Below are 53,731 nucleotides of genomic sequence, written 5' to 3'. Positions count from 1 at the left end.
TTTTCGGCGGCCGGCCGCGGCCCGCCCCCCCTCCCGGGCGGCGCCGTCCGCCCGCGGGAAAATCCGAGGAGGTGGGGCGGTTCTTTTTCCCCCGCCGCCCCCCCGCCCCTGTCCGGGGGCCCCCCTTCCCGCAGGACCGACGCTGCCCGCCTCTACCGCCTGTCAAACGGGAACAGACCCGACACGAGGGGCGGCGAACGCAAGCCCGCACAAGAACGACAGCCTTTCGTCCGCCCACCCATTCATACGCCCCGGCCCCGCCGTGGTACGGGACAAAAGACCGGATGACAGCTTCCTCGCCGGACGGGCGCGATGCCACGGCGTCGGTCGCCTCCACCGCTGGCCACATCGGCGCACGGCATGTCCGGCTGGCGCTGGCCGGGCTGGTGCTCGCCAACCTGTGCCTTGCGTGCGGGCCGTGGCTGGTGCGGCTGGCCGATGTCGGGCCGCTTTCCTCGGCGTTCTGGCGGCTGGCGATCGCGGCCCCGGCGCTGCTGCTGGTTGCCCGCGCCGCCGGCCGCCCGGTCTCCGCCACGCCGCGCGCGCTATGGCCGGTGCTGGCGGTGGCGGGCCTCGCCTTCGCTGCCGATCTCGCCGCGTGGCACATCGGCATCCTCCACACCCGCCTCGCCAACGCCACCCTGTTCGCCAACTGCGCCAGCTTCTTCTTCCCGCTCTACGGCTTCGTCGCGGCGCGGGCGTGGCCGGGGCGCGGGCAGATGGTGGCATTGGCACTGGCGGCGCTGGGGGTGGGGCTGCTGGTCGGCCGCTCGTTCGAGCTGTCGCAGCAGAACGTACTGGGCGATCTGCTGCGCCTTGCCGCCGGGCTGTTCTACACCGTCTATCTCGTCGCGATGGAGCGCGCGCGCGGGCGGGTGGCGCCGCTGCCGGCGCTGGCGTTGTTCACGATCGTGGCGCTGGTGCCGCTGCTGCCGTTCGCGCTGGCGCTGGAGCCGATATTCTGGCCGCGCGACTGGACCCCGCTGGTGCTGCTGGCGCTGGGCAGCCAGGTGATCGGGCAGGGGCTGGTGATCTATGCGATCGGGCACCTTTCCCCGCTGGTGGTGGGGCTGGGGCTCTTGAGCCAGCCGGTGCTGGCGGCCGCGATCGGCTGGCTGGCCTATGGGGAGCGGCTGACCGCGATCGACGGCATCGGGGCGGCGGCGATCGCGGTGGCGCTGATCCTCGTGCGCCGCTCGCCGCGCGCCACCGCCGCCTGAACCCGGGGGCGTCGCCGTGCTTGGCGATCCCTCCGCCCGCGCCTATGTTCCCGGCATGAGCCAGACCGCGCCAGACCCGATCCTCGATCCCGATCCCACCCTCGATGAGGTGCGCGCCGCGCTCGCACCGGTCATCCCGCACCATGCCGCGTTCGACGGGTGGAGCGACGAGGCGCTGGCGGCGGCGGCGGCGGAAGTCGGCGTGCCGGCCAGCGTCGCCCGCCTCGCCTTTGCCGACGGCCCGGCCGGGATGATCGACGCGTGGTTCGCCGCGATCGACCGGCGGATGGCCGCGACGCTGCCGCCCGAGCGGCTGGCGGCGATGAAGATCCGCGCGCGCATCACCGCGCTGGTGATGGCCCGGCTGGATACGGCGGCACCGGACCGCGAGGCGCTGCGGCGGGCGATCGCCATCCTCGCGCTGCCGTCGAATGCGGCGCGTGGCTTGCGGCTGGGCTGGCGCGCGGCCGATGCGATGTGGCATCTGGCCGGCGATACCGCGACCGACATCGCCCATTATACCAAGCGCGCCACGCTGGGCGGGGTCTATGCCGCGACGATGCTGGTGTTCCTCGACGACGAGAGCGAGGATTATGCCGATACCCGCGCCTTCCTCGATCGGCGGATCAGCGGGATCATGCGGTTCGAGAAACTGAAAGGCCAGCTGCGCCCCGATCCCGACCGGATCTTCAGCCCGGCCCGCCTGCTCGGCCGGCTGCGCTATCGCGTGACATGATCGGCTGGCGTTTACGGTCAGGTATTGATAATCAGTCGCAGGCTTAAGCGACGGGACACCGACTTGCGTCTTGATGAACTACCGCTGCGTCGTACCGCGACCGTTTCGACCGTGGATTGGGAGACGCTGCGCCCGGCCGAGGCACGCCGGCTGCGTGAACTCGGTTTCGATGCCGGCGTCACGATCGAGGCGCTGCACGTCGGCCCGATCGGGCGCGATCCGATCGCCTGCCGGGTCGGGCGGATGACGATCGCGCTGCGCCGCACGATGGCGGCCGCGATCCATGTCGATGTGGCCGCGCTGGCATGAACCTGTCCCCGCTGGTCGCGCTCGTGGGCAATCCGAATGCCGGCAAGAGCGCACTGTTCAATGCGCTGACCGGCGCGCGGCAGAAGGTGGGCAACTATCCCGGCGTCACCGTCGAGCGGAAATCGGGGCGCATGGCGCTGGCCGATGGCCGCCCGGTGGAGCTGGTCGACCTGCCCGGCACCTACAGCCTCGATCCCGCCAGCCCCGACGAGGCGGTGACGCGCGACGTGCTGTTCGGCCGGCAGGCGGGCGAGCGACTTCCCTCCGCGCTGCTGGTGGTGGTGGACGCGAGCAATCTCGACAATCACCTGCGCTTCACGCTGCAACTGATCGCGCTGGGGCTGCCGGTGGTGGTGGCGCTCAACATGATCGACATGGCCGAGCGCGACGGTCTGCTGATCGACACCGACGCGCTCTCGCGCGAACTGGGCGTGCCGGTGATCCCCACGGTCGCGGTGCGCAGGCGCGGTATCGAGGACCTGCGCGACGCGCTGGCGCTGCTGGTGGGGGACGGCAGCGGCGCCACGCTGATCCGCGGCGGCCCCCCGCCCGAGCATGACATCGTGACGCTGCAACGCCGTGCCCGCGCGATCGCGATCAAGGCGACCAAGCAGGAGAGCGTCGCGCGGCGCTGGTCGCATGTGCTGGACGGGGTGGCGCTGCATCCGGTCGCCGGGCCGATCCTGCTGGCGACGTTGCTGTTCGTGATGTTCCAGGGGGTGTTCACCTGGTCCGAGGCGCCGATCGCGTGGATCGAGCAGATGTTCGTGGCCCTGCAGGACGGGATCACCGCGGCGCTGCCGGCCGGCTTCCTGCGCTCGCTACTGGTGGACGGGGTGATCGCAGGCGTCGGATCGGTGCTGGGGTTCCTGCCGCTGATCCTGATCCTGTTCTTCTTCATCCTCGTGCTGGAGGCGTCCGGCTACATGGTGCGCGCCGCCTTCATGATGGACCGGCTGATGGCCGGCGTCGGCCTGTCCGGCCGCGCATTCATCCCTTTGCTGTCGTCGTTCGCCTGCGCGATCCCCGGCATCATGGCGACGCGCACGATCGACGACCCCAAGGATCGCCTGACCACCATCCTGATCGCGCCGCTGATGACGTGCTCGGCGCGGCTGCCGGTGTATGCCGTCATCATCGCCGCGTTCATCCCACCGCGCAGTGTGGGGCCGGGGATCGGCCTGCAGGGGCTGGTGCTGTTCGGGCTTTACGTGATCGGCATCGTCGGCGCGATGCTGGCGGCGCTGGTGTTTCGCAGGACGATCGCCAAGGGCGAGAGCGGCGGATTCATGATGGAGCTGCCCAAGTACCAGATGCCCAACTGGCGCGACATCGCGATCGGGCTGATGCAGCGCGCATGGATTTTCGTGCGCCGCGCCGGCACGATCATCATGGGCGCCACGGTGCTGCTGTGGGCGCTGCTCAGCTTCCCGCAGGCGCCCGAGGGGGTGAGCCAGGTGCGCTATTCGGTAGCCGGGCGCATCGCCGACGGGCTGGCGGTGGTGCTGAAGCCGATCGGCTTCAACCACGAGATGTCGCTGGCGATCATCCCGGCGATGGCCGCGCGCGAGGTGGCGGTCTCGTCGCTCGCCACGGTCTATTCGATCGAGGGCGGGGACGACGTGCAGACCGAGCGGTCGCTGGTGGGCCGCCTGCAGGGGCGCTGGTCGCTGCCGACGGCGCTCGCCTTCCTGATGTGGTTCGTGTTCGCGCCGCAGTGCCTGTCCACGATCGCTGTGATCCGGCGGGAGACGAACGGGTGGAAGTGGCCGCTGTTCTCGCTCGCTTATCTGTTCGGGCTTGCCTATCTGGCTGCCGGCATCACATTCTGGGCGGCGACGGCTCTGGGCCTGTAGCCGCGCCGGGGCGTTAGGAGATTCAGGTGGCAGGCAGCGTCAACAAGGTCATCCTCGTCGGCAATCTGGGGCGCGATCCCGAATCGCGCAGCTTCCAGAACGGCGGCAAGGTGGTGAACCTCCGCATCGCCACGTCGGAGACGTGGAAGGACAAGCAGAGCGGCGAGCGCAAGGAAAAGACCGAGTGGCATTCGGTCGCCATCTTTTCCGAGCCGCTGGGCCGCATCGCCGAGCAATATTTGCGCAAGGGCAGCAAGGTCTACATCGAGGGCAAGCTGCAGACGCGGAAGTGGCAGGATAATTCCGGCGTCGAGAAATATTCGACCGAGATCGTGCTGCAGGGCTTCGACGGCACGCTGACCCTGCTCGACAAGCCGGGCGGCGCCGGCGGCGGTGGCGGCGATGCCTGGGGTGGCGGCGGTGACGATCGCGGCTACGAGGAGGATCGCGGCTTCGGCGGCGGTGGCGGTTCGGGCGGCGGCCGTTCCGGCGGCGGTGGCGGATCGGGCTTCGGCGGCGGTGGTCGCGGCCAGTCCAAGCCGGCGCCCAGCTTCGACAGCGATCTCGACGACGACGTGCCGTTCTGAGAATCGACAGGGCGGCACCGGTCGGCGCCGCCCCCGCACCCGATGCCCCTTGCGATTACCGCGATCGGGGCTTTCCGTGCTAAGGCTCCGGCGGGCGCCCGTTTCGGGTCGCCCGGTCGCGCGAACATCGTGTCGCGCAGGAGAACAGCCAATGTCCCGCGCCATCAACGTCGACGTGCAGTTTGCACAGGTCCAGAGCCTGTGCGTCAAGCATGGCGTCGATACCTCGGTGATCGAGGCATTGCAGTCCGGCGGCACCCGCGTGGTGTTCAAGAATGCCGACGATACCGCCAAGATGAAGAAGGCGTTCGGCTCCAAGCTGATGACCGGTGCGGTCAAGCGCGTGCCGAACCGGCTGATGCACGGCTGACGGCGGCCGGTGGAGGGCGGGCGTGACGCCGGCCCTCATATCCCCCGGCGGCGCAATCCGATGATCTCGATCGGTCCGCTCTTCCAGCGACCTACCCGCACGCGATCCCGCTCCAGTGCGTGCAGCAGCACGTCGCCCTTGTCGTAGGCATTGGCGCCGAGGCGGAGCAGCCAGATCGTCGGGATCGCCTCGCCGTCGCGCGCGATCGCCTCCAGCCGGGCCGGCGGCAGCGAGAACACGCCACGGCTGCCGGTGGGGTTCCACGCGCCCGGGCCGCTATCCAGCGTGGGGATCGGCGTGGGGATCGCGCGCGTCGCCACCGCCATCCGGCGATCGCGCACCGCATAGTCGAACGGCAGCGCGCCCTCGTTGGGATAGGCCCACACCGCGTCGCCGGGGCGATAGCGCACGGCCAGCCAGTCGACGGTGCCGTACCAGTCCTGCATCGGGCCGCCGGCACGCTCGCGCAGGTCGATCGCAGCCATCTCGATCGCCAGCGCGGCCAGCGCCGCCAGCATGATCCAGCGCCACGGCCGCGCCATGCCGACCGCGCCGATCGCGAGCAGCACCAGCGCGGGCACCGCCACCGGCGTCATCGTGCGGACGATGAAGACGGGCGCGACCGCCACCGACAGCGCGACGGAAAGCGCGACGGGCACACCCGCCAGCAGCAGCAGCGCCAGCAGCACGCGCCACCCCTCCGCCCGCCGTGCCAGCGTGGCGACGGCCCCCGCCGCCAGCACGAGGCCGGCGATCATCGCGATTGCGCCGGGTGCGGCCCACAGCAGCGCCAGCCGCCAGCGCATCGCATCGAAGCTGAACTTCAGCCAGGTGGAATGCACCCAGGTGGGCGCCTGATCGAGCAGGATCAGTAGCGCCGGCAGCCACGCCAGCGCCACCACCAGATGCCCGCCGACGATCAGCAGCCAGTCCGCCCGCGACAGGCCGGGGCGGGCGACGAGCGCGAGGAAGGCCAGCCCGATCGCCACGCCGTACAGCGGGCCCAGGTTGTGCAGCCACAGCATCAGCGCCAGGCCCAGCAGGTAGCCGGCGAACGGCCGGCGCGCGATTCCCCGCCCGGCGGCGGCATGGCGGCCCAGCGTCAGCAGCGCCAGCGTGGTGGCGGCGTAGACGAGGATCATCACCGGATAGGGCCGCACCTCGCGCGTCATCGCCACCAGCGAGGGGGAGAGCGCGGCGAGCAGCAGCATCGCCAGCGCCAGCAGCCGGCCCTTGCCGAAGCGATCGGGGAACCGCCTGGCTGCCTCCCGTGCGATCAGCGGCACGACCGCGAGGGTGGCGATACCGGCGACGATGCCGAGCGAACGGTGGCCGGCGAGCGAATCGCCGAACGCGAGCGTCCACACCCGCACCAGCGAGTAATAGAAGGGCGGGTGCGTCTCGTAGAGCGGCACGACATGCCACAGGAAACCGAACCCCTTGGCGGCGGCATAGGCGCTGTAGGCCTCGTCCAGCCACAGCGGCTCACGCAGCGTATGCCATACCCGCGCCCAGATCCCGAAGGCGACGATCGCCGCGACCGCGAGCAGGGCGGCGAGGCGGAGGGGCGGGCGGGGCAGGATCGCGCGGGTCACCAGCAGGCCTCTACCCCAAAAGTGCATGGACTGAAGCGGTTTCGCGACGAAGCCTAGCCGGCGATCACGAACGGGCCGTTAACTGCCCCTTGACCGGGGCCGCGATACGGCGGCGCATGACCGAGACGGCCTCCGCGCAACCCGTACCGATGCCGGCCGTCGCTCCGCCCGCCGGAGCCTCGCGCTGGCGGCTCGGGTTGATCGGCCTTTGGCTGGCGGCGTGCGCGTGGCTGCTGGCCGGGCGGGCCGGGGCGATCGCCGCGATGCGGATGCCCGACAGCGATGACGCGTTGCGACTGTTGCAGGTGCGGGACTGGCTGGGCGGGCAGGGCTGGTTCGACCTGCGGCAATATCGCCTCGATCCGCCGGCCGGCGCCGACATCCACTGGACCCGGCTGGTCGATCTGCCGCTGGCTGCGATCATCGTGCCGCTGCGACCGCTGGTGGGGGTGGCCATGGCCGAGATGGTCGCGGCGGCGGCCGTGCCGCTCGTCACGCTGCTGGCGGCGATGGCGGTGCTGGCCGCGCTGGCACGGCGGCTGATCGTGCCGGCGGCATGGTGGTGGGCGCCGCTGCTGCTGCTGCTGGCCAGCCCGGTGATGGGCATGATGGCGCCGTTGCGGATCGATCACCACGGCTGGCAGATCGTGCTGGTGCTGACCACTATGCTGGGGCTGACGGCGGCGGACCGGCGGCGCGGCGGGATGCTGGCGGGGTTGGCGATCGCCGCCTCGCTCACGATCGGGGTGGAGATGCTGCCCTATCTGGTGCTGGCAGTGGTACTGGCGGCGCTGGCTTGGGTGGTCGACGCGCGCGAGGGCGTGCGACTGCGCTGGCTGTGCGGCGCGGCGGGCGTGGGCGTGGCGATCGGGCTGATCGGCTTCGTGCCAGCAGGGCAGCGATTCGCCGGCACGTGCGATGCGTTGTCGGCGGCTTACGCGCTGCCGTTGTGGGCCGGAGGCACGATGCTGGCGGTGGCGACCATCTGGTCGGCCGTTCGCTTTGAGGCATGGCGGGGCGGAGTCGGGTCGATCGCGGAGGCGGTGCACGCCGTCGGGAAGTCGGGGCCGGATCGGGGCCGCTCGGGTTCGGTCGGGGCGCGCGTCGGCGATCGGGATGCCGGCACCGGCGCGGGCTGCGGATCGCATATCCCGATCCGGGATCGCGTCGGCTTCGATGAAACCGACCAACGCCTTGCCCGGGCACCGGCGATCGATCAGGTGGATACGACCGGCCGGGAGATCGCGGATGCAGGTGCGTCTCGACCTTTGCATGCTGGTCGGTGGAACACGGCTTCGGTGCAGGCAGCGGGCACCTGCGGTGTGGACCGGCACCGCGCCCGCCTCGCTTGGCGGGGCTCGATGGGTGCAAGGCCGGGCGGGGCGGAGACGTCCGTCACCGACGCCGGGAATCAGGCCGCCGGGCGCATCGGGCGTGCCTGCTGGCTGGTCGCCGCCGGGCTGGCGGTGGCGGCGGGGTTGCTGGCGGGCGGCGGCGGCACGTGCCTGATCGATCCCTATCATGCGGTCGATCCGGCGGCGCGGGCGCTGTGGCTGGATCGCGTGTCCGAGGCGCTGCCGTTGTGGCGGCAGGGGGCGGAGGTGTTCTGGGCGAGCCTCGCGCTGCCGCTGATCGGGCTGGCCGGGGCGGCCATGATGGGGCGGCGCGGGCCACGGCGCGCATGGGGCATGATGCTCGCGATGGGGGCGCTGTCGATCGTGCTGGCGCTGGTTTCCACCCGGGCGGCGGTGGCGGCGCAGGCGCTGGCGCTGCCGGGGGCGGCGGCGCTGGGCTGGCACGGCCGGGCGCGGCTGGCGGCGAGCGGTTCGATGATCGTCCGCGTGTTCGGCTCGGTCGTGCTGTTCCTCTGCGTGTCGGCGATCGCGCCGCGCTTGCTAGTCGCCACGCTGGCCGCCACCCCGCCGGGCAGGACGGACGCGGCGGCCGAAGCGGGCGACGCGGCCTGCATGGCGCCACGCGCGCTGGCCGCGCTGGATGTGCTGCCGGCCGCAACGATGCTCGCCACGATCGACGCGACGCCCGCACTGCTGCTCCACACCCATCATCGCGGTCTGGCCGGCCCCTACCACCGCAATGGCCGCGCCATCGCCGATACGATGCGGGCTTGGGGTGGGACGCCGGCGGCGGCGCGGGCGATCGTGCGCCGCCACGCCATCGATTTCGTGATCGCCTGCGGCGAACCGGCCGAGGCGCAACTCTACGATCGCCGTGCGCCGGATGGTTTCCACGCCCGGCTGATGCGGGGGGAGGTGCCGGGCTGGCTCGTCCGGGTCCGCGTTCCCGGAACGCCGTGGCACGTCTGGCGCGTGCGTGGGGCGGGGTAGCGGGGCCGGGTCATCCGGGCGCCTGCCGCGAGTGCCCGACCACGAGTCGGGATCGGCGTGTCAACCATCGCAGGAAGGAGGACTGATCCGGGCCGGGTTCACATTTTACAGCGAGGCCGATCATCCCCGGCGCGAAGGCTTTAGGCCGAGCCGCCCGTCACACGGTCGACCCGGAACAGGTCCGGGGTGAAGTTTTCGCCGAGGCTTCCGGCGTCCCCGGCCGGTTGTTGATCGACCGAAACCTCAACCTCGCAATGCCAGGCAGGCATGAATGGTAGTTATACTTCGAGCGGTAGGAACGACAGGAGACGAGTCGATCGTGCCGCGCCGAGGCATGCTCGCGCGACATCGCCTGACGCAATCCACGATGGATGTACCGGGGTGAACGAAGTCGGCCCCGCCGCAGGGCAGGCCGTCGGGGCCGGCGTGCAGACGCCATACGGTCGGCCTGCGGACGCCGGCTCTTGCCGCCCGCCCGCCCGGCGGCATAAGGCCGAAGGTGATGCTGTCGCCCGCGCCACCCGCTGCCCCGTCGCCCGTCGATCCGCCCGGCTGGTGGAGCGACCGTCGCTACCTGCTGCTGCTGGTGGCGCTGAGCGCGGTGCCGCTGCTGTGGCCGTCGCTGCCGCCACTGACGGACGCGCTGGGCCACCTCGCGCGCTATCATGTGGAGATGGCGATCGACACGTCGCCCTGGCTTCACCGTTATTATGCGTTCCACTGGGCACTGCTCGGCAATCTGGGCGTCGATCTGCTGGTGATCCCGCTGTCGGCGCTGGTCGGCGTGCAGCTGGCGGTGAAGCTGATCGCCATCGCCATCCCCACGCTGACCGCCGCCGGGCTGCTGCTGGTCGCGCGCGAGGCGCATGGCGGGCGGGTGCCGCCGACCGCCGCCTTCGCGCTGCCGCTGGCCTATGGCTTTCCGTTCCAGTTCGGCTTCCTCAACCACACGCTGTCGATGGCGCTGGCGCTGCTCGCCTTCGCGTTGTGGCTGAGGCTGGGGCGGGCGGGCCGCTATCGACTGCGGGCCGGGCTGTTCCTCGCCATCGCGCCGCTGATCTGGCTGGCGCACGTGTTCGGCTGGGGGGTGCTGGGCCTGCTGTGCCTCGCCGCCGAGCTGGCGCGCGATCGCCAGGGAGGGGGCAGCCGCTGGCACGCGCTGTGGCGCGCGCCGATCGCCGTGCTGCCGCTCGCGCCGCCGCTGATCCTGATGGCGCTGTGGCGCAGCGGGGCGGTGGCGGGGATGACCGGCGACTGGTTCAACTTTACCGCCAAGCTGGCCTATTTCGCGGCGTCGCTGCGCGATCGCTGGTTCGCCTTCGATGTCGGCAGCGTGCTGTTGCTGACGGGGCTGATCCTCGCCGCGCTGTTCCGGCGTGGGGGCCTGCGCTTCCAGCACATGCTGGCGCTGGCCGCGCTGATCCTGTTCATCGCCTATCTGCTGCTGCCGCGCATCCTGCTCGGATCGGCCTATGCCGACATGCGGCTGATCCCCTATGTGCTGGCGATCGCGGTGATCGCGATCCGGCCGAGGGAGGATGCGCGGCGGATCGCGCCGGTGCTGGCGGTGGCCGCGCTCGCCTTCTTCGGGGTGCGCACGGCGGCGACGACGGTGAACTTCATCGGCTACGACCGCGCCTACAGCCGTCAGCTCGCCGCGCTGGATGTAGTGCCGCCGGGATCGCGCATCCTCGTGCTCGTCAGCCTGCAATGCCAGGGCAGCTGGGTGACGACGCGGATGGACCATCTGGGCAGCCAGGCGATCGTGCGGCGCGATGCGTTCGTCAACGGCCAGTGGGTGATGCCGGGCGCGCAGCTGCTGCAGGTGACGTACAAGGCGGCCGGCCGCTTCGCCACCGATCCCTCGCAGTTGCTGCGCCCGTTGGCGTGCCGGGGCCACGGCGAGCCGATCTTCGAGGACACGCTGAAGAACTTCCCACGCGCGGCGTTCGATTATTTCTGGCTGATCGACATGCCGCCCGAACGCTGGCCGCACGAGCCGGACCTGATCCCGGTGTGGCATGGCGCGCGCGGTGTGCTGTACCGCGTGCGGCATGATCCGGCGCAACCGGGGCTGCGCGCGAGCAGGATGTAAGGCGCCCCTTCGCCGCTCATCCCGAGAAGCTGGCCGGACGTTAAAGTTCGCGCCTCGACTTCGCCGGGATCCCGACCAGCCTCTCGGGATGCGCGGGTCGGCTTCGGATCATCCGGCTCTGGAACCTCGTTTGGTTCGGGCACCGTCGTGATGCGCGCCGGCGACCTTCGGACTGGATATCAGAGATCAGGCGGGTTCCGCCACGATCGCCAGCGAGACGCCGAACGGCAGCGTGCGTCTGGGCACCCAGTACCGTTCCGCGCCGAACAGCGCCTTGAGCACGGCGTTGACCGGCGCGGGCGGCATCGCATCGTCGCCGCCCTCGCGCTTCATCAGCCGGCCCGCCGCGCGCGCGGCGACGACGAGCGGATAGAGCACGGTGTTGAAATGGGTGAGGTGGCGCACGCGGTAACCGTTCGCCTCGAACACCTCCCGCAGCGAACCGGCGGTGTAGCGGCGCTGGTGATGGTGCGCGGTGTCGTGCGCGCTCCACAGGCCGGGTCCTGCGGGCACCGTCACGACGATGCGCCCGCCCGGCGCCAGCTTGGGCAGCAGCGCCGCCAGCGCCGGGCCGTCGTCGGGAATATGCTCCAGCACGTCCAGCATCGCGATCATGTCGTAGGCACCGTCCGCCAGATCGACGCCATCGGGCAGCAGCCCGCCCTTTACCTCGATCCCGGTGCGGGCGGTGGCGAGCGCGCGGGCCGGGCCGTCCGGCTCCACCGCGTCCACCGCGCCGAACTGGCCGAGGAGGGCGATGTTCGACCCGGTGCCGCAGCCCATCTCCAGGATGCGCGCGTCGGACTTGAGCGGCACCTGCGCGCGGATCAGCCGGTCGATGATCCGGCGGCGGGCGACGAACCACCAGTGCGCGCCGTCGATCCGCGCCATGTTGTCGTAGGTTTCGCGGTCCATCAGGCGTCTCCAACCGTCTCGCGGACGATGTAGATCGGCCGATGCTTCACCTCGACCAGGATGCGGCCGACATATTCCCCGAGGATGCCGAGCGACATCAGCTGCAACCCGCCGAAGAACAGCACCGCCACCATCAGCGAGGGGTAGCCGCGGACGTCCGAACCGAACAGGATCGTCTTGGCGATCACGAACAGCGCGAACAGGATGCCCCCCAGCGCGATCGCCCCGCCCAGATAGCTCCACACGCGCAGCGGCACGGTGGAGGCACTGGTGATGCCGTCGATCGCCAGCGTCCACAGCTTCCAGTAATTGAATTTCGTCCGGCCCAGCCTGCGCTCGACCCGGTCATATTCCACCGCCGTCTGGCGGAAGCCGCCCCAGGCGAACAGCCCCTTCATGAAGCGGTTGCGTTCCGGCATCACCTTGATGACGTCGACCACCTTGCGGTCGAGCAGGCGGAAGTCGCCGGCATGTTCGGGGATCTTGTCCATCGAGAGCCAGTTGTGCGCGCGGTAATAGAGGTCGGCGGTCATCCGCTTGGGCAGCGAATCGCTCTGGCGGTTGCGGCGCACGCCGTAGACCACGTCGAAGCCGGCGCGCCATTTCTCCAGCATCGCACCGATCACCTCGGGCGGATCCTGCAGGTCGACGTCGATCGGCACCACCGCGGCCCCGCGCGCATGGTCCAGCCCGGCCGAAAGCGCCGCCTCCTTGCCGAAATTGCGCGAGAGCGAGAGCGCGCGGATACGCGGGTCGGCACGGTTGGCGGCGCAGATCGCGGCCATGGTGGCGTCGGTGCTGCCGTCGTCGACGAACAGCACTTCCCACGAAAGCGGCGTGCCGTCGGTTTCGCGCAAGCCGTCGAGCACGGCGGAGACGCGGGTGACGAACGCGCCGACCGCCTCCTCCTCGTCCTTCACCGGCACGATCACCGAGAGCATGATTTCCCCTCGCCTTTCACAGAAGATCTGGCCTCACTCGAACACCCAGCGCCGGTTGAGCCAGAAGACCGCCAGCGGCGTGACGCCCAGCACCAGCGGATAGGGCGACCAGACAGGCCAGGCAAGGCGGCTCACCAGCAGCCATACCCACAGGCTGTTCAGCCCGAAGCTGACCAGCGAGATGATGACGAAGCGGCCGCCCGTGCGCCACAGGTTGCCGCGCCTGCCGTGCCCGCGGAAGCTCCACCGGCTGTGGACGACATAGCCGACCACCACCGCGCCGAGGAAGCCCGCCGTCCACGCCAGGTTCGGGTCCAGCCGCCCGCGCGTGGCCAGCACCCAGTACACCCCGATGTTGACGATGCTCGCCAGCCCGCCGGTCAGCCCGTAGCGCACCAGCTGCCCGAGCAGCACCCGCCATTCGCCGGCCTTGTCCGCCAAATCCATCCACCGCGCCCCGCTTGCCCTTTAGCCCCGAGCGACTAATGGCCGCACACGCTCATGGCCAGCTTTCCCCAACATCCGGTGAACCCGCCCGCCGATCCGTTCACCCGCCGCTGGGGCTGGTGGACCGCCACGCTGTGGCTGCTCGCCGCGATCGCGCTGATCGTGGTGAAGTGGAGCGCGATCCGCTGGTTCGCTCTGGGCGATACCGACGACAGCCTGCGCATCGCCGAGGTGAACAGCTGGCTGGGCGGGCAGGGCTGGTACGATCTGCGGCAATATCGCCTCGATCCGCCGGGGGGTGCCAACATTCACTGGTCGCGGCTGGTGGACCTGCCGATCGCCGGCATCATCCTGGCGCTGAAGCCGCTGCTGGGCTTTGCGGTGGCCGAGAAGGCGGCGGTGGCCGTCGCGCCGCTGCTGCCGCTGGGGGTGGCGATGGGATCGCTGGCGCTGGCGGTGCGGCGGCTGGTGGCGCCCGCAGCCTTTGCGCTGGGCGCGCTGCTGCTGCTGTGCGGGCAGAGCGCGCTGTTCATGTTCATGCCGCTCAGGATCGATCACCACGGCTGGCAACTGGCGATGCTCGCGCTGGCGGTGGCGGGCAGCGCCGACCCGAAGGGCGCGCGCGGCGGCGCGACGCTGGGGATCGCCACCGCGCTGTCGTTGACGATCGGGCTGGAGATGCTGCCCTATCTGGCACTGGCCGGCGGCGTGACGGCGCTGCGCTGGGTGGCGGACCGGGGCGAGCGCGCCCGGATGGCCGCCTATGCCGCCACGCTCGCGGCCGGGGCGGCGGCGGGTTACGTGATCTTCGCGTCCTATGCCAATCGCGCGCCGGTGTGCGACGCGCTGTCGCCGGTGTGGCTGTCCGTCTGCCTCGGCGCGGGCGGCTTGCTGGTGGCGCTGGCGGCGCTGCGGGTGGAGCGCTGGTGGCTGCGGCTGCTGCTGGCCGGGGTGGCGGGCGCGGTGCTGGCGGGCGGTTTCGTCCATTTCTGGCCGGATTGCCTCGGCCGGCCCGAACGGGTCTCGCCCGAACTGGACCAGTTGTGGCTGTCGCACGTACGCGAGGCCAAGCCGATCTATTCGCACGGTTGGCGCGTGTACCTGCCGACGCTGGCGCTGCCGCTGGCGGGCGTGGTCGGCGCGCTGGCGATGCTGTGGCGTACCCGCCGCACCCCCACCTTCGCTGGCTGGGTGACGCCGGCGCTGCTGGCCGTCTCCGCCTGCCTCATGCTGCTATGGCAGGCGCGCGCCGGGCCGGCGGCGCAGCTCCTCGGCGTGCCGGGGGCGGCGGCGCTCGGCTGGATGCTGCTGCCCCGTGTCACCCGCGATCGGCGGACGGCGGTGCGGCTGGGCGGCACGGTGGCGGCGCTGCTGCTCGTCTCGGGCGTGGCGGTGCCGCTGATCGTCAACGCCATCCCGCCGGCAAAGGAGGCGCGGGGGCGCAAGGCGGTGGCACTGGCGAACCGGCGCTGCCCCACGCTGCCCGCGCTGGCCCCGATCGCGAAACTGCCGGCGGCGACGATCCTCACCTTCGTCGATTTCGGCCCGCGCCTGATCGCCACGACGCACCACAGCGCGATCGCCGGCCCCTATCACCGCAACGGCGCGGCGATCCTCGACGTGCAACACGCCTTCCGCGGCCCGCCGGAGGTGGCACGCGACGTGATGCGTCGGCACGGCGCGACGCTGCTGCTGATCTGCCCCGGCATGTCCGAATCGACGATCTACGCCAGCGAGGCGAAGCGGGGGCTGTACGCGCAACTGATGCGCGGGCGCGTGCCGGCATGGCTGACGCCGGTGCCGTTGCCGAAGGGATCGCCGCTCAGGCTGTGGCGGGTGGTGCCGTGAAGCGGGTCGGCTGAGGGGCTGGTTTCGCCCAATTGCGGCAATTCGTAGAGCGTGCCAGTGTATTGCATGACTTATGACGATGAGGCCCGCTTTGTCGAATGCGTGCGGAAGCTGGTGAAGCACCGGCCGGTGCCGTGGAAGCCCCAGTGAAGGACCAGCGGGCAGGCTTCGGATGCCTTCTCACGATTCTTGTCATCAACGCGCTGCTGATGGGTCTATTTGCATTGGGATTCACCCAAGGCCCCTATTCTAGTCGAGAGCAGGAGCTTTGGTATCGTTACGGCTCTATCGGCTTCTTGACAGGCGGCGTGGTTCTTCCCGCCTACGCGCTGCTGCTCGGTGGAAAACGAGCGTCTTGGACAATTGTCCCGCTGACCGTGTGGATGGTTGCGGCGCTTTTCGCGTTCTTGGTTTACGTGTTCTATTCCGGTGGCGGGGTGTAGGTGTTTCAGCGCCCGTGCTTGCAATCGAGAAGTCACCAATTTCTATGGTCTGACGAAGGTCCGCTAACCACCAGTCATCGCCGCCCGCTTCTCTCCTCACGCCGCCCCCACGCCCCCGCGCAGCTTGTCGATCACCCAGTCCTTGGCCACTGCCCAGTCGTCGATCCGGGCGTGGGCGGCGGGGGCCTTGGGGGTGTGTTCGGCGAGGCGGGGTTCGGCGATCATGTGGAGGCGCCACACACCCGGTTGCGCGTCCGCCACCGAGGCGTGGTGGACCGCCAGATCGTCGACGAACACCGTGGCGCTCGGGGCATATTCCGCCACGAGGCGGCCGACCGGGGTGCCCTTGCCGCCCTGGTTGCACACCACGCGGTGGCGGATGCCGTGCGTCTCGAGCTGCGCCACCCGGCCCGGCTGGCAGTGATCGCGCAGGTTGGTCAGCACCACGATGTCGGCAATCTCCGCAATCTCGGCCAGCGCCTCGCGTGCGTGCGGCACCAAGGTCTGGCGGCCCATCTCGGTGGCGAAGAAGCCGTCGAGCAGCGGCCACACCTCGTCCGCCCGCACCGTCTCGCCGGTGGCGCGGTGGCTGAGGGCGGTGCCGAAATCATGGTTGGCGCCAAGCGCGAAATCGATCGCGTGCGCCTCGCCCAGCCAGTCGCCGAAATGGCTGACCATGTGCAACAGCACCTCGTCGCAATCGGTGATGAGGAGGGGGCGGCTCATCGTTCCAGCTCCTCGCGCGCGGTGACAAGGGATTCGGGCCGCACCTCCAGCGCGTCGGCGCAGGCGATCAGGTCCGGCTGGTGCGATTCGAGGAAGCCCAGCACGGCGGCCAGCACCTCCCGGTCGGCGGCGCGCTGGCGCAGGTCGTCGGGCGCGAGGCCGGTGAGCGCGAGCAGGCGCGTGGCCCGCTCCACGTCCGACACCGCCCATGCCAGCGCCGACAGCGCCAGGGCGGTGGGGTCATGGCTTACTTTGTCGGTACGCATCGCCTAACGTCTCCACCGGATAACCGAGGGCGGTGCGTGGCGAAGAAAGTGCTCGTTGTCGAGGACAACGAACTGAACCTGAAGCTGTTTTGCGATCTGCTGCGCGCGCACGATTATGAGGTCGCGCCGGTGCGCGACGGGCGCGAGGCCATGGCGCGCGCGGTGGCTTTCGGGCCCGATCTCATCATCATGGACATCCAGCTGCCGCATGTGAGCGGGATCGACCTGATCGTGCAGTTGAAGGCCGACGAGTCGCTTGCCGCGATCCCGATCATGGCCGTCACCGCCTATGCGGGGAAAGGCGACGAGGAGCGGATCCGCGCGGCGGGGGCCGAAGCCTATGTATCCAAGCCGATCTCGGTGATGCGCTTCATCGAGACGGTGGTGGGGCTGATCTGACGACCGGCCCCGGCAGACGGTGGCGCCCGCCCCACGGGGCGGCGCCGGCCGGCTTACTTGATCTTGGCTTCCTTGAAATCGACATGCTTGCGCACGACGGGATCATATTTGCGGAAGCTCATCTTCTCGGTCGTGTTGCGCGGGTTCTTCTTCGTCACGTAGAAGAAGCCGGTGTCGGCCGTGCTGAGGAGCTTGATCTTGACGGTGGTCGGCTTGGCCATGACCCGATACCCTTGATGAACTGGACACGAAAAAAGCGGGGCGGCGTCACCGCCGCCCGCTTTGGAAGCGGCGGCAATGGCGGAAGGCCTTGCCCAAGTCAAGGTGCGTGGCAGGCCGGTCACGCCACGGTCTTAATCCGGCGCTAAGGCGCAGGGGCGTAGCCGGCGGAAAAGGGGAACAGAGACATGGCCACTGCCGCACCAGCCGAATCGATGACGATCGCCGCCGAATTGCAGGCGCGGATCGACCAGCTCGCGCGTGATTCGCGGATGTTGTCCGTGGGGGAGCTGTGTCGCCGCGTGGATGCCGTGCGTAACATCGCCGCCGCCCGCCGGCTGCTGCCGCTCGCCCGCTTGGCCGGCAGCCTGCGCGACGCGCTGGCCGAAGGCGGGCGCGGCACCCCGATGACGCCGTGGATCGAGGCGATGCGCGAGTCGCTTGGCCACGATGCGCAGGACGAGGCGACGGCGCGCGCCTTCGTCGCCTCGGTCGGCGTGCGGCTGGCCGGCTGAGCGGGGCGGCGGGCGATGGACGCGCTGTTGCCGGCCTTCGTCGCCGCCGGGCTGGCCGAGATCGGCGACCGCACCCAGCTGCTCGCGGTGCTGCTGGCGATCCAGTTTCGCCGGCCGGGGGCGGTGCTGGCGGGGGTCGCGGTGGCGGCGCTGGCCAACAGCCTGCTTGCCGCGTTCGGCGGCACGGTGGTGCACGATCTGGTCAATCACCGCGCGATCGCGCTGATGCTGGCGGTCGGCCTGATCCTAGCCGGCGCCGGCTGCTTCTGGCGGCCGAAGCCGCCGGTGCTGGCCACCTACGGCCCGATCGGCGTGTTCGGCACGGCGGCGGTCGGCTTCTTCATCCTCGAATTCGGTGACAAGACGCAGTTGCTGACGCTGGCGATCGCCGCACGGGTCGATTCGTTCGCGCTGGCGGCGCTGGGGGCCACCGCCGGGATCGTGCTGGCCAATACCCCGGCCGTGCTGCTGGCCGGCGAGTGGCAGCGCCGCGTGCCGTTGCGTGGGGTGCGTGCCGGGATCGGGGCGCTCTTCATCGTCGTGGGGGCGGTCGCGGCGATCGGGGCGCTGCGGCTCAACTGATCTATCCGTCCGATCGGTCTGATCGCGCTTTTTCCAACGATGGTAACCCAGGACATGCCACCAAGCGGCTGACGGATCGTTAAGCCGCCGAACGGACAACAGGAGCGACAGCATGGCCAAGACCCCGAAGATCAAGACGCCCGAGGCGACCGCCGAACTGGCGACGCCGACCGATCTGACCGCAAACTCGACGATGAGTGTCGCGGACGCGCTGAACGGCATTCTCGCCGACAGCTTCGCCTTGTACCTCAAGACGAAGAACTTCCACTGGCACGTGTCCGGCCCGCACTTCCGCGATTATCACCTGATGCTGGACGATCAGGCGACCCAGATCCTTGGCACCACCGATGCCATCGCCGAGCGCGTCCGCAAGACGGGCAACACCACGCTCCGTTCGATCGGCGACATCGCGCGCCACCAGCGCCTGCGGGACAATGATGCGGATTATGTGAGCGCCACCGACATGCTGGCCGAACTGCGCGAGGACAATCTGGCGCTGGTCGCGTCGCTGCGCGAGGCCAAGGATATCGTCGACGAGGCTAAGGACAACGCCACCAGCGGCATTCTCGACGAATGGACGGATCTGGCGGAAGAGCGCGCCTGGTTCCTGTTCGAGGCCAGCCGCAAGGGCTGAACATCGCCGGTATCACCGGAAGGGCGGGGGCCGCAGGGCCGCCCGCCCTTTTTGCGTTCAGAAGATCAGCTTGAACACGCCGGTGATGACCAGCAGGCCGATCAGGAAAATCGCCAGAACCACGCATCCCACCGCACGTAACATCGCTTCATTCCTCGACCGTTGAACACTCCGTCAAACCGGCGCCCGGCCGATCCGTTCCGCCGCCGTCATTACAAGCGACGGACCGGGCATGGGGACGGAACGGGCCGGCCGTTCCGTCGTTCGGTCCTGCATCTGGTGGAGGTTATCATGCTGAAGTGGGCACTTATCTTTCTTGTCGTCGGGCTGGTACTGGGTGCCATGGGCTTCGGCGGCGTGGGCGGCGCGTTCGTCGGCATCGCCAAGATCCTGTTCTTCGTCGCGATCGCGATCTTCGTGATCTTCCTCGTGCTGGCGCTGGTGGCCGGCAAGAAGGTCGTCTAGCCACCGTCTGAAGCCGGGCCATGCGGGACTTTTCACGGCTGCTCGACGGGCTGGTCTACACCCGGTCCCGCAACGCCAAGCTGAAGTTGGTCGCAGATTATCTGCGGGTGACGCCCGACCCCGACCGGGGTTGGGCGCTCGCGGCGCTTACCGGCGAAATCGATCTGCCGGCGATCAAGTCCGCCGCGATCAAGGCGCTGGTGGAGGAGCGGGTCGACCCCGTCCTGTTCGCGATGAGCCGCGATTACGTCGGCGATCTGGCCGAAACCGTCTCGTTGCTGTGGCCGAAACCGCCGGGCGAGCCCCCCGAACTGGATGACGGCGCCCTCCGGCTGGGTGCCGTGATCGAACGTCTGCAGACGCTGCCCCGGGCCGAGGCACCGCGGGCACTGGCGGCAATGCTCGACCATCTCGATGCCAGCGGACGCTACGCCCTTCTCAAGATCGCGACCGGCGCGTTGCGCGTCGGCATCTCCGCCCGGCTCGCCAAGACGGCGCTGGCACAGGCCTTCTCGCTCGATATCGATGCGGTGGAGGAGGTGTGGCACGGCATCGCGCCACCTTATGAGGCGCTGTTCGCTTGGGGCCTCGGCACGGCCGCCCAGCCGACCGCCGCCGATACCCCGGTGTTCCGCCCGTTCATGCTCGCCCACCCGCTGGACGAGCTGCGCGTCGACCTCGCCGACTATGCCGCCGAGTGGAAGTGGGACGGCATCCGCGTGCAGATCGTCGGCATCGCCGGGGAGACGCGGCTCTACAGTCGCGCGGGTGACGACGTAACGAAGAGTTTTCCCGACGTGGCCGCCGCCTTCACCGGCCTCGGCACGCTCGACGGGGAACTGCTCGTCAGGGGGGCGGCGCAGGGCGGCGAGGAGGGCGGCGCCGCCAGCTTCAATGCGCTCCAGCAGCGGCTCGGTCGCAAGGTGGTGCCAGCTAGGATGCAGGCGGAGTATCCTGCTTTCATCCGCCTCTACGACATCCTGTTCGACGGCGCCGAGGATCTGCGTGCGCTGCCGTGGACGGAACGCCGGACCCGGCTGGAAGCGTTCGTCGCCGGGCTGGACCCGGCCCGCTTCGACATTTCGACGTTGCTCGACGCGGCGGATTTCGACGCGCTGGAGACGATCCGGGCCGGCGCGCGCGACGCCGCGATCGAGGGGGTGATGCTCAAGCGGCGCGACAGCCCCTATGCCGGCGGGCGGCGCGTGGGGCTGTGGTACAAGTGGAAGCGCGACCCGCTGACCGCCGATTGCGTGATGATGTATGCCCAGCGCGGCCACGGCAAGCGATCGAGCTTCTATTCGGACTACACCTTCGGCTGCTGGACCGGCGACCCTGCGGCCGGTGGCGAGTTGCTGCCGGTGGGCAAGGCCTATTCCGGCTTCACCGACGAGGAGCTGAAGGGGCTGGACCGCTTCGTCCGGAACCACACGCTCTCCCGCTTCGGCCCGGTGCGCGAGGTGGAGAAGAGCCTCGTGCTGGAGGTGGCGTTCGATTCGATCCACGAATCGAAACGCCATAAGTCCGGCCTCGCCATGCGCTTCCCGCGCATCTCCCGCATCCGGCGGGACAAGCCGGCCGCCGAGGCGGACCATATCGACACGCTGCGGCGGATGATCGCCTGAATGCGGCCGGTCGTGCCGGGTGCCACATCGCGCGCCCGCGCCATCATGGTGCAAAAGGCGGCGACGCGGGGTGTCGCGCCGGCCCGGTTTCGGCTAGCGCATCCGGCGTGTCGCCACGACACGTCGATTTTTGGCAGTTGCGGGAAGAAGAATGACGAAGCGCGCGCTCATCACCGGGATCACCGGGCAGGACGGGGCCTATCTGGCGCAATTCCTGATCCGCAAGGGCTATGAGGTTCACGGCATCATCCGCCGTTCGTCTCATCTCGGCGTGGCCGATCACCGTCTGCGCTGGCTCGGCATCGCCGACAAGCTGACCCTGCACGACGCCAACCTGTCCGACCTGTCGTCGCTGATCCGCATCGTCTCCGAGGTGCAGCCCGATGAGTTCTACAATCTGGCCGCGCAGTCGTTCGTCGCGACGTCGTGGCGCCAGCCCATCCTCACCGCCAACATCACCGCGGTGGGCGTCACCAACGTGCTGGAGGCGCTGCGCCTCATCAAGCCCGATACGCGCTTCTATCAGGCGTCCTCGTCCGAGATGTACGGCCTGATCCAGCAGGAGCGGCAGTCCGAGACGACCCCCTTCTATCCGCGCTCGCCGTATGCGGTGGCCAAGCTGTATGGCCACTGGATCACGGTGAACTACCGCGAGAGCTTCGGCATGCACGCCTCCTCGGGCATCCTGTTCAACCACGAGAGCCCGCTGCGCGGCGTCGAGTTCGTGACCCGCAAGGTGACGGACGGGGTGGCGCGGATCAAGCTGGGCCTCGCCACCGAGCTGCGGCTGGGCAACATCGACGCCAAGCGCGACTGGGGCCATGCCCGCGATTACGTGAAGGCGATGTGGCTGATGCTGCAGCAGGAGGCGGCCGACGATTACGTCGTCGCCACCGGCATCACCACCACCGTGCGTGACATGTGCCGCATCGCGTTCGACCATGTCGGGCTGGAGATGGACAGCCATCTGGTGATCGACCCCGACCTGTTCCGCCCCTCCGAGGTGGACGTGCTGCTGGGCGAGCCGGCCAAGGCGAACAAGGCGCTCGGCTGGACCGCCGAGACGAGCCTGCGCGACATGATCGTCGAGATGGTCGAGGCCGATCTCAAACGCCTCTCCAGCCCGGCTGCCCCCACCGAGCAGCCGCTGCCAGAGATCCTGCCCTGAAGATGGCCGGGGAGATGCCCGTGACGCAGGACGCCGGCACGCCGCTGCCGTTCGACCGTATCCTGGTGACGGGGGCGGACGGCTTCGTCGGCGGACACCTCGTCCCCGCGCTCGCAGCCCGGCTGCGGCCCGGTGCGCGGCTGGTGCTTGCCACGCGCACGCCCGGTCGCCGGGGCGAACGGGAGGAGGTCGCGTTCGACCTGACCGACCGCGCCAGCGTAGATGCGGCGGTGAAGGCGGTGCGGCCGGATCTGATCGTCCACCTCGCGGCGCAGGCCTCGGTCGGCCAGTCGCTGAACGCGGCGGCCGGCACGTGGGCGATCAACGTGTGCGGCAGCCTGACGCTGGCCGAGGCGGTGGCGGCACATGTGCCCGGGGCGACGTTGTTCTTCGTCAGCAGCGTGGAGGTCTATGGCCTCAGCTTCAACGAGGGTATCGCGACGGAGGCGACGGCGATGTGGCCGCAATCCTCCTATTCGCGATCCAAGGCGGCGGCCGAGGCGATGCTGGGCGACGTGCTGCCGGCAAGCGCCCGGCTGATCGCGGTGCGCCCGTCCAATCACAGCGGGCCGGGGCAGGACGAACGGTTCGTGATCCCGGCCTTCGCCGCGCAGATCGCCCGGATCGAGGCGGGGGCGACGCCGCAGATCGCGGTCGGCAATCTCGATGCCGAGCGCGACTTCATGGACGTGCGCGACGTGATCGCCGGCTATGTTTCGCTGCTGTCGCGCGCGGAAAGCCTGCCGGCGCGCAATATCCTCAACGTCGCCTCGGGGCGGACGGTGAAGATCGCCCGCATCCTCGAACTGCTGCGTGGCATGAGCACGGTGGAAACGACGGTGACGACGGACCCGGCACGCGTGCGGCCCAGCGAGGTGCCGCTCGCCGCGATCGACGCCAGCGCCTTCCGCGCCGCCGCCGGCTGGGCGCCGCGCCACACGATCGAGGAAACGCTCGCCTCGATCCTCGAGGACCAGCGCGCGCGGATCGTGCCGAAGCCCTGATGCGGTGGCGGGCGGCGCTGGTGGCGGCCCTGCTGCTCGCCGCGCCGCCCGCCGTCGCGCGCAAGCCGCCGGTCCCGGTCGGCACCATCACGCTCGATCTGTCCGATCCGCAGGTGACGGTCACGGTCGAAGGGGTGGCGCTGCGGTTGCGCGTCGCGCTCGACGGGCATGGCACGATCGAACTGAACCGCGCGGCGGTGGCACGTCTGCCGATCTCGTTCGGGAAGGCGGCATCGGCCGAGGTCGGCCGCGTCGAGCTTCCCGGCATCGCCGTGCCTGCCACGATGATGCTGGCGGGCAAGGCCGTGCCGGTGGCGCTGTGGTCCTATGGCGATTGCTGCGCCGGGGTGGACGGATCGATAGACGCGGCGCTGCTGCCGTTCGCGGAAATCCGCTTTGAACGCGCCGGACGTGGCGGTGGGACAGGCGATTCGCGCAGCTATGCCCTTCTGCGCGACGAGGATCATGGCATGGGGGTGCGCGAAACGGTGACGGGTCGTGCGGTCCTCGTCCAGTTCGCGCTGGATCGCCCTGAGACGCTGGCGACCGCCGCTGCCGGTGCCATCGTGGCGGCGGCGCACGGTGGCCGGTTCGAGGGGGATTATGCGCCGGTCCTCGTGGCGTGGGGCGTCAGCCGGCCGTCGCGGGTGATCGCCTTTGCCCGGCCGGCCCACCTCGCCGGCTTCCGTTTCGACCGTCTCCGCACCCGCACCGGCGATTTCGCCGGCCGCGACCAGCTGCCGAGCGACCCGCGTCAGCCCGACGAGATCGTCGTCCGCCGCCGCCACCCACCGCAGCACGGCTGGGCGGCGGTATCGATCGGCCGCGACCGGCTGGACCGCTGCGACGGCCTGCTGTTCCACCCCGCCACGCTGCTGCTCACCCTGCATTGCGATGCGGGCGGATGAGGGGGCGATCCCCGCCGCGGTGCCGGCGCTCGCGCCGCAGTGACTGGCGCTGCCGCTGCTCAGGCTCGTCACAATCGATGGCGTTCATCCGGCGCCGCGACCCTGCTGTGCCACCTGCCGATGGTCGCGGCGCTGGCATCAGCGGCATCGTCGATCGGGGATCGTCGCGCCCGGGCGTCATTCGCCCGGCAGGGCGACTTTGCGAGACAGGATGGAACGGTGCCGCGCCGATGGCTTCCGCCACGCAGATGATGGCCGCACCGTCACCTTTGGCTCGGATCTTATGATATTCCGGGCGTCATGGCTTTCTCGGAGAATGACGATCCATGCCCCCCGGCCGGTATGCGCAGTGCGGGCGGTGGTCGCGTCACGGCTTTCAGGTCGTCGCGATGGGATGCCGTTTACGCAGCGTCGCGACGTCGCTGGATGAGCGGAATCCGCGCCGCCCTGTCCGCGCGTGCCACGCAGGTGGTCGCCGGGCCGCGTGCCCCCGGTCGGTCGCGACTCGGTGTGGTTTGCCCTATGCGGTGGCCTGGCTGGACAGGTGCGATCGCCGCCGCCTTGCTGGCGTTCGCCACCCCGGCATTCGCCGCGCCGCCGTCCGCGGTGCAGGCGGCCAACGTGCGGGTGTTCGACAAGGCGTGGTCGCTGGTGGCGCGTCGTTACTGGGATCGTGACCTGCACGGGCTGGACTGGGCGGCCGAGCGTGACCGCTTCCTGCCCGCCGCACGCGATGCGACGGATACCCGCGCGCTCTATGCCGCGATCAATGCGCTGCTCGCCCGGCTGGGCGACAGCCATGTCTATGCCGTCAGCCCCGAACGGCGCGACTTCGCGCGCGCGGTCGGCAAGGGGGAGGCGGAAAGCGGCTTCGGTTTCGATGCCTATGAGAGCGGCGGCCGATGGCGGGTGCGAGCGGTGCGGCCGGAGGGGCCGGCGGCGCGGGCGGGGATGCGGATCGGCTGGGTGCTGGTGTCGGTCGATGGCCGGCCGGTGGATGTGGACGCGCATTTCGGCACGGCCGACACGGCGACGCTGGTGCTGGAGGACGAGTTCGGCCGCCGCCACACGCTGATGCTGGAAGGCGAGCCGCTGCCGCCCGTGCCCAGCCGGCGTGCGCTGCGGCTGGGCGGTGGCGTGCTGCTGCTGGCGTTCGATCAGTTCGCCCCCGGCGACGACCGCTGGCTGCGGCGCGAGATCGAGGACATTCCCGACCTGCGCGGCGTGATCCTCGACCTGCGCGAGAATGAGGGCGGCGAGGCGGAGGTGCTCGATCGCGTCGCCGGCCTGTTCGCAAACGGGCGGCAGGTGGTGCTGCGGCTGAACGCGCGATCCGAGCGGGCCGAGAAGACGAGCGGGCGGGCCGTATGGCTCGGGCCGCTGGCGGTGCTGATCGGCCCGCGGTCGGCAAGCGCGGCCGAGGCGCTGGCGGCGTTCCTCGACGAGAGCGAGCGTGCGCAGACAGTCGGCGAACGGACCGCCGGCGCGCTGACCGCCGGGGCCGAGCATCGCCTGCCGGACGGCGGCCGGCTGACCGTGGCGGAACATGACGTCCGCACCCCCGGCGGCGCGCGGCTGGAGGCGGTGGGCCTCGCCCCGCGCTATCCGGTGACGCCGACGCTGGCCCAGTTGCGCGCGGGGGCGGACCCGGCGCTGGCGAAGGCGGTGGCGCTGGTGAGCGACCGTTAACGAGAAAATGCGCCCGTTACGCTCCTTGCCCGGTCGCTTCTTGACGTCGGACGACTTGGAAGCCGACCCGCTCATCCTGCGGAGGGGCTGAAGCCTGGCGAGAACCCGTTTCGAAGGACGTGCGCGCCCGACACAGGCGCAGCATCATCACCGCGTCGGCGCGGGCGCCGCCGTCACCGCCGGATCGATCAACTCGTCGCCGCCCAGCGTGCGGTAGAGTTCGACGAGGTTGGTCGCCCGCACGAGCCGGGTGGAGGCGAGCGAGCGGCGGGCGTTGTAGAGCGTGCGTTGCGCGTCGAGGCTGGTCAGGAAGGTGTCGATCCCCTCGCGGTAGCGAGCATCGGCCAGCACGTAATTATCCCGCGCGGCCTCCTCCAGCGCGATGTTGGCGGCGGCCTGCGTCGCCACCGTGCCCTGACGCGCCAGTGCATCGGCGACCTCGCGGAAGGCGATCTGGATGGTCTGGCGGTAGAGCGCCACCGCGCGGTCCGCCTGGGCCTCGGCATAGGCCAGATTGCCGCGATTGGCGCCGCCGTCGAAGATCGGCAGCCCCACCGCCGGCGCGGCGGACCAGGTGAACGCGCCGCCGGTGAACAGCGACGACAGCGCGGTGCTGGCGAAGCCGACCGCGGCGGTGAGGCTGATCGTGGGGAAGAAGGCCGCCCGCGCCGCGCCGATCCGCGCGTTGGCGGCACGCAGCACATATTCGGCCTGCACCACGTCCGGCCGGCGCAGCAGGATGCGCGAGTCGAGGCCGGCGGGCAGGGTGGCCAGCGTGCCGTCGACGCTTTCGATCGAGGCGGGCAGATCGGCATCCGCTACCGGCGTGCCGACGAGCAGTTCAAGCGCGTTGCGATCCTGCGCGACGAGCGTGACGAGGTTGGCGCGATCGGACCGCGCCTGTTCCAGTACCGTCTGCGCCTGCCGCACGTCCGATCGCGGGGCGATGCCGCCCGCGCGCCGCGCGTCGGTCAGGTCGACGCTGCGTTTCGCGCTCGCCTCGGTATCGATGGCGATGGCGAGCAGGCTGCGGTCGGTCGCCAGCGTCAGCCATGCGCTCGCCACGTCGCCGACGATGGTGAGGCGGGCGGCGCGGACGGCGGCCTCGGTGGCAAGATATTCCTGCAACGCCGCTTTGTTGAGATTGCGGATGCGGCCGAACAGATCCAGCTCGAACGCCGTGACGCCGACGTTGGCGGTATAGACGGTGCGGGTGCCGCCGCCGCTCGACACGATGGTGCCGGTGCCGGTGCCGGTGGTTCCGGTGGTGGTCGAGCCGGTGCCGCTGTCGCTGATCGACACGCGCCCGGCCGCATCGACCGCCGGCAGCAGCGCCGACCGCTCGACCCGGTACAACGCGCGCGCCGAGGCGACGTTGGCGAGCGCGACGGCGATATCCTGGTTGTTCGCCAGCGCGCGCTCGATCACGCGCTGCAGGCGCGGATCGCGGAAGATGTCGCGGTAGGTGACGGTCGGCAGCGCCGCCTCGCTCTGGCGAAGGTAGGCGTCGCCGACCGGCCAGCCGGCGGGCACCGGCGGCGCGGGGCGGACGTATGTCGGTTCCAGGCTGCACGCGGCCAGCGCGCCGAACGCGGCAAGCGTGGCGAGGCGGCGGATCACGCCGGCTCCGCCGCAGGGCGGTCTGTGGGGGCGGGCGCTGGCGAATCGTCAATCTTCGCATCGCCATCCTTGACGCGGGGGCCGAACCAGCGGCGGACGAGGACGAAGAACAGCGGCACGAAGAAGATCGCCAGCACGGTCGCCGTCAGCATCCCGCCGATCACCGCCGTGCCGATCGCCACGCGGCTGGCGGCACCGGCGCCGGTGGAGATGGCGAGCGGCAGCACGCCGAAGATGAAGGCGAGGCTGGTCATCAGGATCGGCCGCAACCGCAGCCGCGCCGCCTCCAGCGCCGCCGCCGCCGGCGTGGCGCCGCGTTTCTCCGCCTGTTCTGCGAACTCCACGATCAGGATCGCGTTCTTCGCTGAAAGCCCCATCGTGGTGAGCAGGCCGACCTGGAAATAGACGTCGTTCTCCAGCCCGCGCAGCGCCACCGCCACCGCCGCGCCGACCAGCCCGAGCGGGATCACCAGCATCACCGAGAACGGGATCGACCAGCTTTCGTACAGCGCGGCAAGGCACAGGAACACGACCAGCAGCGACAGGCCGTAGAGGATCGGCGTCTGCCCGCCCGACAGCCGTTCCTGATAGGATAGGCCGCTCCACGCCACGCTGGTGCCGGGCAACTGGCCGGCCAGCTCGGTCATCCGGTCCATCGCCTCGCCGGAACTGTGGCCGGGGGCGGGCTGGCCCTGGATTTCGAAGGCGGACTGGCCGTTGAAGCGGTTGAGCGTGGTCGGCGCCTGCCCCCAGCTCACCTTGGAGAAGGCCGAGAAGGGCGCCATCGTGCCGGTTTCGGTGCGGACGAACCAGTTGGCCAGATCCTCCGGCCGGCTGCGATAGGGCGCGTCGCCCTGCACATACACCCGCTTCACCCGACCGCGATCGACGAAGTCGTTGACGTAGCTGCCGCCCCACGCCGCCGACAGCGTGGAATCGACCTGCGCCTGCGAAATGCCGAGCGCGCCGACCTTTTCCTGATCGATATCCACCTGCAACGTCGGTACGTCCTCAAGCCCGTTGAGGCGGACGGCGGACAGGGCGGGATCGGCGCGGGCGGCGGCAAGCAGCTGGTCGCGCCGGGCGTTGAACGTCAGCCGGTCAAGCCCGCCGGTATCGAGCAGCTCCATCGTGAAGCCGTTCGACTGGCCGAGGCCGCGCACGGCGGGCGGGCTGGTGGCGAAGAATTCCACGTCGCGCAGACTGGCCAGCGCCTTGTTGGCACGCTCGTTGACCGCCTCGACGGCGTTCTCCGCCCCGTGGCGATCGTCCCACGGCGCGAAGGAGATGTAGCCCCGGCCGGCGTTCTGCCCCGATCCGCCCGGCCCGCCGCCGATGATCGTGAAGATCACCGAGGCATTGGCGGCCTCGAACTTGCGGAAATAGGCCTCCACCTGCTTGGCGGCGTTCAACGTCCGTTCCTGCGTCGCGCCCGGCGGCAGAGTGAACTGGAGCTGCGCGCGCCCTTGATCCTCGTTCGGCAGGAAGCTGGTGGGCAGCATCAGGAACACCGCGACGAACGCGGCGGCGATCGCTGCATAGCCCAGCATCCATAGCCAGCCGTGGCGCAGCACGCGCTCCACCCCGGTGCGGTAGCGGTCGGCGGTGCGATCGAACCAGTTGTTGAAACGGTCGCCGAAACGGTGGGCGATGCGGGCGAAACGGTTGCCGTCGGCCGCCGCCGGATCACGCCGTTTCAGCAGCGTGGCAGCCAGCGCCGGCGACAGCACCAGCGCGACCAGCACCGACAGGATCATCGAGGAAACGATCGTGATCGAGAACTGGCGGTAGATCACGCCGATCGATCCGCCGAAGAAGGCCATCGGCATGAACACCGCCGACAGCACCAGCGCGATGGCGATCAGCGCCGTCTGGATCTCGCCCATCGACTTGATCGTGGCGTCGCGGGCGCTGATGTCCGGCTCCTCGTGCATCACGCGCTCGACATTCTCGACCACGACGATGGCGTCGTCGACGAGCAGACCGATCGACAGCACCAGCCCGAACAGGGTGAGCGTGTTGATGCTGAAGCCGAAGATGGCGAGGATGCCGAACGTGCCGAGCAGCACCACCGGCACCGCGATCGCCGGGATCAGCGTGGCGCGCCAGCTTTGCAGGAACACGAACATCACGATTACGACGAGGACGATCGCTTCCAGCAGCGTCTTCACCACCTCCTCGACCGACAGCTTGATGAAGGCGGTGCTGTCGTTGGGGATGGCGTAGCGGTAGCCGGCCGGGAAGCTTTTGCTGCGCGCCTCCACGTCGGCCTTCACCAGCTCCGCCGTCTTCAGCGCGTCGGCGCCGGGAGCGAGCTGGATGCCGATGCCGGCGCCGGGGTGGCCGTTCAGCCGGCTGAGCGAGACATAGCTTTCGGAGCCGAGCTCCACCCGCGCGACATCCTGCAACAGCACCTTGGCGCCGCTGCTCTGCGTCTTGACGATGATCTTGCGGAACTGGTCCACCGTGGTCAGCCGCGAGCGGGCGGTGACGATCGCGTTGAGCATCTGCCCGGGAGGCGAGGGCTGGGCGCCTATCTGACCGGCGGCCACCTGGGTGTTCTGCGCCTGGATCGCGGCGGTCACGTCCGCCGGGATCAGCCCGTAGCCGGAGAGGCGGAACGGATCGAGCCAGATCCGCATCGCATATTGCGCGCCGAACACGTTGACGTCGCCCACGCCCTCGATCCGGCCGATCGGATCCTGCAGCGTCGACACCATGTAGTCCGACACGTCGAACACGGTGCTGCGATCGGTTTCGTCGTAGAGCGAGATGATCATCAGCAGGTCGGGATTGGACTTGGTGACGACCAGCCCCTGCTGCTGCACCTGCGTGGGCAGCCGGGGCAGCGCCTGCTGCACCTTGTTCTGCACCTGCACCTGCGCGATGTCGGGATCGACGCCCTTCTCGAAGGTGACGGTGATGGTGACGCTGCCGGCGGAGCTGGAGGTGGCGGAGAAGTAGATCAGCCCGTCCAGCCCGGTCAGCTGCTGCTCGATCACCTGCGTGACGCTGGATTCGAGGATTTCGGCCGAGGCACCGGGATAGTTGGCGCGAATGTTGATCGAGGGCGGGGCGATATCGGGATACTGCCCCACCGGCATCGACAGGATGCCGCCGATGCCGCCGAGCATGATGATGATCGCGATGACCCACGCGAAGATCGGCCGATCGATGAAGATGCGCGAGATCATGGGGCGCTAGCGGCCCTGCGGCTTGGCGTCGGTCGCCTTGGCGGGCGCCGGGCGCGGGGGCGAGCCGGCGGGGACCGGGCGGATGACCTGCCCGGCCTTGATCCGCCCCAGCCCCTCCACGATTACGCGCTCGCCGGGTTTCAGCCCGCCGGTCACCAGCCACTTGTCGCCGACCGTGCGTTCCGTCCGCACCGCGCGCGAGACCGCCTTGTTGCCCGGGCCGACGAGCAGCAGCGTGGCATGGCCCTGCGGATCGCGCGACACGCCGGCCTGCGGCACGAGGATGGCATCGGTGGCGGTGGCCTGCGAGAGCTGCGCGCGCACGTACATGCCCGGCAGCAGCAGGCCGTTGGGATTGGGGAAGGTGGCGCGCAGCGTGACCGAGCCGGTCGTGGTATCCACCACCGGCTCGGCGAACTCGACGCGGCCGGGCAGGGCATAGTCGCTGCCGTCTTCCAGCTTCAGCCGCACCGTGGCTGAGGACGGCACGACGCCGCCCGCCGCGAGAGACCGTCGCAACGCCAGCAGGTCCGCGCTCGACTGCTGGATATCGACGAACATCGGGTCGAGCCGCTGGATCGTCGTCAGCGGATCGGTCTGCCCGGAGGTGACGAGCGCGCCGACCGTGGCGAGCGAGCGGCCGATGCGGCCGCTGATCGGCGCGGGCACGCGGGTGAAGCGCAGGTTGACGTTGGCGGTTTCCAGCGCGGCGCGGGTCTGCGCCACCTGTGCCGCCGCCTGCCCGGCGGTGGCCTGCGCATCGGACAGATCCTGCTTGCTCACGGCCTCGATATTGGCGAGCGGGCGATAGCGCTCGGCCCGCGCCGCCGCCGCCACGCGCGCGGCCTGCGCGCTGGCCAGGTTGGCGCGTGCCTCGGCGGCGGCGGCGCGATAGAGGCTCGGGTCGATCGTGTAGAGCGTCTGCCCGGCGCGCACGAGCGTACCCTCGGTAAACAGCCGCTGCTTGATGAGGCCGGAAACCTGTGGCCGGACCTCCGACGTCTCGTAGGCGGAGGTGCGTCCGGCCAGTTCGATCGCCAGCGGCACGCGCTCGGTCTTCACCACGATGAAGCCGGCTTCGGGGATCGGCTTGGCGCGCTCCTCCTTCTCGGCGCCACAGGCGGCGAGCAGGGCAAGGAGCGGCAATGTCGGCAGCAGCAGGCGCTTCAACGGCGGATTCCATCGGGCCGGCCGTCGGGGGGAACGGGCGGCATCGTCGGCTGGGCTATGGGGCCATCGGCTCTGTGTCAATTGTTGCCAGCGGTTCGCAATCGGTTGCGGCGTGTTGCGTCGCACAAACGGGATGAAGCGAGCCTCAAAGCCGATTTTCCAGGTCTTTTCGGCAGTGCAACTATCGGACTGGCCCGCGCCGAGTCGCGCCGGTAGCGGCGATCGGCCTTGCCTCGGCGGGTGCCGGGGCTATTCCTGCGCTGCGGGCCATGCCGGCCGGGGCGAGGCGCGATGCGGGTGTTCGGCGAGTTCGACTATATCGTCGTGGGCGCGGGCAGCGCCGGCTGCGTGCTGGCCAACCGGCTGAGCGCCGACCCGCGCAATCGCGTGCTGCTGCTGGAGGCGGGCGGCAAGGACGACTGGCTGTGGTTCCACGTGCCGGTCGGCTACCTCTACTGCATGGGCCACCCCCGCGCCGACTGGGGTTTCCGCACCGAGGCGGAGGCGGGGCTGAACGGCCGCGCGCTGAACTATCCCCGGGGCCGCGTGCTCGGCGGCAGCTCCTCGATCAACGGCATGATCTACATGCGCGGGCAGGCGCGGGACTACGACGGCTGGCGACAGGCGGGGAACGAGGGCTGGGGCTGGGACGACGTGCTGCCGTGGTTCCTGAAATCCGAAAACCATTTCGGCGGGGCGGACGAGCATCACGGCACGGACGGCGAATGGCACGTCCAGCCGCAGCGGCTGCGGTGGGACATCCTCGATGCCTTCCGCGACGCGGCCGAGGCGGCGGGCATCCCCCCGATCGACGACTTCAATCGCGGCGACAATGAGGGGTCGGGTTATTTCCGCGTCAACCAGAGGCGCGGCTGGCGGTGGAGCAGTGCGCGCGCCTTTTTGCGCCCTGCGCTGAAACGAGCAAACCTTCAGGTTGTGACGGGTGCCACGGTGCATCGCGTCGCCACCGATCAGGGGCGGGCGACCGGCGTGGTGTTCGCCACCGGCGACGGCGTGGCCATGCTGGCGACGGCGGGGGAGGTGGTGCTGGCGGCGGGCGCGGTCGGCTCGCCCGCGCTGCTCGAACAGTCCGGCGTCGGCGACGGCGCGCGGCTGGCGGCGCTGGGCATCGAGACGCGGGCGCATCTGCCGGGCGTGGGCGAGAATTTGCAGGATCATCTCCAGATCCGTTGCGCCTATCGCGTCGCCGGCGTCGCCACGCTCAACATGCGGTCGGCGACCTTGCTGGGCAAGGCGCTGATCGGCGCGGAATATGCCTTGTTCCGGCGCGGGCCGATGTCGATGGCGCCGAGTCAGCTCGGCCTGTTCGCGCGGTCGAACGACAGGGTGGAGACGGCGAATCTGCAATATCACGTCCAGCCACTCAGCCTCGATGCGTTCGGCGGGGCGCTGCATCCGTTCCCCGCCTTCACCGCCAGCGTGTGCAACCTGCGGCCGGAAAGCCGGGGATCGGTGCATATCGCCTCGCCCGAGCCGGGCGCGGCCCCGTCGATCCGGCCCAATTATCTTGCCACCCCCGGCGACCGGATGGTGGCGGCGGAATCGATCGAGCTGACCCGGCGGATCGTGGCGCAGGCGCCGCTCGCGCGATATCGCCCGGAGGAGTTCCGCCCCGGCCCCGAGCATCAGGGGGCAGACGCGCTGGCGCGGGCGGCGGGGGATATCGCCACGACCATCTTCCACCCGGTCGGCACCGCGCGGATGGGGCGGGGGGCGGATGCCGTCGTCGATCCGCGCCTGCGGGTGCATGGCGTGGAGCGGCTGCGCGTGATCGATGCCTCGGTGATGCCGTCGATCACCTCCGGCAATACCAACGCGCCGACCGTGATGATCGCGGAAAAGGGCGCGGACATGCTGCTGCGGGATCGTCGCTGATCGCGGTACGCCTTCGACGTCGACGACGGCGATCGCCGTCGCGCCGTTCGTCTTGCACCGTTGCCAGCCGGCGTGGCTCCCCATAGCTTGGCGACGCGGCGCATCGTCGCCGGCAAGTGGAGGACATGGATGGCCCGCGCGGCAAACGCACTGCTCCTGTTCGGGGCGACCGGCGATCTCTCGCGGCGGATGCTGCTGCCGTCGCTCTATCGGCTCGACGCCGACGGGTTGCTGCCGGCCGATCTGGTGATCGTGGCGACCGCGCGCAGCGAGATGGACGAGGCCGCCTTCCGCGAGACGGCGGACACGGCGCTGCACCAGTTCGTCGATGCTGCCCAGCTGGAGCCGGCGGCGGTCGAGCGGTTCATCGGCCGGCTTCGCTACGTGGCGGTCGATGCGTCCGATCCGTCGCAGTTCGCCACCCTCGCCGAGGCGGTGGGGCCGCGCACCGGCGACATGGCGATCTTCCTCTCCACCGCGCCGCAACTGTTCGAGCCGACCATCGCCGGGCTTTCGGCCGCCGGGCTGGCGGGGGAGGGCGTGCGGATCGGGCTGGAGAAACCGCTCGGCACCGACCTGGCCTCGTCGCGCGTCATCAACGACGCGGTGGCCGCCGTCTTCCCCGAGGGGCGGACGTACCGGATCGACCATTATCTCGGCAAGGAGACGGTGCAGAACCTGCTCGCGCTCCGCTTCGGCAACGGCCTGTTCGAGCCGCAGTGGAACGCGATGGGGATCGATCACGTCCAGATCACCGTCGCCGAGACGGTGGGGCTGGAAGGGCGCGTCGGCTTCTACGACGGCGCCGGCGCGCTGCGCGACATGGTGCAGAACCACATGCTGCAACTGCTGGCGCTGGTGGCGATGGAGCCGCCCGCGCAGTTCGACGCGACGGCGGTGCGCGACGAGAAGGTGAAGATCTTCCGCTCGCTGCGCCGGATCGGGCCGAACGAGGCGGCGACGCATACCGTGACCGGGCAATATGGCGCGGGCGCCGTTTCCGGCGCGGTGGTGCCGGGCTATGCCGAGGAACTGGGCAGGCCTTCCGGCACCGAGACGTTCGTGGCGATCAAGGCGCATGTTGACAACTGGCGGTGGAAGGGCGTGCCCTTCTACCTGCGGACCGGCAAGCGGCTGCCGGCGCGTCACTCGGAGATCTTCATCCAGTTCAAGGGCGTGCCGCACTCGATCTTCGCCTCGAAGGGCGCGGTGGTGCAGCCGAACAAGCTGGTGATCCGCCTGCAGCCGGAGGAGACGATCCGCCTGCTGGTGATGGCCAAGAAGCCGGGGCTGGACCGCGACGGCATCCGCCTGCGCGAGGTGCCGCTCGACCTTGGCATGGCCGACGCCTTTGCCGATACGCGGCGACGGATCGCCTACGAGCGGCTGCTGCTCGACCTGATCGAGGGCGACCCGACGCTGTTCGTGCGCCGTGACGAGGTGGAGGCGCAGTGGGAGTGGATCGACGGCATCCGCGCCGGCTGGGAAGCCAACGGCATGGAACCGCGCCCCTATGCGGCGGGTACATGGGGGCCATCGGCGGCGATCGGCCTGACCGAGCGCGACGGAGTGACGTGGCATGACTGAGCTTGGGCATGACGGGACCGCGCATGACGGAGACCGGGCATGACTGACCCCCGTATCGCCGAGGTCACCGCGCGTATCGTCGAACGATCCCGGCCGACGCGCACGCGCTACCTCGACCTGATCGAGCGCGCGCGGGCCGGCGGGGGCGAGCGCAACCGGCTGTCGTGCGGCAACCTGGCCCACGGATTTGCCGCCTCGGGCGAGGACAAGCCGGCGATCCGGGGCGGTGGCGCGATGAACATCGGCATCGTCACCGCCTACAACGACATGCTGTCCGCGCATCAGCCCTATGCCGGCTACCCGGACCGGATGAAGCTGTGGGCGCGCGAGGTGGGGGCCACCGCACAGGTCGCGGGCGGCGTGCCGGCGATGTGCGACGGGGTGACGCAAGGGCAGCCCGGCATGGAACTGAGCCTGTTCAGCCGCGACACCATCGCGTTGTCCACCGCCATCGGCCTGAGCCACGGCATGTTCGAGAGCATGGCGCTGCTCGGCATCTGCGACAAGATCGTGCCCGGCCTGCTGATCGGCGCCCTGCGCTTCGGCCATCTGCCGGCGATCCTGATCCCCGCCGGGCCGATGCCCTCCGGCCTCGCCAACAAGGAAAAGCAGCGCGTCCGCCAGCTGTATGCGGAAGGGAAAGTGGGGCGGGCCGAACTGCTGGAGGCGGAGGCGGCCTCCTATCATGGCGCCGGCACCTGCACCTTCTACGGTACGGCCAACTCCAACCAGATGATGATGGAGGTGATGGGCCTGCACATGCCGGGCGCCGCCTTCCTCAACCCCGGCACGAAGCTGCGGCAGGAAGTGACGCGCGCCGCCGTCCACCGCCTCGCCGCGATCGGCGGGGACGGCGGCGACTATCGGCCGCTGGGCCTGTGCGTGGACGAGAAGGCGATCGTCAACGCCTGCGTCGGCCTGCTGGCGACGGGCGGATCGACCAACCACGCGATCCACATCCCGGCCATCGCGCGCGCGGCGGGGATCGTGATCGACTGGGAGGATCTGGACCGGTTGTCGGGCGCGGTGCCGCTGATCGCGCGGGTGTACCCCAACGGATCGGGCGACGTGAACCATTTTCAGGCGGCCGGCGGGATGAGCTACGTGATGGCGACGCTGCTGGATGCCGGGCTGTTGCATGACGACATCCTGACGGTGGCCGGCAGTTGCCTGCGCGACCACGCCGCCGACCCTCGGCTGGACGAGGAGGCGTTGGTCTATGATCCTGCCCCGCCCGCGCCGCTGGACGAGACGATGCTGCGCCCTGCGACGAACCCGTTTCTGCCCGATGGCGGTATGCGGCTGGTGCAGGGCAATCTGGGGCGTGGCACCTTCAAGACGAGCGCGGTCGATCCGTCGCGCTGGACGATCGAGGCGCCCGCCCGCGTGTTCGCCGATCAGGACGAGGTGCTGGCCGCGTTCAAGGCGGGTGAGCTGGCGCGCGACGTGGTGGTGGTGGTGCGCTTCCAGGGGCCGCGCGCCAACGGGATGCCGGAACTACACAAGCTGACCCCGCCCCTGGGCGTGTTGCAGGACAAGGGCTATCGCGTGGCGCTGGTGACGGACGGGCGCATGTCCGGTGCGAGCGGCAAGGTGCCCGCCGCGATCCACGTTTCCCCCGAGGCGCTGGGCGGCGGGCCGCTGGCGAAACTGCGTGACGGCGACATCGTGCGGTTGTGCGGCGAAACGGGATCGCTCGACGTGCTGGTGCCGGCCGAGGAATGGGCCACGCGCGAGGATGCGCCGACGCCGCCCGCGCCGCTTGGCACCGGGCGCGAGCTGTTCGCCTTCATGCGCCACGGCGCCGACACCGCCGAGCGCGGCGGTTCGGCGATGCTGGCCGCGATGGAAGGCGTCGCGTGACGGGGGGCGTCGCGTGAAAGAGATCGGCGTGACCGAGATCGTCGCCGTCGATATCGGCGGCACCCACGCCCGCTTCGCCATCGCCACGGTCGAGGGCAGGCGGGTGCTGTCGCTGGACGGCGAGACGACGTTGAAGGCAGCCGAATACGCCAGCTTCCAGACCGCGTGGGAGGCGTTCGCCACCGGCATCGGCCGGCCGCTGCCGCGCGCGGCGGGGATCGCCATCGCCTGCCCGGTGCAGGGCGAGGTGCTGAAGCTGACGAACAACCCGTGGATCATTCGCCCCGCGCTGATTCCAGCGAAGCTGGGCGTCGACGCCTTCACGCTGGTCAACGATTTCGGCGCGGTGGGCCACGCGGTGGCACAGGTGGGGCCGGACCACCTGCGCCACCTGTGCGGGCCGGAGCGACCGCTGGACGAGGAGGGCGTCGTCACCATCGTCGGCCCCGGCACGGGCCTGGGCGTCGCGGCGCTGTTGCGGCGCGGCGGGCGCGCGCATGTGATCGAGACGGAGGGCGGGCATATCGACTTCGCCCCGCTCGACACGCTGGAGGAGCAGATCCTCGACCGGTTGCGGAGCCGCTATCGCCGCGTCTCGATCGAGCGGATCGTGTCCGGGCCGGGCCTGGCCAACATCTATGAGGCGCTTGCCGGGATCGAGGGGCGTAGCATCGCCCCGTTCGACGACAAGGCGTTGTGGACGGCGGCGCTCGAAGGCAGCGACAGCCTCGCCGCCGCCGCGTTCGATCGCTTCTGCCTCAGCCTCGGCGCGGTGGCGGGCGATCTGGCACTGGCGCAGGGAGGCACCGGCGTCGTGATCGCCGGCGGCCTTGGCCTGCGCATCGCCGACCATCTGCCACGATCGGGCTTTTCCGCGCGTTTCCGTGCCAAGGGGCGGTTCGAGGGGCGGATGGCGCAGATCCCCGTCAAGCTGATTACCCATCCGCAGCCTGGCCTGCTGGGCGCCGCCGCCGCATTCGCCGAGGAGCATGAACGATGAGCGCGATCGAAACCGTGATGACGCTGGCGCCGGTGATTCCGGTGCTGGTGATCGAGGATGCGGCCCACGCCCGGCCGATCGCCGAGGCGCTGGTGGCGGGCGGCGTGCCCGCGCTGGAGGTGACGCTGCGCACGCCGGCCGCGCTGGAGGTGATCGCCGAGATGGCGAAGGTGCCGGGTGCAATGGTGGGCGCGGGCACGGTACTGAACGAGGCGCAGCTTGATGCCGCCGTCGCGGCGGGCGCACGCTTCATCGTCAGCCCCGGGCTGACCGAACGGCTGGGGCGCGCGGCCATCGAACGCGGCATTCCGTTCCTGCCGGGCACTGCCAATGCGGCGGACATCATGCTGGGGCTGGATCTGGGGTTGACCCGCTTCAAGTTCTTCCCGGCGGAGGCGGCGGGCGGCACCAAGGCGCTGAAGGCGCTGGCCGCACCGTTCCACGAAGCGCGCTTCTGCCCGACCGGCGGCATCACGCAGGCAAGCGCGACCGACTGGCTGGCGATCCCGGCGGTGACGTGCGTGGGGGGAAGCTGGCTGGTGCCCGCCGGCGCGCCAGACGTGGCGGCGATCGAGGCGCGGGCGCGGGAAGCGGCGGCACTGGCAACCCGCTGAGATCGATCACTCGCGTGGATCGACACCGCAGTGGTCTGGGTGTGGGGTCGCCTGAAGCGACGACCCGTCTATCAGCGGAGCTTGTCGATCAGTACGGCGAGTTCGTTCGGCAGGGTCGGGACGCGTTGCTGGAAGGCGGCGCGCAATGCTGCACCGACCCCTGCATGCTCCTGGGGAATGGTCACGGTCTCGGGATTCATCCGGGCGGTCCTTTCCGGCGTAAGAGGGGTGGGATGTGGCTGCATGGCGGTTGAACGCTCAGGTTGATCTAAGTTTCCATTTGCTTGTGCCGGGGCATCATGGGGCTATTTACGAGGCGTGACTCAGTTGCCCGACCCCTCGATTGCCGCTGCCTTGGGCCGTGCGACGGCGCACGCCCCTTTCCTGCGGCAGATCATCGCCCAGCGCCCCGAGGTCGTCGCGCTGATCGAAGCCGGGGACTTTGCCGGCGCGCTGGCTGCCGGGCGGGAAACGGCTGAAACGCCGGACCGGGTGGCGCGCGCCCTGCGGCGCGAACGGCAGGCGCTGGCGCTGACCGTGGCGATCGGCGACCTTGCCGGGATCATGCCGTTCGAGACGGTGGTGGCGACCCTCTCCGCCTTCGCCGACCGCGCGCTCGATCTGGCGATCCGTACCGCGCTGGCCGAACGTTATCCTGATGCCGCCCCCACGGGCTTCGCCGCGCTGGCGCTGGGCAAGCATGGCAGCCGCGAGCTGAATTACTCCTCCGATATCGACCCGATCCTGATCTTCGACCCCGAGACGCTGCCGCGCCGCGCGCGCGAGGAGCCGGTGGAGGCGGCGGTGCGGATCGCGCGGCGGGTGGTGGAACTGCTCCAGTCGCGCGACGGCGACGGCTATGTGCTGCGCGTGGATCTGCGGCTGCGCCCCTCGCCCGAGGCGTCGCCGCTGGCGCTGCCGGTGGATGCTGCGCTGAGTTATTACGAATCGTCGGCGCTGCCGTGGGAACGGGCGGCGTTCATCCGCGCGCGGGCGGCGGCGGGGGATGTGGCGCTGGGCCGGCGGTTCCTCGATGCGGTGCGACCGTTCGTATGGCGGCGCGCGGTCGATTTCGGTGCGGTGCGCGAGGTGCGGGCGATCTCGCGCCGGATCCGCGATCATGCCGCGCAGGGGCAGCGGCTCGGCCCCGGCTTCGACCTGAAGAAGGGGCGCGGCGGCATCCGCGAGGTGGAGTTCTTCGCCCAGATCCACCAGTTGATCCACGGCGGGCGCGAGCCGGCGCTGCGCGCGCCCGCCACGCTCGACGCGCTGGCGGCGCTGGCGGCGGCGGGGCGGATCGGCGCGGACGAGGCGACGGCGCTGGCGGACGCCTACCGGCTCTACCGCACGATCGAGCACCGGTTGCAGATGGTGGCGGACCAGCAGACCCACAGCCTGCCGCGCGATCCGGCGGCGCTGGACAATGTGGCGGCGCTGCACGGGTTGGCGGACGGCGACGCGCTCGTCGATCTGCTGCGCCCGCATGTCGAGCGGGTCGGCGACACCTACGACTCGCTCGACGTCGACCGGCCAGAAGGCTTGTCGCAGGATGCCGCGCTGCTCGATGGGGCGCTGGCGGCGGCGGGCTTCCCCGATCCGGCAGCGGCGCGCGCCCGGATCGAGGGCTGGCGCGCCGGGCGGATGCGCGCGCTGCGGACGCCGGCGGCGGTGGCCGCGCTGGAGGCGGTGCTGCCCGCGCTGGTGGCGGCGCTGGGCAAGGCGCCCGACCCCAATGTGGCGCTGAACCGCTTCGACGATATCGTCGCCCGCCTGCCGAGCGCGATCAACCTGTTCCGCCTGCTGGAGGCGCGCCCGGCGCTGGCGCGGCTGCTGACGCACGTGCTGGTCCACGCGCCGGCCCTGTCCGAGGCGCTGGCGCGGCGGCCGGCGTTGCTGGACGGGCTGATCGACGCCACCGCGTTCGATCCGCCGGGATCGGTCGAGACGCTGGCGGCCGAGTTCGCCGCCCGCGAGGCCGGGGACGATTATCAGGCGCTGCTCGATCGCGCGCGCCAGCACGTCGGCGAGCGGCGGTTCGCGCTGGGCGTACAGCTGGTGGAACAGGCGAGCGACCCGATCGAGGTGGCGCAGGGCTATGCCCGCGTGGCCGAGGCGGCGATCGCGGCGCTGGGCGACGCCACCGTCGCCGAGTTCGAGGCGGCGCATGGGCGGGTGCCGGGCGGCGAGCTGCCAAAAAGCGAACTGGTTGTGCTGGCGCTGGGGCGGCTGGGTGGCGCGGCGCTGACCCATGCCTCCGACCTCGACCTCGTCTATCTGTTCACCGGTGACCATCTGACCGAGTCCGATGGCCGCAAGCCGCTGGGCGCGACGCAGTATTTCAACCGGCTGGGGCAGCGGCTGACGGGGGCGCTGAGCGTCGCGACCGCCTCCGGCCCGTTGTACGAGGTGGATACGCGGCTGCGGCCCTCGGGCGGGCAGGGGTTGCTGGCCGTCTCGACCGAGAGCTTCGCGCTGTATCAGCGGACGAGCGCGTGGACGTGGGAGCATATGGCGCTCACCCGTGCGCGGCCGGTGTTCGGCTCGGCGGCGGCACGGGGCGAGGTGGCGCGGATCATCGAGGCGACGCTGCGCCGCCCGCGCGACCGCGCCACGTTGCTCGCCGACGCGGTGAAGATGCGCGGCGAGATCGCGCGGCACAAGCCGGCGGCGGGCGATCTGGACGTGAAGCTGATCGGCGGCGGGCTGGTCGATTGCGAGTTCACCGTGCAGGTGCTGCAACTCTCGACCGGCATCGGTGTCGATCCGCGGATGCGCGTGGCGCTGGCCGCGCTGGTGGCGGCGGGGCTGGTGACGCCCGCGCTGCCCGAGGCCTATGCGCTGCTGGTGCGGATGCTGGTGACGCTGCGGCTGGTGTCGCCGGGGCTGGGGGAACCGCCCGAAGCCTCCCGGGCGTTGGTGGCGCAGGCGTGCGGACAGGCGGACTGGCCGGCGCTGCTCGACGCTTATGCCAAGGCGCGGGCGACGATCGCGGCCGAATGGGCGCGCGTGGCGGATTGATGGAGACGATGATGGCGGACGAGACAACCCTGAACGAAGGCGACCTTGCGCCGGAGGTGACGCTGGAAACGCCGGACGGCGGCGCGCTTTCGCTGTCGGCGATGCGCGGGCGGCCGCTGGCTCTGTTCTTCTACCCCAAGGACGACACGAGCGGCTGCACCACCGAGGCGCTCGACTTCTCCGCCTTGAAGGCGGCGTTCGAGATGGAGGGGGCCTCGATCCTCGGCGTGTCGAAGGGTACGTCGGCCGGCAAATCGAAGTTCATCGCCAAGCACGGCCTCACCGTGTCTCTGGCGACAGACGCGGATGGCAGCGCGTGCGAGGCATTCGGCACGTGGGGTGAGAAGACGCTGTACGGCAAGAAATACATGGGCATCGACCGCGCCACCTTCCTGATCGACGCCGATGGCCGCATCGCGCGGGTCTGGCGAAAGGTGAAGGTGCCGGGCCATGCCGAGGCGGTGCTGGAGGCGGCACGCGCGTTGAAGGGGCACCACGAACCTCATGCCGGCTGACACCAGCGTCGCGGCGGCGGCGTGCGGCGTGCTGCTGGCGGCCGATCCGCGCGACAAGGTGAAGGCGGCGCGGGCGGCGGCGCGCGCGTGGCGGGCGGGCCGGCTCGACTGGCGGTTCGACGTGGCCGTGCCGGACCGGCCGGCGCGCGGCGACCGGCCAGAGCTGCTCCCGCCCTCGCGGATGCCCAAGCGCGGCCGCGCCGGCAGCCCGCGCACGCGGATCGCGATGCTGCACGCCGTCGCGCACATCGAATATGTCGCGATCGACCTGGCGTTCGACATGGTCGCACGGTTCGGCGGGCTGTTCCCGCGGGCCTTCACCGACGACTGGATGACGGTGGGGGCGGAGGAGGCGATGCATTTCGCCATCGTCGCGCGCCGTCTGCGTGCGCTGGGCGCGGCCTATGGTGATCTGCCCGCGCACGACGGCCTGTGGGCGGCGGCGGCGGCCACGGCGCACGATCCGCTCGCGCGGCTGGCGATCGTGCCGATGGTTCTGGAGGCGCGCGGGCTGGACGTGACGCCGATGATGATCGCCCGGTTCGAGGCGGCGGGCGATCAGGCCTCGGGCCGGGTGCTGCGCCGCATTCTCGCCGACGAGGTAGGGCATGTCGCGGCCGGGGTACGCTGGTTCGAATCGCTGTGCGGCGACAGGGGCGCGGCGGTCGTGCCGACATGGCGGCGGCTGGTGGGGGAGGGCTTCGCCGGGGCCGTTAAGCCACCGTTCAACGACTCGTCGCGGTCGTCTGCCGGTCTGACCCGTGCGTTCTACGACGGGCTTGTCGATGTGGAACGCTTCACGCACGGAGCATTCACGACGTAGCGGGGAGGGCAAATCTCGCGGTCGACTACATATTCTGGCTCGGTGCGATCCTCACAGGGACGACATCGGGCCATGCCAGGTCACTGGGGGATTGCATGACGTTGACGCAGAAGTTCAAAGCCGGAATGGCGGAAAAGTTCCGCCGCCTCTCGCGCCCCGCTCTGCTCGCCCTGCTGTTCGCCGCCGTGCCCATGGTCGCCGCCGCCCCCGCCGAGGCCGGTGGACGAACCGCCCGCAAGGTAGTCGCCGAGGGCGGCCCTTATGAGTCGCTGACCCCGACCAGCACCATCGGCAACGCCGATCCGCAGTTCCGCTCGCTGTTCCTCTCGTGGAAGAAGCAGGACGATTTTCAGCCGGGCGTGATCCGGCAGGGCACCATCTCCGTGCCGTCCGCCAAGCCGATCCGCACCAGCGTCGCCTTCACCAGCGGTTTCGGCGTGCGATCCGATCCGTTCCGTGGCGGCGCCGCGATGCACGCCGGCATCGATCTGGCCGGGCCGATCGGCACGCCGATCTATGCCACCGCCGATGGCGTGGTGGGTCGCGCCGAATGGGCCAACGGCTACGGCAATCTCGTCGAGCTCGATCATGGGCGTGGCATCGCGACCCGCTACGGCCATCTGTCGAAGATCATCGTTCATCCCGGCGATCTGGTGAAGCGCGGCGATCTGATCGCGCTGATGGGCTCCACCGGCCGCTCAACCGGCAGTCACCTCCATTATGAAGTCCGCCTCGACGGGCGCGCGGTGAACCCCGTGCCGTTCCTTCAGTCGGCCGATTATCTCGTCGCCATGCAGAACCGCAGCGGCCCGCGCGTCACCGCGCCGCTGGCGCTGGGCGGCCCGGAAAGCTGATCGACCAGGAATACCCGGCAAACGGGGGAGGAGAGAGGCCGTCGGCATTGCCGGCGGCCTTTTGCACGCCTATCTCCTGTCCATGTCCCAACCAGCCCTCGACCTGACCCCCTCCGCCGCGAAGCGCGTCGCCGCGATCGCACAGAAACAGGGCAAGCCCGCGATTCTGCGGCTGGCGGTGGATGGTGGCGGATGCGCCGGCTTCCAGTACCGCTTCGGCCTTGCCGACACCGTGGAGGCGGACGACATGGTGGCGGAGCGCGACGGCGTGACGCTGGTCGTCGATCCGATGAGCCTCGACCTCGTTCAGGGGGCCGCCGTCGATTTCGTCGAGTCGCTCGGTGGCGCGGCCTTTCGCGTGACCAACCCCAACGCGGCCTCCGGCTGCGGCTGCGGATCGAGCTTCTCGATCTGATCCCTTCGGCACCGTGCGGGCAGCGCATGTCGCCGGAACGTCGTCCTGTCTGGCATGGAGAGTTCCGATGCGTTCCGTGATGCTGCTACCGATCGCTGCCCTTGTCCTGGCGGGGGCCGGCCCGGCCTATGCCAAGGGATGTATCCGTGGCGCGATCGCCGGCGGGGGGGGCGGCCCTTATGTCGGCAAGGGGCATGCGCTGGCCGGCGCGGCCGCCGGCTGCGTGGCGGTGCACCATCATTATGCAAAGAAGGCGGCGGCGAAAAAGCCGGCCTGACGGCGCCCGCGCGGGCTGGCCGGCCCTGTGCCGGCCCGCTAACGTCCCGCCCATGAAGATCGCGACCTACAACGTAAACGGCATCCGATCGCGCCTGCCGCGCCTGCTCGAGTGGCTGGACGAGACGAAACCGGATGTCGCCTGCCTGCAGGAACTGAAATGCACCGATGACATCTTCCCCGTGGGGGAGATCGCCGGCGCCGGCTATGGCGCGGTGTGGCACGGGCAGAAGGGGTTCAACGGCGTCGCCATCCTCGCGCGCGGTTGCAATCCGGAGGAGACGGCACGCGGCCTGCCGGGCGATCCCGATGACGCGCACAGCCGCTACCTCGAAGCGGTGGTGGACGGGGTGACGATCGCCTCGATCTATCTGCCCATCGGCAACCCCCAGCCGGGCCCCAAGTTCGATTACAAGATCGCCTGGATGGAGCGGCTGCGGCACCACGCCGCCGACCTGTACGCGGGCGAGCGACCGGTGGTGCTGGCCGGCGACTATAACGTGATCCCGCAGGACGAGGACACCTTCTCCGTGCGTGCGATGGCGGGCGATGCCCTGACCCAGCCGGAAAGCCGCGCCGCGTTCCGCACGCTGCTGGCGGCGGGCTGGACGGACGCGATCCGCGCGCGCCACCCCGCCGGGCGCTTCTACACTTTCTGGGATTATCAGGCGGGGGCATGGGCGCGCGACGCCGGCTTCCGCATCGATCACCTGCTGCTCAGCCCGGCGGCGGCGGACCGGCTGGTGGATGCCGGCGTGGACAAGGCCACGCGTGGCAAGGAGAAGGCGAGCGACCACGCGCCGACATGGATCGTGCTGCGGTAGGGTGAATACCGGGAGGTCGGTCACCCCGGCCCTGTGCCGGGAGCCTCATCGCCGCGAGCGCCGCCTCGATTGTGACCGCCCGAATCCCGGTCAACCCCGGAACGAGGCCGGGGGCGCGAGGGTGTGATGGGCACATCACGGCTTGGCCGAATCCTCGTCGCACCCCATAGTCGGGTGATGCCCCACGCCCCCTTCGTTCCGCTCCGTATTTTCTCGGCCTACACCATGCTGGAAGGGGCGATCGACCCGAAGGCGGTGGCCAAGCATGCCCGCAAGCTGGGCTTTCCGGCGGCGGCGATCACCGATCGCAACGGGCTGTACGGTGCGATGGCCTTTTCGGAGGCGGCCAAGAAGGACGGCGTGCAGCCGATCATCGCCGCCTTGCTGGGGGTGGCGCGGCCGCAGCGCGGCGGTGGGGATCGGGACGCCAAGGCGCTCACGCTCGACTGGCTGGCGCTCTACGCGCAGGATGCGACGGGCTACGACAATCTGTGCGCGCTCGTTTCGCTGGCCCACCTCGGCCGGCCGGTGCACGAGGACGCGCATGTCTCGCTTGAGGCGCTGGAAGGGCGCACCGACGGGCTGATCGCGCTGACCGCGGCGGGCGAGGGCGCCGTCACCCGGCTGCTGGCGGCGGGGCAGGCGGAGGCGGCGTCCGCCTATCTCGCGCGGCTGGAGGCGCTGTTCCCGCAACGGTTGTATATCGAGCTGGCGCGGCGCGGCAACGAGGCGGAGGAACGGGCGGAAGGCGCGCTGATCGACCTCGCCTATGCGCGCGACCTGCCGCTGGTCGCGACCAACCCGGCCTGCTTCGCCGAGCCTGATTTCCATGCCGCGCACGATATCATGCTATGCATCGCGTCATCGTCGTATCTCGAAACCGAAGGCCGCACCTGCTCCTCGCCCGAGGCGTGGCTGAAGCCGGCGAACGAGATGGCGCGCCTGTTCGAGGACGTGCCCGAGGCGATCGCCAACACGCTGGTGGTGGCGCAACGCTGCGCGGTGGATGCGCCCAGCCGCAAGCCGATCCTCCCGAGCCTCGCCGGCGATCGCGAAGCCGAGGCCGAGGCGCTGCGCCGCGACGCCGCCGCCGGGCTGGAGGCGCGGCTGGCAAAGATGACCGGGTCGGTGGACCGGGAGGCCTATTTCGCGCGCCTGCAGTTCGAGTGCGACGTGATCGTCGGCATGGGCTTCCCCGGCTATTTCCTGATCGTCGCCGACTTCATCAAATGGGCCAAGGATCACGACATTCCGGTGGGGCCGGGGCGTGGATCGGGCGCCGGCTCGGTCGTGGCGTGGGCGTTGACGATCACCGATCTCGATCCGCTGAAGCTGGGCCTGCTGTTCGAGCGATTCCTCAACCCCGAGCGCGTCTCGATGCCGGATTTCGACATCGACTTTTGCGAAACGCGGCGCGGCGAGGTGATCCGCTACGTGCAGGAGAAATACGGTCGCGATCAGGTGGCGCAGATCATCACCTTCGGGCGGCTGAAGGCGCGCGCGGTGCTGAAGGATACCGGCCGCGTGCTCCAGATGAGCTACGGCCAGGTCGACCGCCTCGCCAAGCTGGTGCCCAACCACCCGACCGACCCGTGGACGCTGAAACGCGCGATCGACGGCGTTTCGGAGCTGCACGGCGAGTATAAGAACGACAAGCAGGTCACACGCCTGCTCGATCTGGCGATGAAGCTGGAGGGGTTGCCGCGCCACAGCTCCACCCACGCGGCGGGCGTGGTGATCGGCGATCGGCGGCTCGATGCGCTGGTGCCGCTGTATCGTGATCCGCGATCGGACATGCCGGTCACGCAGTTCGACATGAAATATGTCGAGGGGGCGGGGCTGGTGAAGTTCGATTTCCTCGGCCTCAAGACGCTGTCGGTGTTGCAGAAAGCCGTGCAGATGCTGGCGCTGCGGGGCGTGAAGATCGACCTCGACACGCTCGAATGGGACGATCCGGCGGTGTACGAGTTGCTCCAGAGCGGCAACACGGTGGGTGTGTTCCAGCTGGAATCGGAGGGGATGCGGCGCACGCTGGCGGCGGTGAAGCCGACCTGTTTCGAGGACATCATCGCGCTCGTCTCACTCTACCGGCCGGGGCCGATGGACAACATCCCGATGTTCGGCCGGCGCAAGAACGGGCAGGAGGAGATCGCCTATCCGCACCCCCTGCTCGAACCGATCCTGAAGGAGACCTACGGGATCTTCGTGTATCAGGAGCAGGTGATGCAGGCGGCGCAGGTGCTGGCCGGCTACACGCTGGGCGGCGCCGACCTGCTGCGCCGGGCGATGGGCAAGAAGATCAAGGCGGAGATGGATGCGCAGCGCGCGATCTTCGTGGAAGGCAGCGCGACCGCGCACCGTATCCCGGCGGGCAAGGCCAACGAGCTGTTCGATCTGATCGACAAGTTCGCCGGCTACGGCTTCAACAAGAGCCACGCGGCCGCCTATGCGCTGATCGCCTACCAGACGGCATGGCTGAAGGCGCACCACAAGCCCGAGTTCTTCGCGGCGTCGATGTGCTACGACATGGCGCTGACCGACAAGCTGGCGGTGTGGGTGGACGACATGCGCCGCGCCGAGGTGCCGGCGCTGGCCCCGTGCATCAACGCCAGCGAGGCGGAGTTTTCCGTAGAGGATGGCGGCGTCCGCTTCGCGCTCGGCGCGCTGAAGGGCGTAGGCGAGAAGGCGATGGAGCAACTGGTGACGGAGCGCCGCACCAAGGGCCGCTTCGCCGACCTCGACGACTTTGCCGGGCGCGTCGATCCGAAACTGCTCAACCGGCGGCAGTTGGAGGCACTGGCGGGCGCGGGCGCGTTCGACGGGATCAGCCCGGAGCGGGCGCGCGTGTTCGCCGGGGCCGAGACGATCCTGTCCGAGGCATCGCGGATCACGGGAGATCGCGAGCGCGGGCAGGGCGGGCTGTTCGGCGGCGACGCCGGGGGCGACGCGCATGTGCGGCTGCCGGCGGCGGAGCACTGGTCGATCGCCGAGCGGATGGCGGCGGAGAAGGAGGCGTTTGGCTTCTACTTCTCGGCGCATCCGACCGATCGCTACAAGCATCTCGCCTCCGGCCACGGCGCGCTCACCTTTTCGGAACTCGCCTCGCTGCCGATCGCCCCGCCCGAACCGCGCGGCGAGTGGAGCGCCAGCGGTCGCCCCGCCGCCCCCACCGTATCGATGTCGGCGCTGGTCGAGGAGGCGAAGTGGCGCACCTCGGCACGCGGGCGGCGCTACCTGATGGCGACGCTGAGCGATGCCTCGGGCCAGTTCGTCGCGACCTGTTTCGACGACGAGGTGTCCGAGGATCTGGAGGCGGCGGCCAAGGTGGGCGGCTGCGCGCTGATGACGGTAGAGCTGGACCGCCGCGAGGGCGAGGAAACCCCGCGCGTGACGGTGCGGCGGGTGCAGCCGTTCGAATCGCTGGCGAGCAACGCGAAGCTGGTGCTGGAGCTGGAAACTGACGACCCGCACGCGATCGAGCGGGTGGCGGCGATCATCGGCGCGGCACGTGGCGGGCGCGGCGAGATGCGGCTGCGCGCGCTGTTGCCCGATGGCGGGACAGCGGAAATGCTGCTCGGTCGCGATTTCCTGCTCGACGCCGAGCTGGCGGCACGGATCGAGCGCGTGCCGGGGATGCAGGCGAAGCTGCGCGCGGCGAAGGCGAAGCTGGAGCTGGTGTCCTAGCCGGGCGCGGCGGACCGCTACAGCAGCCGCATCTGCCCGTCCTTCTCCGGCGGCACGAACAGGTCGCAACGCAGCGGGATGCCGATGCCGCCCAGGCCGAGCCGGCGGCGGGCGATGGTGAAGCGGGTGCGGAGCAGGTCGGCCCACGGCCCTTGCCCCCTCATGCGGCTGTGGAAATCGGGATCGTTGTCGCGCCCGCCGCGCATCGACTGGATGATCGCCATCACCCGCCCCGCGCGATCGGGATGGTGCGCGTCGAGCCAGGCGCGGAACAGCGGCGCCACCTCGTGCGGCAGCCGCACCGGCAGGAAGAAGGCGCCGAGCGCCCCCGCCTCGGCGGCGGCGGCGAGGATGGCCTCCATCTCGTGATCGTTGATCGCCGGGATCACGGGGGCGAGCGACACGTAGGTCGGTACGCCGGCGTCGGTCAGCGCGCGGATCGCGGCGAGGCGGCGGCGCGGGTGGGGCGCGCGCGGCTCCAGCGTGCGCGCGGTCTGCGGATCGAGCGAGGTGAGCGACAGGACGACGGCCGCCAGCCCGTCCGCCGCCATGCGGCCGAGCAGATCGGCATCGCGCACCACCCGATCGGACTTGGTGGTGATCGTGAGCGGATGACGGGTATCGGCCAGCACCTCGACGATCGACCGGGTGATCCGCCAGTCGCCCTCGATCGGCTGGTAGGGATCGGTGTTGGTGCCGAGCGCGATCCGTTCGACCCGGTAGGACGGGCGGCTCAGCTCGGCGCGGAGGAGGGCGGCGGCATCGGGCTTGGCGAACAGGCGTGATTCGAAATCGAGACCGGGCGACAGATCCAGATAGGCGTGGGTCGGCCGGGCGAAGCAGTAGACGCAGCCATGCTCGCAGCCGCGATAGGGGTTGATCGAGCGATCGAAGCCGATGTCGGGCGACTGGTTGCGGGTGATGATCGTGCGCGGTTGTTCCACCGTGACGGTGGTGCGCAGGCGCGGCGGGCCGCCGTCGATGGCGTCGCGTTCGTCCAGCCAGTCGCCGTCCTCCTCGCGTGCGGGAAGGTTGAACCGCTGGCTGGCGCGGTTGGCGGTCGCCCCTCTGCCATGCTCGATCATGCGGCATGAGAACATATCGGGAACGATAACGCAAGACGCCGGGTTGGATCGGCGGCAGGCGTGCATACATCGCAGGCGTGCGATGACGCCGCGATGAAAGATGAGACAGTGACGATACCCGATTTCGTGGCGAACCAGCCGCTTGCCATCATCATCCCGGTCGCGCTCGTGGCATTGCTGGTGCTGCGACGGGTGCCGGTGATCGGGCCGGTGGTGAACCTGCTGGTGTGGCTTGCGATCGGCGCGGGGCTGTATTTCGCCATCGACCAGCGCGCGCGGCTCGACCCGTATCTCGGCTCGGTGGCCAGATTCCTGCAACTGGACCGGCAGGAGGTGGTCGGCGAGGAAGTACGGATCGCCATGTCGCAGGACGGGCATTTCTGGGCGAAGGTACGCTTCGGCGGGATCGAGCAAAGGATGCTGGTGGACAGCGGCGCGACGGTGACGGCGATCTCCACCGACACGGCGGCGCGTGCCGGGCTGGAGGTGAAACCGGAACCGTTTCCACTGCTGATCCGCACGGCCAACGGCACGATCGAGGCGAAATCGGGCGAGATCGGCGAGTTGCGGCTGGGCAACATCGTGGCGCGCGATCTGGCGGTGGTCGTCTCGCCCGCGTTCGGCGACACGAACGTGATCGGGATGAACTTCCTCTCGCGGCTGCAATCGTGGCGGGTAGAGGGACGCACGCTGGTGCTGGTGCCGCATCATCCGCAGAAGGACGGTTGATCCGCTACTTCTCCAGCAGCCGGGGCATCAGCTCGACGAAGTTGCAGGGGCGGTGGCGGCTGTCGAGCTGGGAGGCGAGGATGCCGTCCCATGCGTCCCTCACCGCGCCGGTGGAGCCGGGGAGCGCGAAGATATAGGTGCCGCGCGCCACGCCGGCGGTGGCGCGGGACTGGATCGTCGAGGTGCCGATCGTGGCATAGCTGAGCCAGCGGAACAGCTCGCCGAAGCCGGGGATCTCCTTGTCCCACACCTGTGCCAGCGCCTCGGGCGTCACGTCGCGGCCGGTGACTCCCGTGCCGCCGGTGGTGATGATGCAATCGACCGATGGGTCGTCGATCCATGTGTGGAGGCGTGCGACGATCAGGCCGGTGTCGTCGCGCACGATCGCGCGGTCGGCGAGGATGTGGCCGGCGGTTTCGAGGCGGGCGACGAGCGTGTCGCCCGAGCGGTCGTCCGCGAGTCCGCGCGTGTCCGAGACGGTGAGGACGGCGATGCGGACGGGGAGGAAGGCGCGGGATTCGTCGATGGGCACCGTGCTCAATCCGCCGCAGCGATGCCGCCGATCGAATCGAGGCGCACGGCGGTGCGGCCGGGCAGGCCGGGGAAGCGCGGCCACATGCCCTGGGCGATGGCGCGCAGGCTATCCGATTTCACGCCCGCGCCGCGCTGGTACATCCAGTAGTTGCGCAGCACGATCGCGACGTAGCCGCGCGTCTCGGCGAACGGGATCGATTCGATGAACAGCAGCGGATCACCGCCGTCGCGGCGGCGGTCGTTCCACTTCATCACCGAGCCGGGGCCGGCGTTGTAGGCCGCGATCACCTTGGGCAGCAGGCCGCCGGTGCCGCCGCCGTCGCGCAGCTCCTCCATATAGGCCTGGCCATATTCGATGTTGACGGTGGGATCGCTGAGGTTGCTGCCGAAGCTGGAGCCGCGATGGCGATCGATCAGCTGGGCGGTGCCGGGCAGCACCTGCAACAGCCCGCGCGCGCCGGCCGGGCTGACGGCATCGGCGCGGAACTGCGATTCCTGGAGGGCGTGGGCGAACACCAGCGACTTGTCGACGCGCCAGCCGCTGCGCGGTGTCCACGAAGGCGCGGGGTAGCGCGCGCCGGCCGACATGCTGGCGCCGGCCGGGCCGTTCTGCGCGAGCCAGATCTGGGCGGAGGGCAGGTTCAGCCGGGCGGCGAGGTGGAGCAGCGCCTCGTGATCGCGCATCGCGCCGATGCGGGCCTGATGGCGCAGGGTGGTGTCGGCCAGCGCATTCTCGCCGATTTCCGACAAGGCGGCGGCGACGCGGATGTTGCGGCGGGTCGACAGGGCGGACCAGTCGGCCTCGCGGAAGGCGGGAGCGGCGGCCTGCGGAGGCAGCGCCTGCCCCAGCGCGCCGCCGGCCAGCAGGCCGTAGAAGGTTTCGGGCAGGCGGCTAGCGGAGCGCAGGCGGGCCTGCACCTTTTCCGGCTGGCCGGCGGCGAGATCGGCGCGGGCGGCCCAGAACAGGCCGGCGGCGGTCATCTCGGTATCGCGCGCGCGCGACGAGACGGCGGTGAAGGCCTGTGAGGCGGCCGCATAATCCTTCTGGCGCCACGCGGCGAGGCCGGCGACCCAGTCCGCCTGCACCGCCCATTCGCCCATGCCGGTGCGCGCGCGATCGGCGAGGCGGCGGGCGGAAACATCGTCGCCGGTGAGGAAATAGGACCAGGCGATGCGCTGCTGCCACTCGGTCTGCGCCTCGGCGCACAGCTGGTTTTCCACGGCGAGCAGCAGCGTTTCCGCCTCGCTCGGGCGGTCGTCCTTGATGAGCGGCACGACCTGTGCCGACAATGTCATCGCGATTGCGTCGCTCTTGATCGAGCGGGCCGACTGGCGGCGGGGCGCGCCGGACATGCGCTTCAGTTCGTTTTCGTAGGGCAGCGTGGGGACCGACTCGACGCCGCGCTTGCGGGCGAGCGCCGCGAGGCGGGCGGCCTGCGGCAGATCGGTCGCCTGATTGAGCAGCGCGACGAGCGGTTCGGCCTCGATCGCGGGCGATCCCTTGGCGAGGTACAGCTCGGCGCGGGCAAAGGGGGTGAGCAGGCCGTCCGGCAGCGCATCGAGCCGGGCGGCGGCGGACGACCAGTCGCCTGCGCGCATGGCGGCGAAAACCGCGCGGTAATTGTCGCGTGCGGCGGCATCGAGCTGCGCCGGGATCGCGGCGGCAGGGGCTGCGGCGGGCGGTGCGACCGGCGCCACCGCCAGCGCAGGGGCGGCGGCGCCGAGCAGGAGGGCGGCGGCCAACAGCTTGCGAATCATCGCTCGTATTCCCCCAGCAGCAGTTGCAGATCCTGCCACGCGCCGGCCTTCTGCATCGGATGTTCGAGCAGGCGACAGGGGTGGAAGGTCGCGACGGCGCGTACTTTTACGCCGTCATGGTTAAGATCATGTATCCGGCCGCGCGCGGCGGCGACCCCGCTGCCGAGCAGCGCGCGGGTGGCATCGTCGCCGCATAGCAGCAGCAGCCGCGGCGCGGCCAGCGCGACGTGGCGCTTCGCCAGTGCCAGCGCGGGGGCGGCGACGGCAGGGTCGATCCGCCCGCCGACCGGGCGGGCCGGCAGCAGGCTGGCGAGATAGACAGACGCGCGATCGCGGCCGATCGCCGCCAGCATCCTGTCCAGCAG

The 53,731-nt window shown here is 70.2% G+C and carries 50 protein-coding genes; 34 read left to right on the top strand and 16 right to left on the bottom strand.

The window, feature by feature from the left end:
• Positions 1-284 precede the first annotated feature (284 nt).
• From FOY91_RS06565 to FOY91_RS06540, 6 genes are all read left to right on the top strand, one after another.
• Complete coding sequence (locus tag FOY91_RS06565; RefSeq protein ID WP_145149326.1) at positions 285-1,220, top strand: DMT family transporter; 936 nt, start codon at positions 285-287, stop codon at positions 1,218-1,220.
• Positions 1,221-1,275: 55 nt separating this feature from the next.
• A complete protein-coding gene (locus FOY91_RS06560) occupies positions 1,276-1,956 on the top strand; it encodes a COQ9 family protein (protein ID WP_145149337.1) in 681 nt (226 codons plus the stop codon).
• A 63-nt stretch (positions 1,957-2,019) separates the two neighbouring features.
• Positions 2,020-2,265 (top strand): FeoA family protein, encoded by a 246-nt coding sequence (locus FOY91_RS06555; protein ID WP_145149324.1) that lies wholly within the window; start codon positions 2,020-2,022, stop codon positions 2,263-2,265.
• Positions 2,262-4,121: a ferrous iron transporter B gene (gene feoB / locus FOY91_RS06550; protein ID WP_145149322.1), complete on the top strand. Its 1,860-nt coding sequence runs from the start codon at positions 2,262-2,264 to the stop codon at positions 4,119-4,121. The genes FOY91_RS06555 and feoB overlap by 4 nt, the downstream gene beginning before the upstream one ends.
• Before the next feature lie 26 nt (positions 4,122-4,147).
• Complete coding sequence (gene ssb, locus FOY91_RS06545; RefSeq protein ID WP_145149320.1) at positions 4,148-4,708, top strand: single-stranded DNA-binding protein; 561 nt, start codon at positions 4,148-4,150, stop codon at positions 4,706-4,708.
• A 151-nt stretch (positions 4,709-4,859) separates the two neighbouring features.
• Positions 4,860-5,078: a hypothetical protein gene (locus FOY91_RS06540; protein WP_145149318.1), complete on the top strand. Its 219-nt coding sequence runs from the start codon at positions 4,860-4,862 to the stop codon at positions 5,076-5,078.
• 35 nt (positions 5,079-5,113) lie between these two features.
• Here FOY91_RS06540 and FOY91_RS06535 read toward each other — a convergent pair whose 3' ends face one another.
• Positions 5,114-6,673, bottom strand: a complete 1,560-nt coding sequence (locus FOY91_RS06535) for a hypothetical protein (protein WP_145149316.1) — start codon at positions 6,671-6,673, stop codon at positions 5,114-5,116.
• A gap of 116 nt (positions 6,674-6,789) precedes the next feature.
• Between FOY91_RS06535 and FOY91_RS21570 the strand changes: the two genes are divergently transcribed.
• Both FOY91_RS21570 and FOY91_RS06525 read left to right on the top strand, forming a co-directional pair.
• Positions 6,790-9,018, top strand: a complete 2,229-nt coding sequence (locus FOY91_RS21570) for a hypothetical protein (RefSeq protein WP_162527159.1) — start codon at positions 6,790-6,792, stop codon at positions 9,016-9,018.
• A 502-nt stretch (positions 9,019-9,520) separates the two neighbouring features.
• Positions 9,521-11,113 (top strand): hypothetical protein, encoded by a 1,593-nt coding sequence (locus FOY91_RS06525; protein WP_145149335.1) that lies wholly within the window; start codon positions 9,521-9,523, stop codon positions 11,111-11,113.
• Positions 11,114-11,299: 186 nt separating this feature from the next.
• Here FOY91_RS06525 and FOY91_RS06520 read toward each other — a convergent pair whose 3' ends face one another.
• The 3 genes from FOY91_RS06520 to FOY91_RS06510 are packed head-to-tail and all read right to left on the bottom strand — an operon-like array spanning position 11,300 to position 13,416.
• Complete coding sequence (locus FOY91_RS06520) at positions 11,300-12,028, bottom strand: class I SAM-dependent methyltransferase (RefSeq protein WP_145149314.1); 729 nt, start codon at positions 12,026-12,028, stop codon at positions 11,300-11,302.
• Complete coding sequence (locus tag FOY91_RS06515) at positions 12,028-12,969, bottom strand: glycosyltransferase family 2 protein (protein WP_145149312.1); 942 nt, start codon at positions 12,967-12,969, stop codon at positions 12,028-12,030. Before FOY91_RS06515 ends, FOY91_RS06520 begins: the two co-directional genes overlap by 1 nt.
• A 33-nt stretch (positions 12,970-13,002) precedes the next feature.
• Entirely contained in the window at positions 13,003-13,416 is a 414-nt protein-coding gene (locus tag FOY91_RS06510) for a GtrA family protein (RefSeq protein WP_145149310.1), read from the bottom strand.
• 54 nt (positions 13,417-13,470) lie between these two features.
• On the opposite strand from FOY91_RS06510, the gene FOY91_RS06505 reads away from it, so the two are divergent.
• Both FOY91_RS06505 and FOY91_RS06500 read left to right on the top strand, forming a co-directional pair.
• The gene (locus FOY91_RS06505) at positions 13,471-15,264 is read left to right on the top strand and encodes an AcrB/AcrD/AcrF family protein (protein ID WP_238995278.1); all 1,794 of its coding nucleotides are present in this window, start codon (positions 13,471-13,473) and stop codon (positions 15,262-15,264) included.
• Between the two features lie 98 nt (positions 15,265-15,362).
• Entirely contained in the window at positions 15,363-15,707 is a 345-nt protein-coding gene (locus FOY91_RS06500) for a hypothetical protein (RefSeq protein WP_238995277.1), read from the top strand.
• Between the two features lie 96 nt (positions 15,708-15,803).
• On the opposite strand, the gene FOY91_RS06495 is transcribed toward FOY91_RS06500, so the two are convergent.
• Both FOY91_RS06495 and FOY91_RS06490 read right to left on the bottom strand, forming a co-directional pair.
• The gene (locus FOY91_RS06495) at positions 15,804-16,433 is read right to left on the bottom strand and encodes an HAD family hydrolase (RefSeq protein WP_145149308.1); all 630 of its coding nucleotides are present in this window, start codon (positions 16,431-16,433) and stop codon (positions 15,804-15,806) included.
• Positions 16,430-16,699 carry a DUF3572 family protein gene (locus FOY91_RS06490; protein WP_145149306.1) on the bottom strand — a complete coding sequence of 90 codons (270 nt, stop codon included), beginning with the start codon at positions 16,697-16,699 and terminating at the stop codon, positions 16,430-16,432. Before FOY91_RS06490 ends, FOY91_RS06495 begins: the two co-directional genes overlap by 4 nt.
• Before the next feature lie 36 nt (positions 16,700-16,735).
• Between FOY91_RS06490 and FOY91_RS06485 the strand changes: the two genes are divergently transcribed.
• Positions 16,736-17,098, top strand: a complete 363-nt coding sequence (locus FOY91_RS06485) for a response regulator (RefSeq protein ID WP_145149304.1) — start codon at positions 16,736-16,738, stop codon at positions 17,096-17,098.
• A gap of 53 nt (positions 17,099-17,151) precedes the next feature.
• Here FOY91_RS06485 and rpmG read toward each other — a convergent pair whose 3' ends face one another.
• Complete coding sequence (gene rpmG / locus FOY91_RS06480) at positions 17,152-17,319, bottom strand: 50S ribosomal protein L33 (RefSeq protein WP_145149302.1); 168 nt, start codon at positions 17,317-17,319, stop codon at positions 17,152-17,154.
• 186 nt (positions 17,320-17,505) lie between these two features.
• Here rpmG and FOY91_RS06475 point away from each other — a divergent pair, with 186 nt between their 5' ends.
• From FOY91_RS06475 to FOY91_RS06465, 3 genes are all read left to right on the top strand, one after another.
• The gene (locus FOY91_RS06475) at positions 17,506-17,832 is read left to right on the top strand and encodes a hypothetical protein (protein ID WP_145149300.1); all 327 of its coding nucleotides are present in this window, start codon (positions 17,506-17,508) and stop codon (positions 17,830-17,832) included.
• A gap of 15 nt (positions 17,833-17,847) precedes the next feature.
• A complete protein-coding gene (locus FOY91_RS06470) occupies positions 17,848-18,414 on the top strand; it encodes a TMEM165/GDT1 family protein (RefSeq protein WP_145149298.1) in 567 nt (188 codons plus the stop codon).
• A 112-nt stretch (positions 18,415-18,526) separates the two neighbouring features.
• On the top strand, positions 18,527-19,048 hold the full coding sequence (locus FOY91_RS06465) for a Dps family protein (RefSeq protein ID WP_145149296.1): 522 nt from the start codon (positions 18,527-18,529) through the stop codon (positions 19,046-19,048).
• A gap of 57 nt (positions 19,049-19,105) precedes the next feature.
• Here the strand turns inward: FOY91_RS06465 and FOY91_RS22925 are convergent, their stop codons facing one another.
• Positions 19,106-19,192, bottom strand: a complete 87-nt coding sequence (locus FOY91_RS22925) for a small membrane protein YohP (RefSeq protein ID WP_476692371.1) — start codon at positions 19,190-19,192, stop codon at positions 19,106-19,108.
• A gap of 147 nt (positions 19,193-19,339) precedes the next feature.
• Between FOY91_RS22925 and FOY91_RS06460 the strand changes: the two genes are divergently transcribed.
• The 6 genes from FOY91_RS06460 (at position 19,340) to FOY91_RS22580 (ending at position 25,907) form a co-directional block, all read left to right on the top strand.
• Entirely contained in the window at positions 19,340-19,513 is a 174-nt protein-coding gene (locus tag FOY91_RS06460; RefSeq protein WP_145149294.1) for a DUF1328 domain-containing protein, read from the top strand.
• 20 nt (positions 19,514-19,533) lie between these two features.
• Positions 19,534-21,138, top strand: a complete 1,605-nt coding sequence (locus FOY91_RS06455) for a cisplatin damage response ATP-dependent DNA ligase (protein WP_145149292.1) — start codon at positions 19,534-19,536, stop codon at positions 21,136-21,138.
• Positions 21,139-21,289: 151 nt separating this feature from the next.
• A complete protein-coding gene (gmd, locus tag FOY91_RS06450) occupies positions 21,290-22,306 on the top strand; it encodes a GDP-mannose 4,6-dehydratase (protein ID WP_145149290.1) in 1,017 nt (338 codons plus the stop codon).
• A 20-nt stretch (positions 22,307-22,326) separates the two neighbouring features.
• On the top strand, positions 22,327-23,310 hold the full coding sequence (locus FOY91_RS06445) for a GDP-mannose 4,6-dehydratase (protein WP_203234510.1): 984 nt from the start codon (positions 22,327-22,329) through the stop codon (positions 23,308-23,310).
• Positions 23,310-24,218, top strand: coding sequence for a hypothetical protein (locus FOY91_RS06440; RefSeq protein ID WP_145149286.1), 909 nt, complete (start codon positions 23,310-23,312; stop codon positions 24,216-24,218). Before FOY91_RS06445 ends, FOY91_RS06440 begins: the two co-directional genes overlap by 1 nt.
• Positions 24,219-24,740: 522 nt before the next feature.
• A complete protein-coding gene (locus FOY91_RS22580; protein ID WP_162527158.1) occupies positions 24,741-25,907 on the top strand; it encodes a S41 family peptidase in 1,167 nt (388 codons plus the stop codon).
• A 147-nt stretch (positions 25,908-26,054) separates the two neighbouring features.
• Here FOY91_RS22580 and FOY91_RS06430 read toward each other — a convergent pair whose 3' ends face one another.
• Genes FOY91_RS06430 through FOY91_RS06420 form a run of 3 tightly spaced genes read right to left on the bottom strand, consistent with a single transcriptional unit; the run spans position 26,055 to position 31,891 of the window.
• Positions 26,055-27,527 (bottom strand): efflux transporter outer membrane subunit, encoded by a 1,473-nt coding sequence (locus tag FOY91_RS06430; protein ID WP_145149282.1) that lies wholly within the window; start codon positions 27,525-27,527, stop codon positions 26,055-26,057.
• A complete protein-coding gene (locus FOY91_RS06425) occupies positions 27,524-30,721 on the bottom strand; it encodes an efflux RND transporter permease subunit (protein WP_145149280.1) in 3,198 nt (1,065 codons plus the stop codon). Before FOY91_RS06425 ends, FOY91_RS06430 begins: the two co-directional genes overlap by 4 nt.
• Positions 30,722-30,727: 6 nt before the next feature.
• Positions 30,728-31,891 (bottom strand): efflux RND transporter periplasmic adaptor subunit, encoded by a 1,164-nt coding sequence (locus FOY91_RS06420; RefSeq protein WP_145149278.1) that lies wholly within the window; start codon positions 31,889-31,891, stop codon positions 30,728-30,730.
• 291 nt (positions 31,892-32,182) lie between these two features.
• On the opposite strand from FOY91_RS06420, the gene FOY91_RS06415 reads away from it, so the two are divergent.
• The 5 genes from FOY91_RS06415 to eda all read left to right on the top strand — a co-directional run bounded on the left by FOY91_RS06415 (position 32,183) and on the right by eda (position 38,851).
• On the top strand, positions 32,183-33,787 hold the full coding sequence (locus tag FOY91_RS06415; RefSeq protein ID WP_145149277.1) for a GMC family oxidoreductase: 1,605 nt from the start codon (positions 32,183-32,185) through the stop codon (positions 33,785-33,787).
• Positions 33,788-33,916: 129 nt separating this feature from the next.
• Entirely contained in the window at positions 33,917-35,374 is a 1,458-nt protein-coding gene (zwf, locus tag FOY91_RS06410) for a glucose-6-phosphate dehydrogenase (protein ID WP_145149275.1), read from the top strand.
• A gap of 39 nt (positions 35,375-35,413) precedes the next feature.
• Positions 35,414-37,237: a phosphogluconate dehydratase gene (edd, locus tag FOY91_RS06405; protein ID WP_145149273.1), complete on the top strand. Its 1,824-nt coding sequence runs from the start codon at positions 35,414-35,416 to the stop codon at positions 37,235-37,237.
• Between the two features lie 28 nt (positions 37,238-37,265).
• Positions 37,266-38,237, top strand: a complete 972-nt coding sequence (gene glk / locus FOY91_RS06400) for a glucokinase (RefSeq protein ID WP_145149271.1) — start codon at positions 37,266-37,268, stop codon at positions 38,235-38,237.
• Positions 38,234-38,851 (top strand): bifunctional 4-hydroxy-2-oxoglutarate aldolase/2-dehydro-3-deoxy-phosphogluconate aldolase, encoded by a 618-nt coding sequence (gene eda, locus FOY91_RS06395; RefSeq protein ID WP_145149269.1) that lies wholly within the window; start codon positions 38,234-38,236, stop codon positions 38,849-38,851. The genes glk and eda overlap by 4 nt, the downstream gene beginning before the upstream one ends.
• Before the next feature lie 71 nt (positions 38,852-38,922).
• On the opposite strand, the gene FOY91_RS22575 is transcribed toward eda, so the two are convergent.
• Positions 38,923-39,051: a hypothetical protein gene (locus FOY91_RS22575; RefSeq protein ID WP_275265939.1), complete on the bottom strand. Its 129-nt coding sequence runs from the start codon at positions 39,049-39,051 to the stop codon at positions 38,923-38,925.
• Positions 39,052-39,178: 127 nt separating this feature from the next.
• Here FOY91_RS22575 and FOY91_RS06390 point away from each other — a divergent pair, with 127 nt between their 5' ends.
• From FOY91_RS06390 to dnaE, 8 genes are all read left to right on the top strand, one after another.
• Positions 39,179-41,869: a bifunctional [glutamine synthetase] adenylyltransferase/[glutamine synthetase]-adenylyl-L-tyrosine phosphorylase gene (locus FOY91_RS06390; protein WP_145149267.1), complete on the top strand. Its 2,691-nt coding sequence runs from the start codon at positions 39,179-39,181 to the stop codon at positions 41,867-41,869.
• A gap of 11 nt (positions 41,870-41,880) precedes the next feature.
• Positions 41,881-42,384: a peroxiredoxin gene (locus FOY91_RS06385; protein ID WP_145149328.1), complete on the top strand. Its 504-nt coding sequence runs from the start codon at positions 41,881-41,883 to the stop codon at positions 42,382-42,384.
• Entirely contained in the window at positions 42,374-43,207 is an 834-nt protein-coding gene (locus FOY91_RS06380; RefSeq protein ID WP_145149265.1) for a ferritin-like domain-containing protein, read from the top strand. The genes FOY91_RS06385 and FOY91_RS06380 overlap by 11 nt, the downstream gene beginning before the upstream one ends.
• Before the next feature lie 95 nt (positions 43,208-43,302).
• Positions 43,303-44,061, top strand: coding sequence for a M23 family metallopeptidase (locus FOY91_RS06375; RefSeq protein ID WP_145149263.1), 759 nt, complete (start codon positions 43,303-43,305; stop codon positions 44,059-44,061).
• A gap of 82 nt (positions 44,062-44,143) precedes the next feature.
• Entirely contained in the window at positions 44,144-44,476 is a 333-nt protein-coding gene (erpA, locus tag FOY91_RS06370) for an iron-sulfur cluster insertion protein ErpA (protein WP_145149261.1), read from the top strand.
• 67 nt (positions 44,477-44,543) lie between these two features.
• Positions 44,544-44,753, top strand: coding sequence for a hypothetical protein (locus FOY91_RS06365; RefSeq protein WP_145149260.1), 210 nt, complete (start codon positions 44,544-44,546; stop codon positions 44,751-44,753).
• Positions 44,754-44,805: 52 nt separating this feature from the next.
• Positions 44,806-45,576 (top strand): exodeoxyribonuclease III, encoded by a 771-nt coding sequence (gene xth / locus FOY91_RS06360; RefSeq protein ID WP_145149259.1) that lies wholly within the window; start codon positions 44,806-44,808, stop codon positions 45,574-45,576.
• A 177-nt stretch (positions 45,577-45,753) separates the two neighbouring features.
• Complete coding sequence (gene dnaE / locus FOY91_RS06355) at positions 45,754-49,260, top strand: DNA polymerase III subunit alpha (protein ID WP_145149258.1); 3,507 nt, start codon at positions 45,754-45,756, stop codon at positions 49,258-49,260.
• Positions 49,261-49,277: 17 nt separating this feature from the next.
• Here the strand turns inward: dnaE and FOY91_RS06350 are convergent, their stop codons facing one another.
• Positions 49,278-50,345 (bottom strand): PA0069 family radical SAM protein, encoded by a 1,068-nt coding sequence (locus tag FOY91_RS06350; RefSeq protein ID WP_145149257.1) that lies wholly within the window; start codon positions 50,343-50,345, stop codon positions 49,278-49,280.
• Between the two features lie 93 nt (positions 50,346-50,438).
• On the opposite strand from FOY91_RS06350, the gene FOY91_RS06345 reads away from it, so the two are divergent.
• Positions 50,439-51,074, top strand: coding sequence for a retropepsin-like aspartic protease family protein (locus FOY91_RS06345; protein ID WP_145149256.1), 636 nt, complete (start codon positions 50,439-50,441; stop codon positions 51,072-51,074).
• 4 nt (positions 51,075-51,078) lie between these two features.
• On the opposite strand, the gene moaB is transcribed toward FOY91_RS06345, so the two are convergent.
• The 3 genes from moaB to FOY91_RS06330 all read right to left on the bottom strand — a co-directional run.
• Positions 51,079-51,606: a molybdenum cofactor biosynthesis protein B gene (gene moaB, locus FOY91_RS06340; protein WP_145149255.1), complete on the bottom strand. Its 528-nt coding sequence runs from the start codon at positions 51,604-51,606 to the stop codon at positions 51,079-51,081.
• A 5-nt stretch (positions 51,607-51,611) separates the two neighbouring features.
• A complete protein-coding gene (locus tag FOY91_RS06335; RefSeq protein ID WP_145149253.1) occupies positions 51,612-53,366 on the bottom strand; it encodes a lytic transglycosylase domain-containing protein in 1,755 nt (584 codons plus the stop codon).
• The coding region (locus tag FOY91_RS06330) for a uracil-DNA glycosylase family protein (protein ID WP_275265938.1) at positions 53,363-53,731 on the bottom strand (369 nt) is incomplete at its 5' end. The genes FOY91_RS06330 and FOY91_RS06335, both read right to left, overlap by 4 nt.

The organism is Alterirhizorhabdus solaris, assembly GCF_007785815.1.
Classification (GTDB): Bacteria; Pseudomonadota; Alphaproteobacteria; order Sphingomonadales; family Sphingomonadaceae; genus Alterirhizorhabdus; species Alterirhizorhabdus solaris.
This window is presented reverse-complemented; position numbering and strand designations above follow the sequence as displayed.

Bases quoted from the DNA above. Each gene is read 5' to 3' on its own strand.
- FOY91_RS06565 (WP_145149326.1), top strand. From the start codon at position 285: ATGACAGCTTCCTCGCCGGACGGGCGCGATGCCACGGCGTCGGTCGCC.
- FOY91_RS06560 (WP_145149337.1), top strand. From the start codon at position 1,276: ATGAGCCAGACCGCGCCAGACCCGATCCTCGATCCCGATCCCACCCTC.
- feoB (WP_145149322.1), top strand. From the start codon at position 2,262: ATGAACCTGTCCCCGCTGGTCGCGCTCGTGGGCAATCCGAATGCCGGC.
- FOY91_RS06540 (WP_145149318.1), top strand. From the start codon at position 4,860: ATGTCCCGCGCCATCAACGTCGACGTGCAGTTTGCACAGGTCCAGAGC.
- FOY91_RS21570 (WP_162527159.1), top strand. From the start codon at position 6,790: ATGACCGAGACGGCCTCCGCGCAACCCGTACCGATGCCGGCCGTCGCT.
- FOY91_RS06525 (WP_145149335.1), top strand. From the start codon at position 9,521: ATGCTGTCGCCCGCGCCACCCGCTGCCCCGTCGCCCGTCGATCCGCCC.
- FOY91_RS06520 (WP_145149314.1), bottom strand. From the start codon at position 12,028: ATGGACCGCGAAACCTACGACAACATGGCGCGGATCGACGGCGCGCAC.
- FOY91_RS06515 (WP_145149312.1), bottom strand. From the start codon at position 12,969: ATGCTCTCGGTGATCGTGCCGGTGAAGGACGAGGAGGAGGCGGTCGGC.
- FOY91_RS06510 (WP_145149310.1), bottom strand. From the start codon at position 13,416: ATGGATTTGGCGGACAAGGCCGGCGAATGGCGGGTGCTGCTCGGGCAG.
- FOY91_RS06505 (WP_238995278.1), top strand. From the start codon at position 13,471: ATGGCCAGCTTTCCCCAACATCCGGTGAACCCGCCCGCCGATCCGTTC.
- FOY91_RS06500 (WP_238995277.1), top strand. From the start codon at position 15,363: ATGCGTGCGGAAGCTGGTGAAGCACCGGCCGGTGCCGTGGAAGCCCCA.
- FOY91_RS06495 (WP_145149308.1), bottom strand. From the start codon at position 16,433: ATGAGCCGCCCCCTCCTCATCACCGATTGCGACGAGGTGCTGTTGCAC.
- FOY91_RS06490 (WP_145149306.1), bottom strand. From the start codon at position 16,699: ATGCGTACCGACAAAGTAAGCCATGACCCCACCGCCCTGGCGCTGTCG.
- rpmG (WP_145149302.1), bottom strand. From the start codon at position 17,319: ATGGCCAAGCCGACCACCGTCAAGATCAAGCTCCTCAGCACGGCCGAC.
- FOY91_RS06475 (WP_145149300.1), top strand. From the start codon at position 17,506: ATGGCCACTGCCGCACCAGCCGAATCGATGACGATCGCCGCCGAATTG.
- FOY91_RS06470 (WP_145149298.1), top strand. From the start codon at position 17,848: ATGGACGCGCTGTTGCCGGCCTTCGTCGCCGCCGGGCTGGCCGAGATC.
- FOY91_RS06465 (WP_145149296.1), top strand. From the start codon at position 18,527: ATGGCCAAGACCCCGAAGATCAAGACGCCCGAGGCGACCGCCGAACTG.
- FOY91_RS22925 (WP_476692371.1), bottom strand. From the start codon at position 19,192: ATGTTACGTGCGGTGGGATGCGTGGTTCTGGCGATTTTCCTGATCGGC.
- FOY91_RS06460 (WP_145149294.1), top strand. From the start codon at position 19,340: ATGCTGAAGTGGGCACTTATCTTTCTTGTCGTCGGGCTGGTACTGGGT.
- FOY91_RS06455 (WP_145149292.1), top strand. From the start codon at position 19,534: ATGCGGGACTTTTCACGGCTGCTCGACGGGCTGGTCTACACCCGGTCC.
- gmd (WP_145149290.1), top strand. From the start codon at position 21,290: ATGACGAAGCGCGCGCTCATCACCGGGATCACCGGGCAGGACGGGGCC.
- FOY91_RS06440 (WP_145149286.1), top strand. From the start codon at position 23,310: ATGCGGTGGCGGGCGGCGCTGGTGGCGGCCCTGCTGCTCGCCGCGCCG.
- FOY91_RS22580 (WP_162527158.1), top strand. From the start codon at position 24,741: ATGCGGTGGCCTGGCTGGACAGGTGCGATCGCCGCCGCCTTGCTGGCG.
- FOY91_RS06425 (WP_145149280.1), bottom strand. From the start codon at position 30,721: ATGATCTCGCGCATCTTCATCGATCGGCCGATCTTCGCGTGGGTCATC.
- FOY91_RS06415 (WP_145149277.1), top strand. From the start codon at position 32,183: ATGCGGGTGTTCGGCGAGTTCGACTATATCGTCGTGGGCGCGGGCAGC.
- zwf (WP_145149275.1), top strand. From the start codon at position 33,917: ATGGCCCGCGCGGCAAACGCACTGCTCCTGTTCGGGGCGACCGGCGAT.
- edd (WP_145149273.1), top strand. From the start codon at position 35,414: ATGACTGACCCCCGTATCGCCGAGGTCACCGCGCGTATCGTCGAACGA.
- eda (WP_145149269.1), top strand. From the start codon at position 38,234: ATGAGCGCGATCGAAACCGTGATGACGCTGGCGCCGGTGATTCCGGTG.
- FOY91_RS22575 (WP_275265939.1), bottom strand. From the start codon at position 39,051: ATGAATCCCGAGACCGTGACCATTCCCCAGGAGCATGCAGGGGTCGGT.
- FOY91_RS06385 (WP_145149328.1), top strand. From the start codon at position 41,881: ATGGCGGACGAGACAACCCTGAACGAAGGCGACCTTGCGCCGGAGGTG.
- FOY91_RS06380 (WP_145149265.1), top strand. From the start codon at position 42,374: ATGCCGGCTGACACCAGCGTCGCGGCGGCGGCGTGCGGCGTGCTGCTG.
- FOY91_RS06375 (WP_145149263.1), top strand. From the start codon at position 43,303: ATGACGTTGACGCAGAAGTTCAAAGCCGGAATGGCGGAAAAGTTCCGC.
- erpA (WP_145149261.1), top strand. From the start codon at position 44,144: ATGTCCCAACCAGCCCTCGACCTGACCCCCTCCGCCGCGAAGCGCGTC.
- FOY91_RS06365 (WP_145149260.1), top strand. From the start codon at position 44,544: ATGCGTTCCGTGATGCTGCTACCGATCGCTGCCCTTGTCCTGGCGGGG.
- xth (WP_145149259.1), top strand. From the start codon at position 44,806: ATGAAGATCGCGACCTACAACGTAAACGGCATCCGATCGCGCCTGCCG.
- dnaE (WP_145149258.1), top strand. From the start codon at position 45,754: ATGCCCCACGCCCCCTTCGTTCCGCTCCGTATTTTCTCGGCCTACACC.
- FOY91_RS06350 (WP_145149257.1), bottom strand. From the start codon at position 50,345: ATGATCGAGCATGGCAGAGGGGCGACCGCCAACCGCGCCAGCCAGCGG.
- FOY91_RS06345 (WP_145149256.1), top strand. From the start codon at position 50,439: ATGAAAGATGAGACAGTGACGATACCCGATTTCGTGGCGAACCAGCCG.
- FOY91_RS06335 (WP_145149253.1), bottom strand. From the start codon at position 53,366: ATGATTCGCAAGCTGTTGGCCGCCGCCCTCCTGCTCGGCGCCGCCGCC.